At 70.6% G+C, this 47,883-nt stretch carries 48 protein-coding genes and 1 riboswitch; of the genes, 11 read left to right on the top strand and 37 right to left on the bottom strand.

Features of this window, described 5'->3' with window-relative positions; genetic code table 11:
• Positions 1-135: 135 nt before the first annotated feature.
• Positions 136-882, top strand: coding sequence for a bifunctional 2-polyprenyl-6-hydroxyphenol methylase/3-demethylubiquinol 3-O-methyltransferase UbiG (locus Q1A98_RS05295; RefSeq protein ID WP_299570439.1), 747 nt, complete (start codon positions 136-138; stop codon positions 880-882).
• Positions 883-1,082: 200 nt separating this feature from the next.
• On the opposite strand, the gene atzF is transcribed toward Q1A98_RS05295, so the two are convergent.
• Genes atzF through Q1A98_RS05270 form a run of 5 tightly spaced genes read right to left on the bottom strand, consistent with a single transcriptional unit; the run spans position 1,083 to position 7,821 of the window.
• Positions 1,083-2,762, bottom strand: coding sequence for an allophanate hydrolase (atzF, locus tag Q1A98_RS05290; protein ID WP_299570437.1), 1,680 nt, complete (start codon positions 2,760-2,762; stop codon positions 1,083-1,085).
• Positions 2,759-4,771 (bottom strand): 5-oxoprolinase/urea amidolyase family protein, encoded by a 2,013-nt coding sequence (locus Q1A98_RS05285; RefSeq protein WP_299570434.1) that lies wholly within the window; start codon positions 4,769-4,771, stop codon positions 2,759-2,761. The genes atzF and Q1A98_RS05285 overlap by 4 nt, the downstream gene beginning before the upstream one ends.
• The gene (locus tag Q1A98_RS05280; RefSeq protein ID WP_299570432.1) at positions 4,768-5,397 is read right to left on the bottom strand and encodes an urea amidolyase associated protein UAAP2; all 630 of its coding nucleotides are present in this window, start codon (positions 5,395-5,397) and stop codon (positions 4,768-4,770) included. Before Q1A98_RS05280 ends, Q1A98_RS05285 begins: the two co-directional genes overlap by 4 nt.
• Positions 5,398-5,413: 16 nt before the next feature.
• Positions 5,414-6,265 (bottom strand): urea amidolyase associated protein UAAP1, encoded by an 852-nt coding sequence (locus tag Q1A98_RS05275; RefSeq protein WP_299570430.1) that lies wholly within the window; start codon positions 6,263-6,265, stop codon positions 5,414-5,416.
• Positions 6,262-7,821, bottom strand: coding sequence for an amino acid permease (locus Q1A98_RS05270; protein ID WP_299570427.1), 1,560 nt, complete (start codon positions 7,819-7,821; stop codon positions 6,262-6,264). Before Q1A98_RS05270 ends, Q1A98_RS05275 begins: the two co-directional genes overlap by 4 nt.
• 179 nt (positions 7,822-8,000) lie before the next feature.
• Here Q1A98_RS05270 and Q1A98_RS05265 point away from each other — a divergent pair, with 179 nt between their 5' ends.
• Together Q1A98_RS05265 and Q1A98_RS05260 are read left to right on the top strand one after the other, a co-directional pair.
• Positions 8,001-8,624 (top strand): helix-turn-helix domain-containing protein, encoded by a 624-nt coding sequence (locus Q1A98_RS05265; protein WP_366943341.1) that lies wholly within the window; start codon positions 8,001-8,003, stop codon positions 8,622-8,624.
• 54 nt (positions 8,625-8,678) lie between these two features.
• Positions 8,679-8,966, top strand: a complete 288-nt coding sequence (locus tag Q1A98_RS05260; RefSeq protein ID WP_299570425.1) for a putative quinol monooxygenase — start codon at positions 8,679-8,681, stop codon at positions 8,964-8,966.
• A gap of 42 nt (positions 8,967-9,008) precedes the next feature.
• Here Q1A98_RS05260 and Q1A98_RS05255 read toward each other — a convergent pair whose 3' ends face one another.
• Positions 9,009-9,605 carry a TetR/AcrR family transcriptional regulator gene (locus tag Q1A98_RS05255; RefSeq protein ID WP_299570424.1) on the bottom strand — a complete coding sequence of 199 codons (597 nt, stop codon included), beginning with the start codon at positions 9,603-9,605 and terminating at the stop codon, positions 9,009-9,011.
• 49 nt (positions 9,606-9,654) lie between these two features.
• Positions 9,655-11,100, bottom strand: a complete 1,446-nt coding sequence (locus Q1A98_RS05250; protein WP_299570591.1) for an aldehyde dehydrogenase family protein — start codon at positions 11,098-11,100, stop codon at positions 9,655-9,657.
• A gap of 213 nt (positions 11,101-11,313) precedes the next feature.
• Here Q1A98_RS05250 and Q1A98_RS05245 point away from each other — a divergent pair, with 213 nt between their 5' ends.
• A complete protein-coding gene (locus Q1A98_RS05245) occupies positions 11,314-11,700 on the top strand; it encodes a hypothetical protein (RefSeq protein WP_299570422.1) in 387 nt (128 codons plus the stop codon).
• Positions 11,701-11,871: 171 nt separating this feature from the next.
• On the opposite strand, the gene Q1A98_RS05240 is transcribed toward Q1A98_RS05245, so the two are convergent.
• Genes Q1A98_RS05240 through Q1A98_RS05230 form a run of 3 tightly spaced genes read right to left on the bottom strand, consistent with a single transcriptional unit; the run spans position 11,872 to position 15,132 of the window.
• Positions 11,872-13,029, bottom strand: coding sequence for an acetyl-CoA C-acetyltransferase (locus Q1A98_RS05240; protein WP_299570420.1), 1,158 nt, complete (start codon positions 13,027-13,029; stop codon positions 11,872-11,874).
• 40 nt (positions 13,030-13,069) lie between these two features.
• Complete coding sequence (locus Q1A98_RS05235) at positions 13,070-13,882, bottom strand: SDR family oxidoreductase (RefSeq protein WP_299570418.1); 813 nt, start codon at positions 13,880-13,882, stop codon at positions 13,070-13,072.
• Positions 13,879-15,132: an acyl-CoA dehydrogenase family protein gene (locus Q1A98_RS05230; RefSeq protein ID WP_299570417.1), complete on the bottom strand. Its 1,254-nt coding sequence runs from the start codon at positions 15,130-15,132 to the stop codon at positions 13,879-13,881. The genes Q1A98_RS05235 and Q1A98_RS05230 overlap by 4 nt, the downstream gene beginning before the upstream one ends.
• Positions 15,133-15,191: 59 nt before the next feature.
• On the opposite strand from Q1A98_RS05230, the gene Q1A98_RS05225 reads away from it, so the two are divergent.
• On the top strand, positions 15,192-16,772 hold the full coding sequence (locus Q1A98_RS05225; protein WP_299570416.1) for a FadD3 family acyl-CoA ligase: 1,581 nt from the start codon (positions 15,192-15,194) through the stop codon (positions 16,770-16,772).
• Between the two features lie 12 nt (positions 16,773-16,784).
• On the opposite strand, the gene Q1A98_RS05220 is transcribed toward Q1A98_RS05225, so the two are convergent.
• From Q1A98_RS05220 to ftsH, 14 genes are all read right to left on the bottom strand, one after another.
• Positions 16,785-17,105, bottom strand: coding sequence for an Lsr2 family protein (locus Q1A98_RS05220; RefSeq protein ID WP_299570415.1), 321 nt, complete (start codon positions 17,103-17,105; stop codon positions 16,785-16,787).
• A gap of 148 nt (positions 17,106-17,253) precedes the next feature.
• Positions 17,254-18,771, bottom strand: a complete 1,518-nt coding sequence (lysS, locus tag Q1A98_RS05215; protein ID WP_299570414.1) for a lysine--tRNA ligase — start codon at positions 18,769-18,771, stop codon at positions 17,254-17,256.
• 62 nt (positions 18,772-18,833) lie between these two features.
• Positions 18,834-19,280: a hypothetical protein gene (locus tag Q1A98_RS05210; protein ID WP_299570411.1), complete on the bottom strand. Its 447-nt coding sequence runs from the start codon at positions 19,278-19,280 to the stop codon at positions 18,834-18,836.
• An 87-nt stretch (positions 19,281-19,367) separates the two neighbouring features.
• Complete coding sequence (locus Q1A98_RS05205) at positions 19,368-20,210, bottom strand: type III pantothenate kinase (protein WP_299570408.1); 843 nt, start codon at positions 20,208-20,210, stop codon at positions 19,368-19,370.
• A gap of 14 nt (positions 20,211-20,224) precedes the next feature.
• The gene (gene panD / locus Q1A98_RS05200) at positions 20,225-20,665 is read right to left on the bottom strand and encodes an aspartate 1-decarboxylase (protein WP_299570405.1); all 441 of its coding nucleotides are present in this window, start codon (positions 20,663-20,665) and stop codon (positions 20,225-20,227) included.
• A 26-nt stretch (positions 20,666-20,691) separates the two neighbouring features.
• Positions 20,692-21,606, bottom strand: a complete 915-nt coding sequence (gene panC, locus Q1A98_RS05195) for a pantoate--beta-alanine ligase (RefSeq protein ID WP_299570402.1) — start codon at positions 21,604-21,606, stop codon at positions 20,692-20,694.
• On the bottom strand, positions 21,603-22,544 hold the full coding sequence (locus Q1A98_RS05190) for a DUF2520 domain-containing protein (RefSeq protein WP_299570399.1): 942 nt from the start codon (positions 22,542-22,544) through the stop codon (positions 21,603-21,605). The genes panC and Q1A98_RS05190 overlap by 4 nt, the downstream gene beginning before the upstream one ends.
• A gap of 129 nt (positions 22,545-22,673) precedes the next feature.
• A complete protein-coding gene (locus tag Q1A98_RS05185; protein WP_299570396.1) occupies positions 22,674-23,759 on the bottom strand; it encodes a DUF6779 domain-containing protein in 1,086 nt (361 codons plus the stop codon).
• An 86-nt stretch (positions 23,760-23,845) separates the two neighbouring features.
• The gene (locus Q1A98_RS05180) at positions 23,846-24,379 is read right to left on the bottom strand and encodes a DUF3180 domain-containing protein (protein WP_299570394.1); all 534 of its coding nucleotides are present in this window, start codon (positions 24,377-24,379) and stop codon (positions 23,846-23,848) included.
• Positions 24,376-24,912 (bottom strand): 2-amino-4-hydroxy-6-hydroxymethyldihydropteridine diphosphokinase, encoded by a 537-nt coding sequence (gene folK / locus Q1A98_RS05175; protein ID WP_299570391.1) that lies wholly within the window; start codon positions 24,910-24,912, stop codon positions 24,376-24,378. Before folK ends, Q1A98_RS05180 begins: the two co-directional genes overlap by 4 nt.
• A gap of 10 nt (positions 24,913-24,922) precedes the next feature.
• Positions 24,923-25,300 (bottom strand): dihydroneopterin aldolase, encoded by a 378-nt coding sequence (folB, locus tag Q1A98_RS05170; protein ID WP_299570389.1) that lies wholly within the window; start codon positions 25,298-25,300, stop codon positions 24,923-24,925.
• Positions 25,293-26,204, bottom strand: a complete 912-nt coding sequence (folP, locus tag Q1A98_RS05165) for a dihydropteroate synthase (RefSeq protein WP_299570387.1) — start codon at positions 26,202-26,204, stop codon at positions 25,293-25,295. The genes folB and folP overlap by 8 nt, the downstream gene beginning before the upstream one ends.
• Positions 26,205-26,242: 38 nt before the next feature.
• On the bottom strand, positions 26,243-26,854 hold the full coding sequence (gene folE, locus Q1A98_RS05160; RefSeq protein WP_299570384.1) for a GTP cyclohydrolase I FolE: 612 nt from the start codon (positions 26,852-26,854) through the stop codon (positions 26,243-26,245).
• Between the two features lie 73 nt (positions 26,855-26,927).
• On the bottom strand, positions 26,928-29,384 hold the full coding sequence (gene ftsH, locus Q1A98_RS05155; protein WP_299570382.1) for an ATP-dependent zinc metalloprotease FtsH: 2,457 nt from the start codon (positions 29,382-29,384) through the stop codon (positions 26,928-26,930).
• 138 nt (positions 29,385-29,522) lie between these two features.
• Between ftsH and Q1A98_RS05150 the strand changes: the two genes are divergently transcribed.
• Both Q1A98_RS05150 and Q1A98_RS05145 read left to right on the top strand, forming a co-directional pair.
• Positions 29,523-30,005, top strand: coding sequence for a PPOX class F420-dependent oxidoreductase (locus tag Q1A98_RS05150; RefSeq protein WP_299570380.1), 483 nt, complete (start codon positions 29,523-29,525; stop codon positions 30,003-30,005).
• 103 nt (positions 30,006-30,108) lie between these two features.
• Positions 30,109-30,927, top strand: a complete 819-nt coding sequence (locus Q1A98_RS05145) for an MBL fold metallo-hydrolase (RefSeq protein WP_299570377.1) — start codon at positions 30,109-30,111, stop codon at positions 30,925-30,927.
• Between the two features lie 41 nt (positions 30,928-30,968).
• On the opposite strand, the gene bluB is transcribed toward Q1A98_RS05145, so the two are convergent.
• The 3 genes from bluB to hpt are packed head-to-tail and all read right to left on the bottom strand — an operon-like array spanning position 30,969 to position 33,549.
• Entirely contained in the window at positions 30,969-31,622 is a 654-nt protein-coding gene (bluB, locus tag Q1A98_RS05140) for a 5,6-dimethylbenzimidazole synthase (protein WP_299570375.1), read from the bottom strand.
• Positions 31,619-32,986: an amidase gene (locus Q1A98_RS05135; RefSeq protein ID WP_299570373.1), complete on the bottom strand. Its 1,368-nt coding sequence runs from the start codon at positions 32,984-32,986 to the stop codon at positions 31,619-31,621. Before Q1A98_RS05135 ends, bluB begins: the two co-directional genes overlap by 4 nt.
• Positions 32,983-33,549, bottom strand: a complete 567-nt coding sequence (gene hpt, locus Q1A98_RS05130) for a hypoxanthine phosphoribosyltransferase (protein WP_299570371.1) — start codon at positions 33,547-33,549, stop codon at positions 32,983-32,985. Before hpt ends, Q1A98_RS05135 begins: the two co-directional genes overlap by 4 nt.
• Positions 33,550-33,863: 314 nt before the next feature.
• Here hpt and Q1A98_RS05125 point away from each other — a divergent pair, with 314 nt between their 5' ends.
• Positions 33,864-34,481 (top strand): hypothetical protein, encoded by a 618-nt coding sequence (locus Q1A98_RS05125; protein WP_299570369.1) that lies wholly within the window; start codon positions 33,864-33,866, stop codon positions 34,479-34,481.
• Between the two features lie 30 nt (positions 34,482-34,511).
• Here Q1A98_RS05125 and tilS read toward each other — a convergent pair whose 3' ends face one another.
• Genes tilS through dacB form a run of 3 tightly spaced genes read right to left on the bottom strand, consistent with a single transcriptional unit; the run spans position 34,512 to position 37,902 of the window.
• Positions 34,512-35,459 (bottom strand): tRNA lysidine(34) synthetase TilS, encoded by a 948-nt coding sequence (gene tilS / locus Q1A98_RS05120; RefSeq protein WP_299570367.1) that lies wholly within the window; start codon positions 35,457-35,459, stop codon positions 34,512-34,514.
• Positions 35,460-35,461: 2 nt separating this feature from the next.
• On the bottom strand, positions 35,462-36,523 hold the full coding sequence (locus tag Q1A98_RS05115) for a zinc-dependent metalloprotease (protein ID WP_299570365.1): 1,062 nt from the start codon (positions 36,521-36,523) through the stop codon (positions 35,462-35,464).
• Positions 36,520-37,902, bottom strand: a complete 1,383-nt coding sequence (gene dacB, locus Q1A98_RS05110; protein WP_299570364.1) for a D-alanyl-D-alanine carboxypeptidase/D-alanyl-D-alanine-endopeptidase — start codon at positions 37,900-37,902, stop codon at positions 36,520-36,522. Before dacB ends, Q1A98_RS05115 begins: the two co-directional genes overlap by 4 nt.
• Positions 37,903-38,025: 123 nt before the next feature.
• Here dacB and Q1A98_RS05105 point away from each other — a divergent pair, with 123 nt between their 5' ends.
• A complete protein-coding gene (locus Q1A98_RS05105; RefSeq protein WP_299570590.1) occupies positions 38,026-38,538 on the top strand; it encodes an inorganic diphosphatase in 513 nt (170 codons plus the stop codon).
• Positions 38,539-38,634: 96 nt separating this feature from the next.
• Complete coding sequence (locus Q1A98_RS05100; protein WP_299570363.1) at positions 38,635-39,729, top strand: DUF5925 domain-containing protein; 1,095 nt, start codon at positions 38,635-38,637, stop codon at positions 39,727-39,729.
• Between the two features lie 2 nt (positions 39,730-39,731).
• Here Q1A98_RS05100 and Q1A98_RS05095 read toward each other — a convergent pair whose 3' ends face one another.
• The 3 genes from Q1A98_RS05095 to Q1A98_RS05085 form a co-directional block, all read right to left on the bottom strand.
• A complete protein-coding gene (locus Q1A98_RS05095; RefSeq protein ID WP_299570589.1) occupies positions 39,732-41,621 on the bottom strand; it encodes an MDR family MFS transporter in 1,890 nt (629 codons plus the stop codon).
• A gap of 62 nt (positions 41,622-41,683) precedes the next feature.
• A complete protein-coding gene (locus Q1A98_RS05090) occupies positions 41,684-42,271 on the bottom strand; it encodes a MarR family transcriptional regulator (protein ID WP_299570362.1) in 588 nt (195 codons plus the stop codon).
• A 123-nt stretch (positions 42,272-42,394) separates the two neighbouring features.
• Entirely contained in the window at positions 42,395-43,573 is a 1,179-nt protein-coding gene (locus tag Q1A98_RS05085; protein ID WP_299570360.1) for an aminotransferase class V-fold PLP-dependent enzyme, read from the bottom strand.
• 30 nt (positions 43,574-43,603) lie between these two features.
• A riboswitch (SAM riboswitch) is annotated at positions 43,604-43,723 on the bottom strand.
• A gap of 95 nt (positions 43,724-43,818) precedes the next feature.
• On the opposite strand from Q1A98_RS05085, the gene Q1A98_RS05080 reads away from it, so the two are divergent.
• Positions 43,819-44,940 (top strand): isochorismate synthase MenF, encoded by a 1,122-nt coding sequence (locus Q1A98_RS05080; protein WP_299570359.1) that lies wholly within the window; start codon positions 43,819-43,821, stop codon positions 44,938-44,940.
• Here the strand turns inward: Q1A98_RS05080 and Q1A98_RS05075 are convergent.
• The 4 genes from Q1A98_RS05075 to Q1A98_RS05060 form a co-directional block, all read right to left on the bottom strand.
• Entirely contained in the window at positions 44,914-45,531 is a 618-nt protein-coding gene (locus Q1A98_RS05075; RefSeq protein WP_299570358.1) for a DedA family protein, read from the bottom strand. The genes Q1A98_RS05080 and Q1A98_RS05075 overlap by 27 nt on opposite strands.
• Before the next feature lie 39 nt (positions 45,532-45,570).
• Positions 45,571-46,773, bottom strand: a complete 1,203-nt coding sequence (locus Q1A98_RS05070) for an O-succinylhomoserine sulfhydrylase (protein WP_299570588.1) — start codon at positions 46,771-46,773, stop codon at positions 45,571-45,573.
• Positions 46,773-47,186 carry a rhodanese-like domain-containing protein gene (locus tag Q1A98_RS05065; protein ID WP_299570357.1) on the bottom strand — a complete coding sequence of 138 codons (414 nt, stop codon included), beginning with the start codon at positions 47,184-47,186 and terminating at the stop codon, positions 46,773-46,775. Before Q1A98_RS05065 ends, Q1A98_RS05070 begins: the two co-directional genes overlap by 1 nt.
• Positions 47,187-47,264: 78 nt before the next feature.
• Positions 47,265-47,759 carry a hypothetical protein gene (locus tag Q1A98_RS05060; protein WP_299570356.1) on the bottom strand — a complete coding sequence of 165 codons (495 nt, stop codon included), beginning with the start codon at positions 47,757-47,759 and terminating at the stop codon, positions 47,265-47,267.
• Positions 47,760-47,883: the final 124 nt, after the last annotated feature.

Below are 47,883 nucleotides of genomic sequence, written 5' to 3'. Positions count from 1 at the left end.
CACCGGGTGGTGTCAGGGCCAAAATGAGCCAGACCGACCCACGAACCAGGCCCCTCGAGTATCACTGGGCCAAAACTGCTCGCCGAGTGTGCCGACATCACGCGTCGAGCGTGCCGATGAGAGGAGGCGGACGCCGTGACCGACGCACCGCTGCATGGTGATCGAACGCTCGCGCTGAGCTTCGGGTCCGAGGCCGACGCCTACGAGCAGCATCGGCCGGACTTCCCGCCCGAGATGATGGACGTCGTCGCCCGACTCGGCCATCGTGTGCTCGATGTCGGTTCCGGCACGGGCAAAGCCGCACGTGCCCTGCTCGACCGCGGCTGCTCGGTGCTCGCGGTGGAACCCGACGTCCACATGGCGACGATCGCGCGCCGCAAACACGTCGTCGTCGAGCCGGGGACCTTCGAAGAGTGGGATCCGCGCGGCCGCATGTTCGATCTGGTGACCTTCGCGCGGTCGTGGCACTGGGTGGATCCGGAGACCGCCATCGGGAAACTGACCCAGATCGTCGTCCCCGGTGGACATGTCGCGCTGCTGACCCACGAGGCGAGCTGGTCGCTGTTCGCGCACGAACCGGTGAAATCGGTCGTCGAACAGTACGTCCGACGCGACGACACACCTCGGCGCCGGCCCACCGACGATCGCACCGTCGGACTCTTCACCGACGCCGGATTCGACGTGCGTGTCGAGGAGTTCCCGACGACCACGGTGGTCGACGTCGAGGAGTGGCTCGACTCGATGTTCACCTACTCGCGGTTCCTGGTCCTCTCTCCGGACCAGAAGGCTCAGCTACGACGCGACCTCGCCGAGGCTGTCGGTGCGGGTCCGATCACCGTCGAGGGCACCCCACGCGCCGTCATCGCACACCGGACTCGCTGACCGCACGCTCGGCGCGCATCTTCTGCACGCTCGGCGGCGATTTTCGGCACGCTCGGCGGCGATTTTCTGCACGCTCGGCGGCGATTTTCGGCACGCTCGGCGGCGATTTTCTGCACGCTCGGCGGCGATTTTCTGCACGCTCGGCGGCGATTTTCTGCACGCTCGGCGGTGGGTTTCGGCACGCTCGGCGGTGGGGGTGTTCAGCGGTCGAGCCAGTGGTCCACGTCGAGGGGGCGCCCGGCGTCGGCGGCGTCGTGGGCGCACGCGAACCCCACGATCGTGGACCCGTCGTCGAGGGTGATGGCCCCCAGGCCCATCGGCGCGGGCAACGCCTCGAGGAACGACCCCAGCGCCGCGGTCGACAGGGTCCACCGCTCACCACGGATCGACCGGCCCTGTGCCGGGTCGGCGACGAGTCCGGGCTTCGGTGGGGTCGTCGCGAGTTCGACCAATCGGTAGTCCGGCGCGGTCCGCACGTCCCCCGACCACCGCGCGCCGCGCGAGGTGAGTTCGTGCTCCAGCGGCTGCCCGCGCAGGTGCGCTCCGAACACCGCCAGCTCGACGGTGTCGGAGACCGACTCCGGCCACGACGGACCATCGGTCGGCTCCCCGCGGAACTTCCGCGCGATGTCCACCAGGACCGAGTCGTGGTGCGCCGGCGCCAGGAACGTCACCCCGAACTGCGCGACCCCCGCTGCGCCGTCGTCGATCTCCCCTGCCGGGATCGCGATCCCACACAGGTCGAACAGATTGCAGAAGTTCGTGTATGTCCCCATCCGCGCGTTCACCCCGACAGGGTCTGACTCGACGTCGTCGATCGACGGATGGAACGGGGCCGTGGGCACCATCAGCGCGTCACACCCGGCCACCGACGCCATCGCCCGGGCGCGTAACTCCTCGACGCGTCGCCGGTCGGCGAGCAGGTCGACGGCGCGGATGTCGCCGGCGGCAGTGACGATGCCGGCGACCGTCGGATCCAGACCTGCCGAGTCGTCCGCGGTGACGATGAACTCGCCGACCGCGTCGTATCTTTCGGCGACCAGCGCGCCGTCGTAGAGAAGTGCTGCCGCGCCCAGGAATTCGTCGAACGGCACTTCCCGAATCGCCCACCCGCGATCGCGGCACCGCTCCACGGCCTCGTCGAACGCGGCACACCACGGATCGCTCATCGCGGTGAGCGCCGCGGGGACGGCGATGGTGGGCGCGGACGGTGCCGCGAGAGGAACATCGGACGGGAACGGCCGCGGGCCGGTCGCCTGCGCCATGACCTCCATCGCCGCGTCCGCGGTGGCGAGGTCGTGCGCGAAGATGGTCACGCAGTCGTAGCTCGCGCAGGCCGGGACGACACCCTCGGTCGACACGACACCGACGGTCGGCTTGATCCCGACGATGCCCTGCAGCGCCGCCGGGATCCGACCGGACCCGGCGGTGTCGGTGCCGATCGCGATGTCAACGAGCCCGAGGGCGACGGCCACCGCGGACCCCGAACTCGACCCGCCGGAGATGAACTCGGGCCGGCGGCTGTCGCGGACCGCACCGTGCGGGCTCCGGGTGCCGACGAGCCCGGTCGCGAACTGGTCCAGGTTCGTGGTGCCGAGCAGCACAGCGCCGGCCGCACGCAGAGCGGCGACGACGGGCGCGTCGGCCTCAGCGATCTCGCCGTAGCCCGGACAGGCTGCGGTGGTGGGGAACCCGGCGACATCGACGTTGTTCTTCACCGCGAGGATGAGGCCGGCCAGGGGGCCGCCCGCCGCGAGTGACAGCGCGTGGTCGTCGCGGACCTCCTCTCGCGTGCGCAGGTGCAGGAAGATCTCGGGACGGCCGAGTGCGTCGAGACGGTCGAAGAGGTCGTCGACGACCGACGACAGCACCCCGGTCATGCGGAGGCCTTCACGCGCACGGAGAACTCACCGTCGGCGGCCCAGCGGGCCCGCTCCTCGGCCCGCGCGGCCTCCATGCCGCCACGGACCCGGGCGATGTCGTCGGCGTTCTCGGCCAGGAACGTCCGGTGCTCCGACAGCGCGAACGAGCCCTCCTCGATGGTCACGTCACCGCGCCCGGCCGCGACGTCCGCGCGCAGGTCGAGCAGCTCGTCGGCACTCACCGGGTACCAGTGGATCCGGTCGAAGTGGCGGAGGAGCCACGGGTGCTCGGGATCGAATCCGGCGGCGCGCAACGGGTGCCGGTGGTTCCACACCTGGGTGGTGCGTCCGACGAACTGGTAGCCACCCGGGCCCTCCATGCCGTAGATGCACAGGTAGGCGCCGCCGATGCCGACGGCGTTCTCCGGCGTCCAGGTGCGGGCGGGGTTGTACTTCGTGGTCACCAGGCGGTGCCGGGGGTCCATCGGGGTGGCCACCGGCGCGCCGAGGTAGACGTCGCCGAGACCCAGCACCAGGTACTCGGCGTCGAACACGATCCAGTGGACGTCGTCGACGGAGTCGAGACCGTTCATGCGTCGGATGAACTCGATGTTCCACGGGCACCACGGCGCGTCGGCGCGGACACCGAACATGTAGCGCTCGATGGCCTCGCGCGTCGACGGGTCGTCCCAGGAGAGCGGGAGGTGCACGGTCCGGCTGTCGACGACGAGGTCGTCGGCCGCGGGCAACGCGGCCTCCACCTCGCGCAGCCACGACAGCACGCGGTCCGACGACCACACCGTCGGGTCGACCTTGACCTGCAGCGACCGGATCCCGGCGGTCAGGTCGACGAGTCCGCGGGGCCGGTGGTCCTCGATGTGCGCGGCCAGCGCGTGCACGCGGGCGCGCAACTCGAGATCGAGGGACATGTCCCCGTACTCGACGAGGACGTTGTCGTCGCCGCCGCGGCGGTAGGTCACCGTGCTCTGCCCGTCGGCGGTGACATCGGTGGCGAGGATGCCGCCGTCCTCGTCCCGACCGGCCGACACCACGGGTACGAACTGAGACCGGCGTGCGGCGCCGAGGGTCGACGGGCTGGCCGCGTCGACGGTCCGGACGGGCACGCACCGCACGGTGTCACCGGCTTTCAGCTGGCCCAGCTTCCACCGGTCGGCGGTGGTGACGGTGACCGGACAGACGAAGCCGCCGAGGCTCGGACCGTCCGGGCCGAGGAGGATCGGTGTGTCGCCGGTGAAGTCGAGCGCGCCGACCGAGTACGCGGTGTCGTGGATGTTGGACGGGTGCAGGCCCGCCTCTCCCCCGTCGGGCCGCGCCCACGTGGGCTTGGGGCCGATGAGGCGCACGCCGGTGCGGTCGGAGTTGAAGTGCACCTCGTAGTCGGTCTCGAGCAGGGTCGCGATGTCATCGTCGGTGAAGAACTCCGGTGCGCCGTGCGGGCCCATCGTCACCGCGAGCTGCCACGCGTTGCCGATGGCGGGGTACTCGTCGAACTGCAGGCGACGCGGCGACGTCGTGCCGGCGTCGCCGATCTCCAGCGGGTCACCGTCGACGAGAGCGCGTCCGTCGAGGCCACCGAACCGACCGAGCCCGAATGTCGCTGCGCTGCCGAGGTACTCCTGCGCCGACAGGCCTCCCGCGACGGCGATGTAGACCCGCATCCCGACGGTCCCGACCGGTCCCACGTCGACGATGTCGCCGGCCTGCACCTCGAGTGGGACACCCTGCGCGACAACGTGATCGGCTCCCGTGTGAGATGTCACGGTGACGAGCACCGGCGCGCCCGTGACCGCGACGACCGCCGGTGCCGTGAACCGCAGACGGGGACCCACCAGCGTGGCCTCGAGCGCGGGGACACCCTCCGGGTTGCCCACCGCGGTGTTCGCGAGTCGGAACGACAGGTCGTCCATCGGTCCCGACGGTGGCACCCCGACACCCCAGTAGCCGACGCGACCCGGCCAGTCCTGGATGGTCGTCATGGGTCCGGCGCGGAGCACCTCGATGGTCACGACGCGCCCCCGCGGACCACGACGCGCACGGCCGTGGGGTCGAACCCGTTGCACGGGTTGTTGATCTGCGGGCAGTTCGAGATGAGCACCAGCGTGTCGATCTCGGCACGCAGCGTCACCGACTTCCCCGGCGCCGACAGGCCGTCGACGATGCCGAGGGTGCCGTCGGGGTCGACGGGCACGTTCATGAAGAAGTTGACGTTGCCGACGATGTCGGCCTTGCCCAGTCCGTGCCGGGCCCCCTCGGCGAGGAAGTTCTCGACGCAGGCGTGCTGGTGCTTGGTGTGGTGCCCATAGCGCAGGGTGTTCGACTCCTGTGAACACGCACCGCCGAGGGTGTCGTGGTTGCCCACCTCGTCGGCGACGATCGTGAGCATGGGCCGCGACTCCTGGTCGCGGATGACCGTGCCCGTGGTGAGGAATATCGACCGTTGCGCGGCGATGGTCGCCTGGGCCGAGTACCGGATCGCGTAGTCGTGCGCACCGTAGAACAGCGTGTCGACTGCCTGGTTGCCGTGCAGGTCGATCAGTTCGACGGTGGCGCCGGCGGGCACGACACCGGACCACGGTGCGCGCGGCCCGATCTCGACGTCGAGCAGGACGTCGGGGGCGAGGGTGCTGGTCATGGGATCTCCTGGCGGTTCAGGGGTGGGCGGCGGCGTGGACGTCTTCCGAGTTCGCCACCGCACGCGCGTATTCGGGATCGGTGTCGCCCGCTTTGCGGACGAGGTCGGCGAGATCGTCGTGCGCCGACCACGCCAGCACCTCGACCGGGCCGACGTCGAAGGTCGGCGACTCGTCGAGCGGGTGGGCCGTGTCGACGACCGCGACCACGCACGGCAGGTGCAGGACGAGATCGACGTGGCGCCCGGGACCGGCGGACCCGGTGTCGACGAGTGCGCCGTCGGCGTCGACGCGGACGCCGCGGAAGAACGACAGGCTCGGCGGGACGTCGGCCGGTCCCATGCCGTGTTTGGCCGCTGCGAGCACGAACAGTTCCCGACCGGCCGGTGTCGCCGACTCCGGCTCGCCTGCTCCGTACCGGGCCGTGTTGGCCGCGATCGTCGTCGTCCCGCAGAGCGCGTCGTGGTGTCCGGAGGTGTCCTCGACGACCGTCGCGAGAACCCGTCCCTGGTCGCTGAGCAGCGGGTGCCCCGTCCCGAGGTACGCCTGCCACGGCACCTTCACGGTGTCGGCGACGCTCAGCCGCTCCCACGGCGCGTCGGCGCGCCACAGGAGCACGTGGGCACATGCGGAGCCGGTGACGTCGGTGAGACGCAGCCGCGTCCCGCGCCCGAGCACCTTGGCCGTGTAGCGGCCTCCGGGCACGGTCTCGGCCCACGTGAGGCGGGCGGCGTCGACGCCGTCCGGCGGGGTGGGCCAGTCCGAGGCCGGCACCACCGGCATCGGTCCGTCGGCCTGCGCGGCCTGCGCGCGGGCATGTGCCCGGGCCCCGGCCGTCGAGGCGGTCTGTTCGTCGTGCGAGATGCTCATCGGGCCGCCTCCGTCGCCGGCGTGGTCGTCATGGGCCGGGCCGAGCGGACGCGGAGATAGGCGAGCGCGCCGACCACCAGGGTGCCGGCGGTGAAGATGATCGCGAAGTAGTGCAGGAACCAGGACGTGCCGTCGGGGTCGTAGACCTCCTGGCGCGGCCAGGCGATGTTGACCATCAGGGCGGCGCCCATCACGACCGCGATCGCGTTGACGAGGATGCCCCAGCGACCCAGCGAGAAGACGCCCGGACCGAAGTCGAGACGGCGACCGCGGATCCGGTGTACCAGGGCGGGCACGGTCACCATCAGGTACGCGATGTAGACGATGACCACCGAGACACTGGTGATGGCGGCGAACACTCCGGCCTGGCCGAGGTTGACCAACAGCACGACGATGGCCAGGACACTCACCACGATGCCGGTGTTGATCGGCGTCCCGGTGCGGGGATTCACCCGGGCGAGGAAGTCGGAGAACGGGAGTCGGCCGTCGCGGGCCATCGAGAACATGACGCGTGATGCCGACGCCTGGATGGCCAGGGTGGCCGAGAAGATCGCGATCGCGACGATGGCGAGCAGTGTGCGACCCATCCATGTGTCGAGCTGACTGGTGATGACGTAGGCGATGCCGTCGGCCGAGAGCTCGGGCGCACCGAGGGACGGAGCCGCCATGAGCGTCGCGAGGATCATCAGCCCGCCGCCGACGAAGGAGACCAGCAGCGCCAGGATGATCGCTTTCGGCGCGGTGCGTCGCGGGTCGGTGGTCTCCTCCGACAGCTCCGCGGCGGAGTCGAAGCCGTACATCACGTATGCCGCCATCAGCATGGACGCCAGGAACGCGGGGACGTAGCCCAGTCCCGAGCCGTGGCCACCCGTGTCGGCCACGGCCGCAACCGGATTGCGCTCGGCGTGGGCGAACATCAGGCCGACGAGCAGGATCACGCCGATGATCTCGATGCTGACCCCGACGACGGTGACCTTGCCCATGAACGACACGCCGATCGCGCTTATCAGCGTGCACAGCGCGATGGTGATGGTGCCGAGGATGATCGCGTTGGTGGCACCGGAGACCGTCGTCAGACCGGTGTCGGTGCCGACGAGCTGGAATCCCGACCAGATGGACGGCAGCACGCTCTGCATCGCGATGGCCAGGGCCGCGACGGACACGATGTAGCCGACGAGCATGAACCACCCGGCGAACCACCCGACGGTCTCGCCGGCCAGGCGGCGTGACCACTGGTAGACCGCGCCGGCCACCGGGAACTTGCCCGACAGCTCGGCGAACACGAGGCAGACGCAGAACTGGCAGACGAACACGATCGGCCAGGTGAGGAAGAACGCCGGACCGCCCAGACCGAAGCCGAGCGCGAACAGCGCGAACACCGTCGTGAGGATGGACACGAACGAGAACCCGGCGGCGAACGCGGCGTAGGACCCGATGCCGCGGTGGAGCTGCTGGGTGTAGCCGAGTTCGGCGAGGGCGTCGGCGTCGGCGCGCGACGACACGGGCGGGGGCGGTACGTCGCGGGTGGGGCCCGCGGGGTTGTCGACTGCGGTCATGGGACTCTCCTGACGAACACGGGGAACAGACGCCGCCGCGTCCTCGGGGCGGGGTTTTTCTGTCGAGTGATCGAAAAGATAGTGACGACGAGGTCCCGACGGGTTTCCGCTCTGTGAACGCTGTGTCAACGAGTGCTCACCGGATCGTGCGGGCCGTCCGCTCGGTAGCGTGGGTGCCCGTGAGCTCCGCACAGACGCCGGCCCGGGGCCGTCCCCGGTTGATGCCGCGGCGGCGCGTGGGCGGGACGCCGCAGGACGAGATCCTCGACGCCGCCGGGGAGCTCTTCACCGAGCAGGGGTACGCGGGCACGTCCACACGGGCGATCGCCGAGGCCGTCGGGCTGCGACAGGCCTCGCTGTACCACCACTTCGCGACGAAGGAGGACATCCTCATCGCGCTGCTGCGGCAGACCGTGGTGCCGACCCTCGACGTCGCGCGCGGGCAGGACACCGCACGCCCCGCGCGCGACCGGCTGATCGAGATCACGCGATTCGACGTCACGCAGTTGGTGACGTCGCGGTGGAATCTCGGTGTGCTCTACCTGCTGCCGGAGATCCGGACCGCGGCGTTCGACCCGTTCCGCGCGGACCGGCTCGCGCTGCGCGACATCTACCGGTCGCTCGCCGCCGAGGTGATCGGCGCCGACGTGGCCGATCCTCGATGCGCACTGCCCTTCCGCCTCGTCGAATCGGTCATCGGGCTGCGCTCCGACGGCGAGATCGCCGAGGACGGCGCCGCGCTGGTCGCGGACACGGTCGTCGGCGCGGTCGAACGCCTCCTCGCCGACACCTCCCGCGGGTAGGGTCGCGACTGCGTTCGGCGATCGTCGCCGGGCGGGGATGCGACGGAGGATCCGATGGCGGAACTGAATGTGGTGGCGACTATCTCGGCCAAAGAAGGAACCGCGGAGAGCGTCGGCGCGGCGCTGAAGACACTCGCCGAGGCATCCCGGGGTGACGACGGCTGCATCGCGTACGAGGTGTACGAATCCGGCAGCGCCCCCGGCACGTTCGTCACCGTCGAGAAGTGGGAGAGCCAGGAGGCTCTCGACGCGCACATGAAGGCGCCGCACGTCGCCGACGCGTTCGCGACCCAGGGAGACGCGCTCGAGAACGTCGCGATCCATCCGCTGAAGTCGTACTGACGCACCGGGTCTCACCCCACCGCAGCACGTCACGAGGGTGACTCAGCGCGGGGTGAGACCGTTCAGCACGACACCGAGGTATTCGTCGGCGACGCGGTGCGCATCGAGCGAACCACCCGGCCGGTACCACCGCACCGCGACCCACACGGTGTCGCGGAGGAAGCGGTAGACGAGCTCGATGTCGAGGTCGGACCGGAAGGTCCCGTCCTCGACGCCGGTGCGCAGCACCGTCTCCCACAGTCCCCGGAACTCCCGGTTGCGTTCGCCGATGTAGGAGAACCGCTCCTGCGACGACAGCCGTTTCGCCTCGTCCTGGTAGATGGCGACGGCGTTGTGGTCGCGGTCGATGGTCTCGAAGGACGCGACGACGAGGTCGGTCAGCGTGACGTCCGCCGGACGCCCCGCGTCGACGATCTCGTGGTAGCGCGCGAACAAACGGTCGAGGAATCCACGGAGGATCTCGTCGACCATCGACTCCTTGGAGTCGAAGTGGTGGTACAGACTGCCCGAGAGGATGCCGGCGGAGTCGGCGATGTCGCGGACGGTCGTGGTGCGCAGGCCCTGCTCGGCGAACATCCGCCCCGCCAGGTCGAGCAGTTCCTCACGCCGCGAGGAGCGCGAGGGGGCGTTGGTCGACACGCTGCCACCCTAGCAAGCGCTTGGGTGGCAGCGCGCCTGTCCGCCCAGGTCAGCGGTTGCGCTTGGTCGCCCGCTTGGTGATGGTCTTCCACATCGACAGCTGGGCGTTGGTGGTCCGGCGATCCGACGCGGTGAACGGCGCGGACATCATGCGGCCGAAGCTGATCGGCATCCGCGAATGGGTCACGGCCCGGGCGTGGGAGAACGTGGCAAACCCGAAATGGCCGTGGTAACTGCCCATCCCGCTGGTCCCGACACCCCCGAACGGCATCGCGCCGCTCAGCAGGTTCAGGGCGAAGTCGTTGCCGTTCACCGACCCCGACCGCGTCGACGCCTGCAGCTGCTCGTAGCGGGCGTTGTCGGGGCCGTACCAGTACATCGTCAATGGGTGCGGGCGGGCGGTGATGTACTCGACCGCCTCCGACAGGTCCCGGTACGGGTACACCGTCAGCACCGGGCCGAACACCTCGTCGTCCTCGATGTCGCTGCCCGGACGGACGTCCGTCAGCACCGTCGGAGGGATCTTGCGCGTGCTCGCGTCCGGCAGGGACTCGCCCGGCGGGATCACCTGACGCTTCGACGCACCGCGCTCCACCGCGTCGTCGATCAGTCCGACGATGCGCGAGAAGTTCTTGTCGTTGATGGTGGCAGTGTAATGGTCGTTCTCGGCGATGCTCGGGTTCGCGGCGCGCCACCGCGCGATCACGGTGTCGACGAACTCCTCGACGCGCGACGCGGGGACGAACGCGTAGTCGGGACAGAGGCAGACCTGGCCGGAGTTCACGAGCTTGGCGTCGGCGATGCGCTCGGCCGCGACGCGGATGTCGGCGTCGGTGTCGACGACGACGGGGTTCTTGCCGCCCAGTTCGAGGGTGACCGGCACGAGGTTCTTGCCCGCCTCCGCGGCGACGGACCGGCCGACCTCGGGCGAGCCTGTGAAGAACAGGTGGTCGACCTGCAGTTTCGCGAAGTCCGACCCGCCGCCGTGCTCCGGCGTCAGGACGGCGAGTTCCTCCACCGAGAAGTAGTCGGGGGCGTGCTTCGCCAGTACCGCCGTGGTGCGTGCGGTGACCGACGACGGACGCATCATCACGCGGTTGCCGGCGGCGAACGCGGCACCGGCGGGGACCACCGTGAGCTGAAGCGGGAAGTTCCACGGGCCGATGATCCCGACGACGCCCAGCGGATCGTGCCGGATGCGCTGCGAGAAACCCATCAGCGCAGCCGGTTTCGCGACCTTGTCGGTGGCCATCCACTTCCGGACGTGACGACGTTGGTCGGCGAGGTCGATCATGCAGCCCGCGACGTCGGTCGCGATCGACAACTCACGCGGACGCGAGCCGAAGTCGTCGCGGAGCGCCTCGGCGATCTCGTCGGCGTTGTCGAGCAGGAGCGATGACAGGCGGTTGATCCGGTCGATGCGCGTGCGCGCGTCGGGGATGCCGTCACGCAGGAACGCCGAGCGCTGGGCGTCGAGGATCTCCTGGAGCGACATGCCGGCGGCGGAGCGGGGACGGATCTGCGCGACCGTGCCGGTGCGTTCAGGAGCCTGCCGCGACGGGGTCGCGTCGTGGTGCGGGCGGGTGGCCGGTTCGGTCATGGGGCGATCTCCTTCGACCGTGCAAAGAAACAAAATCTGCGATGTGTCGCTTTGACAGTATGCGCCACGTCACACCGCCCGCGCCAGTGGGCTCTACGCTCGGATCCCGTGGCAGACATCCTCGTGCTCATCGGACTGTGGTCGGCCGCGGTGGGCGCGGTGTCGGGGTTCGCGGTGACGCTGATGGTGGAGAAGCCCGATGCGCTCGCCAAGGTCGGTGTCCGTCACCCCCGTCGCGTGCTCCAACTCCACCTCGACTGGGTGATCATGGGCGTCCTCATGGTCGCCGTCGGCGCCGTCGCGGATGACTCCCCGGCCTGGTCGTTGGTGCTGGTCGCGATCGGCGGGATCGTCAATCCCGTGCTCTTCGCGCCGCTGGCGTTCCGTGCCGAGATCCAGCGGAACCTGGTCTACAAGGCCGTCTCCGGCGCGTCGTTCGTCTGCCTGTCGGTCGGGCTCGTCGTCGTCGCGATTGCCCAGACGCTCGCCCACTGACCCGCCCCCCACCCGTCGAGTGGGCGGCAGGAGGCGTCGAGTGGGCGGCGGGGCGAGTCGAGTGGGCGGTCGGACGTCCGCTCGGTGGCCACCCGCCCACTCGATCTCGCCAACCGCCCAGTCGATGTCTCCGAACGCCCACTCGACGGGTGTCGCGCGAGCCGCGCGCGCTCAGCCGAGGCGTTCGATGATGGTGACGTTCGCGGTGCCGCCGCCCTCGCACATCGTCTGCAGGCCGTAGCGTCCGCCGCGACGCTCGAGCTCGTTGAGCATGGTCGCGAACAGCTTCGCGCCGGTCGCTCCGAGCGGATGACCCAGCGCGATGCCGCCGCCGTTCGGGTTGACCCGCGACGGGTCGGCGCCGGTCTCCTTCAGCCACGCGAGCACGACGGGGGCGAACGCCTCGTTGATCTCGACCACGTCGATGTCGTCGATCGACAGCCCCGTCTTCGCGAGCGCATGCTTCGTCGCGGGGATGGGCGCCGACAGCATCATGATCGGGTCGTCGCCGCGCACGGTCATGTGGTGGATACGGGCGCGCGGCGTGAGGCCGTGGTCCTTCAGCGCGGTCTCGGAGACGACGAGTGTCGCCGACGACCCGTCGCAGATCTGCGACGCGACCGCGGCGGTGAGAGACGACCCCTCGGCGAGCACCGGCAGGCCGGCCATCTTCTCCAGCGAGGTCTCCCGCGGGCACTCGTCGACCACGCAGTCGCCCAGCGGTACGTACTCGCCGTCGAAGCGTCCCTCGGCGATCGCCGCGCGGGCGCGGTCGTGGCTCTGCAGGGCCCACCGCTCCATGTCCTCGCGGGTGATGTCCCACTTCCGCGCCATCATGTCGGCGCCATGGAATTGCGAGATCTCGGCGTCGCCGAACCGTTCCTGCCACCCGACCGAGTCGTGGAAGGGGTTGCCGAACCCGTACTGCGCGCCCGCGATCATGGCCGCGGAGATGGGGATCGCGCTCATGTTCTGCAGTCCCCCGGCGAGGACCACGTCCTGGGTGCCGCTCATGACGGCCTGCGCCGCGAAGTGGATCGCCTGCTGCGACGATCCGCACTGCCGGTCCACCGTCGTGCCGGGCACCGCCAGCGGCTGCCCCGCGGCGAGCCATGCGGACCGGGCGACGTTGCCCGCCTGCGGGCCGATGGTGTCGACGCACCCGAACACGACGTCGTCGATGACGTTCGGATCGATGCCGGTCCGGTCGAGGACGGCGGTGATGACATGCGCGCCGAGATCGATCGGGTTCACCTTCGCGAGCGACCCGTTGCGCTTGCCGACCGGCGTGCGGACGGCGTCGACGATGTAGGCCTGCGGTGTGCTCATGACTGCTCCTGGGGTGGAAACGACTGTGGGGGAACGCCGGTCAGGCACGCTGACTCGAGATGGAGACGATCTCCCCGGTGAGGTAGGTGGTGTAGTCGCTGGCCAGCATGGCGATCGTCGCGGCGATCTCCCACACCTCCGCGGCCCGGCCGTATGCCTCGCGGGACGCGAGATCGTCGAGCAACTCGTCGCTGGTGACCTTGGCCAGGAACGGATGGCGCGCGATCGACGGCGCGACCGCGTTGATGCGCACCCCGTGCTCGACGGCCTCGACCGCCGAACACCGCGTCAGCGCCATCACCCCGGCCTTCGCCGCAGCGTAGTGCGCCTGGCCGTGCTGGGCGCGCCAGCCGAGAACCGACGCGTTGTTGACGATGACCCCACCGTGTTCGGCGCCGGCGAAGTAGCGCAGAGCGGCACGCGTCGAGCGGAACGTGCTCGTCAGCGTGATGTCCAGGACGCGGTCCCACTGCTCGTCCGTCATGTCGACGACAGGCGTCTCCCCGCCGAGACCGGCGTTGTTCACCAGCACGTCGATACGTCCGAGAGTGCCTGCTGCGGAGTCGATCAGCGCGTTCACCTGGTCGGTGCTCGAGACGTCACAGGTGATCGCGGCGACCTGCAGGTCGCCGAACTCGGCCGACAGCTTCTCCGCGGTCTCGCCGAGTCGTCGTTCGTGGTAGTCGCTGACGACGACGTCCGCGCCCTCGAGCAGGGCACGACGGGCGGTCGCGAATCCGATGCCTGTGCCCGCGGCCGCGGTGACGACCACCTTCTTCCCCGACAGCAACCCGTGGCCGGGGATCTCCTCGGGCGCTGTCGACAACGGCGACGACAGGCGGGGATCGCTCACGGGCGGGCCTCCCTCGGCAGGCCGAGGACACGCTCGGCGATGATGGTGCGCTGCACCTCGTTCGACCCGCCGTAGATGGTGTCGGCGCGGGAGAACAGGAACAGTCGCTGCCACTCCCCCAGTTCGACGCGGTCGGGTGCGGTGATCTCGTTGGGTTCGCCCTCGGTGGTGGCGTCGGGCGCGATGAGCCCCGGTGCCCCCTGGACGGCCATCGCCAGCTCTCCGAGATCACGATGCCAGTTGGCCCACAACAGCTTCGACACAGACGCCTGTCCGCCGGCGCCTGCTGTGTCCACCTCGGCCAGTGTCCGGCGCGCGTGAGCGCGCATGGCGCGCAGTCCGATCCGGGCGCGCACGATCCGGTCTCGGATGCGCGGGTCCGCAGCCGTGCCGTTCTCGCGGGCCATGGTGACGATCCGTTCGAGTTCGCGCGCGAACCCCACCTGTTGGCCCAGGGTCGACACACCGCGCTCGAACTCCAGCAGCCCCATCGCGACGCGCCACCCGTCACCGGGTTCACCGACGATGAGGTCGGCGTCGGTGACGGCGTCGTCGAAGAAGACCTCGTTGAACTCCGATGTGCCGGTGAGCTGTTGGATCGGACGCACGGTGACGCCCGGTTGGTCGAGCGGGACGAGGAGGAAGCCCAGGCCCTTGTGGCGCGACGATCCCCGCTCCACCCGGCACAGGACGAACGCCCACTGCGCGACGTGCGCGAGGGAGGTCCAGATCTTCTGACCGTTGATGACCCAGCGGCCGTCCTCGAGCCGCGCGGTGGTGGCCACGTTCGCGAGGTCGGATCCGGCGCCGGGCTCGGAGTATCCCTGTGACCAGAGCTCGGTCACGTCGGCGATACCCGGCAGGAACCGCTCGCGTTGCGCGTCTGTGCCGAACGCGATGAGCGTTGGTCCGAGGAGTTCCTCACCGAGGTGGTTCACGCGCGCGGGCGCCTGCGCGCGGGCGTACTCGGTGTGGAAGACGATGCGCTGGGCGATGGTCGCGTTGCGACCGCCGTACTCGGTGGGCCATCCCAGGCAGGTCCACCCCGCCGCGGCGAGGTGCCGGTCCCAGGCGAGCCGCTCGGCGAAGAACTCGTGCTCGCTGCCGGGCCCGCCCCGACCCGCCAGATGGGCGAACTCACCGGTGAGGTTCGACTCCAGCCAGGCGCGGACGGACAGGGCGAAATCGTCGTCCGACACCCCCGAGCGCCGCAGGTCCACGGCACGATCGGCGAGGTCGGTCACGGTCATGTGGCCTAGGATAACCTACCAAGCACTTGCTTGTTTTCACCGATCGGAGGGAGCATCCGGTGACCGCTGAGACCGCGTCGGCCGACGCGATCGAGACCACGCCGGCCGCCCTCCGTCGCGCGGCACACCTGTGGCCGGACGGCCTCGCCGTGGTCGACGAGCAGTGGGGTCATCCCATCGAGCTCACCTGGTCACACATCCTGGCCGGGGTGCGGACGACGGCCGCAGCGCTCGTCGCGCACGGCGTGCAGCCCGGCGACCGCGTCGCGATCTGGGCGCCCAACTGCGTGCAGTGGCCCATCGCGGCGCTGGCCACCCACTGGGCGGGAGCGGTCCTCGTGCCGCTCAACACCCGCTACACCGCGCTCGAGGTGGTCGACGTCCTCGAGCGCGTCGATGCGCGGGTGCTGGTCGTCTCGGGGCGCTTCCTCGGCACCGATCGTCTCGCCGATCTCGTCGCGCTCGACGAGTGGTCGCAGCTGAGCCGGCCACCCGTCCCCGTGCGGATCCGGCTCGACCCGGACGACGAGCTCCGGGGCGACGCGGTCGATTGGGACGACGACCTCGCGGCATCGGTGACCGACGACCACCGCGCCGAGGCCGACCGCCGCGCCGACGCGGTCGCGCCCGCCGACCTGTCCGACATCCTCTTCACCTCGGGCACCACCGGACGCAGCAAGGGCGTGATGGCCGAGCACCGACAGACCCTCGCCGGGGCACACGCCTGGGGCGCGAACGGACGACTGTCCCCGACCGACCGCTATCTCATGGTCAATCCGTACTTCCACACCTTCGGCTACAAGGCGGGCATCCTGCCGTGCCTGCTCTTCGGGGCCACGATGTACCCGCTGGCGGTGTACGACACGACCGCGGCCATGGACCTGGTGGAACGACACCGACTGACCGTCTTCCCCGGGGCGCCCACCATCTTCCAGACCATCCTCGACGACCCCTCGCGTCCCGACCGTGACCTGTCGTCGCTGCGTCTGGTCGTCACCGGCGCGGCGATCGTGCCCGTAGTGCTGATCGAACGCATCCAGAGCGACCTCGGCGTCGACACGGTCGTCACCGCCTACGGGCTCACCGAGTGCAGTGGGTTCGTGTCCACCTGCACGCCCGACGACGACGCCGTCACCGTGGCCACCACGTGCGGTCGCGCGTTCGCGGGGATGGAGATGGCGCTGTCCGCTGCGGGCGAGGTGCTGGCCCGGGGCGCGATGGTGATGCGCGGATACCTCGACGACCCGGCGGCCACGGCCGAGACCATCGACGACGACGGCTGGCTGCACACCGGTGACATCGGGACCATCGACGACGCCGGCAACCTCCGGATCACCGACCGGCTCAAGGACATGTACATCTGCGGGGGGTTCAACGTGTACCCCGCGGAGATCGAGCAGACCCTCGCCCGTATCCCCGAGGTCACCGAGGCCGCCGTGATCGGTGTCCCCGACGACCGGCTCGGCGAGGTCGGCAAGGCGTTCCTCACGCTGCGGTCGGGGGCGGAACTCGACGCGGACACGGTCGTCGAGTTCTGCCGCGGCCGGCTCGCGAACTTCAAGGTCCCACGGTCGGTCGTCGTCGTGGACTCGTTCCCCCGCAACGCGGCCGGGAAGATCCTCAAACGCGAGCTGGCCTGAGAGCGACCGCGCTCAGTGTGCGGCGTTGTAGAGGTCGACGATCTCGCTGGCGACGCGGCCGCGGCTGGAGACGCCGATGCCGTGGCGGCGGGCCCAGTCACGGATGGCGGCGGCGGTCCCGGGATCGTGGCGGGACGTGGTGACCCGTGGCTCGCCGTCGACCTGACGTGCGTGCTCGACCCAGGTGCTCAGTTGCGAGCGGAGTCGTTGCGCGTTGGTCCGGGAGAGGTCGATCTCGTAGGTCACCCCGTCGATGGCGAACTCGACCGTCTCGTCGGCCGATCTGCTCTCGTCGACGTCGTCGACCAGCGTGACCGTCACCTTTTTCGCCATCAACATGTCCCCACAGCCGTGCCACTTTGCCCGTCGCCCGGGAGCTCAGCGCGGATCCCCCCGTCGAATCCCCCGATCGGATTCCGATGGTAACCAGAACAACCGGGGTCGACAATTCATGGCGCGGAATTCGTCGGAGAATGATCGATCATTCGGATGGTTTCACGAAAGGGAACAAGATCGTGTCGCGGATCCCGAGACCCGTCAGGGCCATGAGCAGGCGATCGACGCCCATACCGGTGCCCGTGGTCGGGGGCATCCCGTGCTCCATCGCGGCCAGGAATTCCTCGTCGAGAACCATCGCCTCGTCGTCACCGGCCCGCGCGAGACGCGCCTGATCGACGAATCGTTCACGTTGGATGATCGGGTCGATCAATTCCGAATACCCGGTCGCGAGTTCGAATCCACGAACGTACAGATCCCATTTCTCGACGACACCCGGAATGGACCGGTGATCGCGCGTCAGCGGTGAGGTCTCGACGGGGAAATCGCGGACGAAGAACGGCTCGTCGATGTGCGACCCGACGAGGTGTTCCCAGAGTTCCTCGACGAGCTTCCCGTGGCCGTGGCCCTTGTCGGTCGGCACGGCGAGCCCGACGCGGTCGGCGAGGCGACGCAAGTCGTCGACCGTGGTCTGCGGGGTGATCTCCTCCCCCGCCGCCTCCGAGAGCGACGGGTACATCGAGATGCTGCGCCACTCACCGGACAGGTCGTAGACGGTTCCGTCGGCGAGCGTGGGGGTCAGTGTGCCCAGGGCTCGGCGAGAGACCTCCTGCACCAGCTCGCGGGTCATGCGCGCGGAGTCGTCGTAGGTGCCGTAGGCCTGGTAGGTCTCGAGCATCGCGAACTCCGGCGAGTGCGTGGAGTCGATGCCCTCGTTGCGGAAGTTGCGGTTGATCTCGAAGACGCGGTCGATGCCGCCGACGACGGCCCGCTTGAGGAACAGTTCCGGCGCGATCCGCAGATAGAGGTCGATGTCGAGGGCGTTGGAGTGCGTCACGAAGGGCCGAGCGGCGGCGCCTCCGTGCTGCGTCTGCAGCATCGGTGTCTCCACCTCCACGAAGTCCTGTTCGGTGAGGACGTCGCGCAGGGCACGGACGACAGCGATGCGGGTGCGGGCCGTCTCGCGGGCGGCGGGGTTGAGCACGAGGTCGACGTAGCGCTGCCGGACGCGCGTCTCCTCGCTGAGCTCCTTGTGCGCGACGGGCAACGGGCGCAGTGCCTTCGAGGCCATCTCCCACGCATCGGCCATGACGCTGAGCTCGCCGGTGCGGGAGGTGATCACCTCGCCGTGGACGAACACGAAGTCGCCGAGGTCGACGTCGGCCTTCCACGCGGCCAGTCGCTCCTCGCCCACGCCGTTGACGCTGATCATCACCTGCAGCTGGGTCCCGTCGCCCTCCTGGAGCGTCGAGAAACACAGCTTGCCCTTGTTGCGGACGAAGATGACGCGGCCGGCGACGCCGACGTGCTCGCCGGTCGCGGTGTCGGTGGGCAGGTCGGCGTGGGCGGCGCGGATCGCGGCGAGGGTGTGGGTGCGGTCGACGGCGACGGGATAGGCCTGTCCGCCCTCGGCGAGGATCCGGGCCCGCTTCTCCCGACGGATGCGCAGCTGCTCGGGCAGGTGGTCGGCGTCGCTGGCCTGGGCCGCAGGGGTCTCACTCACCCGGACGACCCTATCGTCCCGTCACGCAGGCCCCGACCGCCGCCGCGCGCCCCGGGCGTGCGTCAGTGGGCGGTGATCGACGCCGCCTCACGACGTTGCGAGGCGGTCACCGGCAGCGGCGCAAGGGGGCGCGCCCGCAGCGCACGGGCGCCGCCGAGAAGGAACCGGGCCCCGGTCACACCGGCCGCGTGCAGGTGCCAGGTGAGCCATTCGGCGTCGTGGCCGTCGGTGCCGACCAGCACCCAGCGCGACGACGGCTCGGCGAATCGCAGCGATGTCCGGGTCCCGGGGGTGAGTCGCGCGACCGCCACCTCGGGGGCGAGGGCGATCGCCCCGGTGACGACGCCGTCGACGTCCCGGTCGCATTGGGGGCGGACGTCGACGAGGCGATGACCGGAGGTGAGCGCCGGGTGCAGATCGGCGACGGGGAGGCCCAGCGGCGCACGCGCGACGGCGGTGACCGGGTGGGCGGACAGACGGGTGTGGGAACGCAGAGCCACGTCGGGCATGAGAGGGAGTCCTCGAGGGGTGATGCGGGCAGGGTGAGGTGGGGCCGTCAGGCCCGACAACACTCGCGACAGCGCATCATCACGGGGTCAGTCTGGCACAGCCGCGCGGCGTGCGCCATCGGCGTTCTCCCGCTTGCGCCGCACCTCCTGCTGGCGCTCGAACACCAGTCGCAGCCCCTCCAGCGTCAGGTAGGGGTGCGCGACATCGACGGTGCGGCACTCCTCGAACACCAGCGGCGCGAGGTATCCGGTCGCGACGACGGTCACGTCGTCGGACTGGGAGAACCCGGCGATCTCGCGGCGCACACGAGAGACCAGCCCGTCCACCTGGCCGGCGAAGCCGTAGAGGATCCCCGACTGCAGTGCCTCGACGGTGTTCTTGCCGACCACGCTGCGTGGCGGCAGGAGCTCGACGGTCCGGAGTGTGACGGTGCGCTGCGCGAGGGCGTCGACGGCGATGTCGATGCCCGGGGCGATCGCGCCGCCGAGGAACTCACCCTTCGCCGACACCACGTCGACGAGGGTGGTGGTGCCGAAATCGACGACGATGCAGGCGGTCCCGTACGTCTCCCGCGCGGCCAGCGCGTTGGCGACGCGATCGGTGCCGACCTCCCTCGGGTTGTCGACGAGCAGCGGCACTCCGGTCCGCAGGCCCGGCTCGAACAGCACGTGCGGCCCGGACCCGAAGTACTTCGGCACCATCACACGCATCTCACGCAGCAGCGACGGCACCGTCGAGAGTGCGGCGACCGACACGACGCGGCCGGTGTCGTCTCCGAGCAGCCCCTCCAGCGTGAGGGCCAACTCGTCGGCGGTCATGCGGGGCTCGGTCCGGATCCGCCAGTCCCGCACCAGTGTGGCGTGGTCGCCACGGCCGGCGAACACCCCGAGGTGGATGTTCGTGTTGCCGACGTCGAGGACGAGGAGCATGTGCGCGCGGTGTCTCAGCGCGTGGCGTCGGTGAGCATCGTGCTGTCCAGCACGCGCGGATCGAGGAGATCGGCGCCGTCCGGCACGTGCGCTGCGTCCGAGCCGAGGTCGACGATGCGGTTCGCGGAGTCGACGAACACCACGCGCGGCGCGTAGTCGGCGAGCTCCTCGGGGCTGAGCACCCCGTAGGCGATGATGATGACGAGGTCGCCCGGGTGCACGAGATGCGCTGCAGCGCCGTTGATGCCGATGACCCCGCTGCCACGGGGACCGGAGATCGCATAGGTGACGAGGCGGGCACCGTTGTCGATGTCGACGATGGTGACCTGCTCGCCCTCGATGAGTCCGGCCGCGTCGAGGAGGTCGGCGTCGATGGTGACGGACCCGACGTAGTGCAGGTCGGCCTGGGTCACCGTGGCGCGGTGGATCTTCGACGTCATCATGGTGCGGAGCATGGCGTGTCCTCTGTGTCGTGAGCTGGTCAGGAGACGGGGTCGGGGGTGGTGCCGCGGGCCAGGAAGCCGGTGCCGACGGCGACACCGACGTTGTCGATGAGTCGGGTGGTCCCGACGCGGGCGGCGACGAGCAGCCGTCCGTCGCCCTGCTCGGGGGGAGGGCCGAGGTCGGTCCCGCGCACCTCGAGGTAGTCGACGTCGACCTCGGGATGGGTGGCCAGCACCTGCCGTGCGGTGTCGACGATGGCACCGGCGCCGCCGGCCGCGGCGTGCGCACCGGCGACCAGCGCCGCGGAGAGGACCGTGGCCGAATCTCGCTGTGCCGAGGTCAGATAGGCGTTCCTGCTGGAGAGCGCGAGGCCGTCGGACTCGCGCACTGTCGGGACCCCGACGATGTCGACACCCAGGTCGAGATCGGTCACCATCTGGCGCACCAGGACGAGCTGCTGGTAGTCCTTCTCGCCGAAGTACGCGGCGTGTGGCGCGGCGATGGTGAGCAGCTTGGCGACGACGGTCAGCATCCCGGCGAAATGCCCGGGCCGAGAGGCGCCTTCGAGATCGTCGCCGAGCGGGCCGGGGTGGACGGTGGTGCGTCGACCGGCCGGGTACATGTCGGCGACGGTGGGCGCGAAGAGCAGCTCGACGCCCGCCTCCTCGCAGATGGCGCGGTCGGCGTCGAACGTGCGGGGGTAGGCGTCGAGGTCCTCGTTCGCCCCGAACTGCAGGGGGTTGACGAAGATCGACACGATGACGACGGCCGGGCCCTGAGCGCGGGCGGCGCGGATCAGCTCTCGGTGCCCGGCGTGCAGCGCGCCCATGGTCGGGACCAGCACGACGCGTTTGCCGGTCTGCCGCAACGCGCGTGACACCTGCGTCAGGGTCGCCGGGTCCCGGTGCACCGTCAGCGATCCCGGTGTGTACGGACGGGTGGCGGTCGTCATCGGCTCCCCCTGGGGCGGTCGGTGGCGAGGACATCCCACACCGCGGCCGGGGCGTCGGCGTGGTGGGCGGCGCGGGTGGCCATCGCACGGTAGGCGCCCGCGAGATCGGGGTCGGCCTCGTCGAGCGCGGCGAGATGCCGTGCGATGGCGGCACCGTCGCCCCGGGCGACCGGGCCGGTCAGCGCGGACGGGCCGAGTTCGAGCGTGTTCTGCAGGGCGGCGGTCACCAGCGGACCGAGCACACGCGCGGGGAGTCCACCCGCCCGGTCGTCGACGACGTCCTGGCCCGGGAGCTCCTGACCCTCCAGGGCGATCCGCAGCCCGTCGAGTGCGTCGGCGATGAGGGCGACGAGGTGGTTCGCGCCGTGGGCGAGTGACGCGTGGTACAGCGTGCGCGCCTCCTCGCGGACCCGCACGGGTTCCCCGCCCATCTCCAGGACCAGCGCGGAGGCGACCGCGTAGCCGACCTCGTCGGCGGCGGTGACCCCGAAACACGCGGCGCGCAGGCGTCGGACGTCGTCGTCGGAGTCGACGAAGGTCATCGCGGGGTGCAGTGCGAGGGTGGTGGCGCCGAGGTCCGCGAGAGGCGCCAGGATGCCGATGCCCTGCGCGCCGGCGGTGTGGGCGACGAGCGTCCCCGGGCGGAGGGCACCCGTGGCCGCGATGTCGCGGACCACGTCGGAGAGCGAATCATCGGGCACCGCGACGACGAGCAGTTCACTGCGGGTGACGACCGCTGCGAGGTCGAGGACCTCCGAGTCGGGCAGGAGACGAGCGGCACGTGCGCGAGAGCGCTGCGACCGGGCCACGACGCCGCCGACGACGTGTCCCGCGGCCTCGAGAGCCGCGCCCACGGCGCAACCGACCCGACCGGCCGAGACGACGCCCACCGTGAGTCGTGCAGGCGCGGGCCAGTTCGAGATGCCCGATGAGGTCACCGATGTCCTCCTGATCACCGTTCCGGTCCCGCATGGCGGGTACCGGACGTTCGGCATCGAGGATAGGCCCAGAGCGGGACGTCGAGGAACGTGGAGTGACCGGGGTCACCCGCAGCGCGTGACCGGGTGTCAGTCCTCGCGACGACGACGACGACCGCTGCTGCCGCCGGACCGCAGCGAGTCCATCAGCTCCGACACCGAGCGCCCGTTGCTGTGCGCGCCGCTGTCGACCTCGCGGGCGCGGTGACGATCGCGGCGGGCGGGTGCGTCGACCGACGTGCTCCAGGCGGGTGTCGCGTCGGCGATGCCCTCGTCGGTGTCGGGTTCATCGGCGGCGGCGTCGACGGCCGGTTCCGGAGCGGGTACGCCCCGACCGTGGCGACCGGCACCGTCGACGCTGTCGGGACCCGGCTGTCGGTGGTGCCCGCCGCTCGACAGCGGCGCCTCCGACGTCGACTCCGGGGCGGGTTCCGGTGCCGTCGTCGGCACTCCGGGCGGCGCCGCGGCGGGTCGGTCCGTCGCAGGCAGGTCGGCGGCGGCCTGGGTCGTGGAGGTGGCCCACTCGTCGGTCGGGGTCTCGTCGACGAACTGCGGGCGATCGGCGGGCCGGTCGTCGGCGACCGGTCGGTCGGTCTGCGGTGCGGCGGTCGGCGGCGCAGGAGGTGTGGGCGCGGGTTCCGGTGCCGTGCGCGCGAAGTCGCGCTCGGCGGTGGCGCCGTCGAACACCACGGGGTCCTGGACCGGCCCGAGCGCCCGCAGACGTTCGGCCTCGAGGGCGACCCGGTGATCGGGCAACTCCCCCACCAGCGCCTCGACGCTGGCCCGTAGCGAGGCGACCTGCTCCTGCAGCGCGCGCAGCTCCTGGGTCGACTCCGCGCGCACCTCGCGACGGATCTGCGCCTCGACCCCGAGCTCGTACTGCTTGCGGGCGGCGATCTCGCGCTCGAGCTGCAGCTCGTAGACGACCCGGAGATCGCGCGTCTTCGCCTCGGCCGAGTCGGCCTGGCGGCGGAACTTGGTGACGAGGATGGCCCCGATGACCGCGGCCCACAGGGCGGCGATGACGGCCAGCGACGCGACGACACTGCGGTCGGGCGTGAAGATCATGGCGACCGACGCGCCGATGGCGAGGAGCAGCAGCAGGCCGAGCAACCACTGGGCCGGTCCGCGCCGCGACCGGCGCAGACCGGCGGAGCGACCGCCCGTTGCTGTCATGCGCGTCACCCTACTGGCGTCCGGGCCCCGGACGTGCGAGGGCGAGGCCGGTGTCGGGCCGTCGCGGTCCGGTGTCGTCGGACCGCTCATGTCCCCGACGGCGACGCGCCTGCGGCGTCCTCGGGATCATCCGGTGTCCGACAGGAGTATTCGAGCCACACGGCGGCCGCCGCGAGCAGCACACCGCCGATGAGACCCACGATCGCCGCGGGCTTGTCGTGGTCGGCTGCCGACGACTCCGACAGCGACAGCAGGTAGATCCCCATCCCCGCCCACACGCCGACGGCCAGTGCACCGAGCAACGCCGACGCCTTGGCCAGCGCGAGCACGCGCGCTGCGGTCAGCGGGTGTAGCTGCCCGGACGCCCGGCCCACCTGGGAGCTCGAGACGCGAGACCGCACGATGACGGCGATGACCGCCTCCAACGCGGCCAGGACATACAGGACGATCCCGGCCAGCAACGGCAGCGGTGGCAGTTGGCCGTAGCTGACGCGGACCAGCAACCACACGATCACGGCCGTCACCGCGGCGACGCCGAGGAGGTCCCGGACGCGGGTGGGCGACATTCCCTGCTGGTCGGGGTCGTCCTGACGTGGTCGTCGACCACCGCTGCGGGTCATCGGTCGCCCTCCCTGACGACTGTCCAGCCCTCGACGTCCCGGCGACGCACTCCGGCGCGCTCGTCGGCGGGCAGGGCGGCGGCGAGATCGGCGACAGCCCGCTCGCCCGCCTCGGTCCACAGGGTGGCGCGGGGATCGGCGTCGAGCCACGGGATCAGCACGAAAGCGCGCAGATGCGCCCGCGGATGCGGCAGGGTCAGGTCGGGGTCGTCGTCGACCACGACGCTCCCGTCGACGGTCACCGAGACGACGTCGACGTCGAGAGTGCGTGGCCCCCACCGCAGTTCACGGGTGCGGTCGGCGGCGCGCTCACAGGCAAAACCCTCCTCCAGCCAGTCCCGCGGGGTCGCGTCGGCACTCTCGACGACGAGCACGGCGTTGTCGAAGTCGTCCTGGGCGACCGGGCCCCAGGGTGGGGTCGCGTGGATCGCGGACGCGGCGACCACCCGCTCGCCGAAGTGGTCGCGGACAGCCTGCAGCGCGGCGACCGTGTCGCCCATGTTGGCGCCGATCGACAGGACGGCTCGGCTCATCGTGTGGGGCTCACAGGGACCGACCCGATTTGCGCGAGCGTCGCGTCACGACGGCGACGTCGGAGAACGTCAGCGGGATCGGCGCGGACGGCTTGTGCACGGTGACCTCGCAGGCCGCGACCCGCTCGTCGGTCATGACGTCGTCGGCGATCTCGGCCCCGACCGTCTCGATCAGGTCCCGGGACGGTCCGGCGACGATGTCGTGGGCGCGCTGGGCCAGTTCGCCGTAGTGGACGGTGTCGGCGAGGTCGTCGGAGGCGGCAGCCGCACTCAGGTCGAGCCACAGGACGAGGTCGATGACGAAGTCCTGCCCGTCGCGCTTCTCGTGGTCGAAGACGCCGTGGTTGCCGCGGACGACGAGTCCTCGCAGCTCGATGCGGTCAGCCATCGTGGACCCCCTCCCGCGCGCCGTCGACCGACCCGCGCCTGCCGCCGGTGGTCCAGGCGGCGGCGACAGCGACCGCGTCACGACCTGCGACGACGTCGTGCACGCGCACGCCCCACGCGCCGTGGGCGGCGGCCAGCGCGGTGACCGCGGCCGTGGCGACCTCGCGGCCGTCGGGTGGTCGGGGATCGCCGTCCCCGCCGAGCAGCGCCCCCAGGAAGCGCTTGCGGGACGCGCCGACGAGGATCGGGTAGCCGAGCCCGACGAGCGTCGGCAGGGCGTGCAGCAGCGCCCAGTTGTGGGCCGCGGCCTTGGCGAAGCCGAGCCCGGGGTCGAGCACGAGGCGGTCGGGGCTGACGCCGGCCGCGACGGCCGCGTCCACCTGGGCGAGCAGTTCCGCGCTCACCTGGGCGACGACGTCGCGGTATCCGCCGACGTCGTCGACCCGATGGGCGAAGCGGGTGACACCGGCGCCGTCGACGGTCGGGCGCCAGTGCATGAGGATCCACGGGACGCCGGTCTCGGCCGCGACCCGCGCCATGTCGGGATCGGCGCGGCCACCGGACACGTCGTTGATCACCGCCGCACCGGCCTCGACGGCGGCCGCGGCGACCGACGCGCGCATGGTGTCGACGGAGACCGCGATCCCCTGGTCGGCGAGTGCCCGGATGACCGGGACGACGCGGTCGCGTTCCACGTCGGGCTCGACCCGGTTCGCGCCGGGACGGGTCGACTCACCGCCGACGTCGACGAGGTCGGCGCCCTGTCGGGCCAGGAGCACCCCGTGCTGCACGGCACGGTCGGGGTCGAGGTACAGGCCGCCGTCGGAGAACGAGTCGGCCGTCACGTTGAGAACCCCCACCACGCGGGTGCGGGTGCCGGGCGTCAGGTCGACCGCGGGGGACACGCCGTCCACGGTAGGCGTGGGCGGCGTGAGAACCGACGTCAGGTCCGTCGCGCGATGAGCTCCAGCGCCTCACCGCGGCTGATCGCGTTGGTCTTGAAGATTCCGCGCACGGCGGAGGTGGTGGTGCTCGCCCCGGGCTTGCGGATGCCGCGCATCGCCATGCACAGGTGCTCGGCCTCGATCACCACGATCACCCCGCGCGGCTCGAGCTTGCGGACCAGGGCGTCGGCGATCTGCGTGGTCAACCGCTCCTGCACCTGCGGGCGCTTGGCGTACAGGTCGACCACACGCGCCAGCTTCGACAACCCGGTCACCTGACCCGTGGCGCCCGGGATGTACCCGACGTGCGCCACGCCGTGGAACGACACCAGATGGTGCTCACAGGTCGAGTACATCGGGATGTCCTTGACCAGCACCAACTCGTCGTGCCCGACGTCGAACGTCGTCGCCAACACCTCATCGGGATCCACCCAGAGGCCCGCGAACATCTCCTTGTAGGCACGCGCCACCCGCGCGGGCGTGTCCTTCAACCCGTCGCGCTCGGGGTCCTCCCCCATCGCGAGCAACAGCTCGCGGACCGCGGCCTCGGCGCGAGGCTGGTCGAACTCGGTCATCGCACCCGCAGACGGGGCTTCGGTGGTGTCGGTCATGGTGGGGTGCCTACCCATTTCTCGAGGACGGCGTGGAGGGGCGGCCGACCCCGAGAGGGGTCGACGCACTGTGTCAGTAGCGGGACGGCGGGGTGCCGTTCGGCGGGCGCTGATCGCCGTCGCGGGGCGGCCATCCCGGGGCCGACCAGCCGTCGGGCGCGCCGTAGTCCGGACCGCTGGGTCGGTGCTGTGACGGGTCCTGGTCACGCGGGACCGGCTGCGGCGTCGGCTGATGGCCGGGATTGCCGTATCCGGGTCCGCCGTAGCCGGGTGACGGGTATCCCTGCGGGTAGCCGGGGTAGTCGTCGCCGCGCCCGGGCGGTGTGGGCTGCCCGTACGACGGACCGCCCTGTCCGTACCCGTTCTGGCCGTAGCCGTTCTGGCCGTAGCCGTTCTGGCCGTATCCGTTCTGACCCTGGCCGTACCCGTTCTGGCCGTACCCGTTCTGACCCTGCCCGTGACCGTTCTGTCCGTAGCCGTTCTGGCCGTACTGGCCGTGACCGTTGGTCCCGTCGGGGCCGTAGCCCTGCGGTGTGTGGCCGTTCTGGCCGTATCCGCCCGACGCGCCGACCGGCTCCTTGCGCAGGTCGGGTGCGGGCTCCGGGGGCCACGGCTCGCCACGCTCGGCGGCGAGCTCCTTGGGCGTCTTCACCGGCGGCTTGCTGCTGGGGATCCGGTCACCGAAGTCGTTGAACGTGGTGATGCGCGGCCGCTTCTCCACACCGGAGAAGATGGCCTCCAGATCCTTGCGGGTCAGCGTCTCGCGCTCGAGGAGCTGTGTGGCCAGCTCGTCGAGGGTGTCGCGGTATTCGTCGAGGATCGCCCACGCCTCGGTGTGCGCGGCCTCGATCAGGCGACGGACCTCGTCGTCGATCTCGGAGGCGATCTCGGCGGAGTAGTCGCTGTGGGTGCCCATCGACCGACCGAGGAACGGGTCGCCCTGTTCCTGGCCGTACCGGACGGCACCGAGCTTCGCGCTCATGCCGTACTCGGTGACCATCGCGCGGGCGATCTTCGTGGCCTGGTCGATGTCGGACGATGCGCCGGTGGTGGGCTCGTGGAACACGAGTTCCTCGGCGGCACGGCCACCCATCGCCATCACCAGACGCGCGATCATCTCCGAGCGCGTCATCAGGTCCTTGTCCTGCTCCGGCACAGCCAGCGCGTGACCGCCGGTACGCCCGCGGGCGAGGATCGTGACCTTGTAGATCGGGTCGAGATCGGGCATCGCCCATGCCGCGAGGGTGTGTCCACCCTCGTGGTAGGCCACGATCTTCTTCTCGTGCTCGCTGATGATCCGGCTCTTGCGACGCGGGCCGCCGACGACCCGGTCGACCGACTCCTCGAGCAGTTCGGCGGTGATCGTCGTGCGGTTCTCGCGCGCGGCGAGCAGGGCCGACTCGTTGATGACGTTGGCCAGGTCGGCGCCGGACATGCCCGGGGTGCGCTTGGCGAGTCCGTCGAGGTCGGCGTCGGGGTCGATCGGCTTGCCCGCGGCGTGCACCTTGAGGATCGCCCGGCGTCCGGCGATGTCGGGGTTGCCGACCGGGATCTGCCGGTCGAAGCGGCCGGGACGCAGCAGCGCCGGGTCGAGGATGTCGGGGCGGTTGGTCGCCGCGATCAGGATGACGCCGGAGCGCTCGCCGAAGCCGTCCATCTCCACGAGCAGCTGGTTGAGGGTCTGCTCGCGCTCGTCGTGCCCACCGCCGAGGCCGGCGCCACGCTGGCGGCCGACGGCGTCGATCTCGTCGACGAAGATGATGCAGGGGCTGTTGTTCTTCGCCTGCTCGAACAGGTCACGCACACGCGAGGCGCCGACACCGACGAACATCTCGACGAAGTCCGAGCCGGAGATGGTGAAGAACGGGACGCCCGCCTCGCCGGCGACGGCGCGCGCGAGCAGCGTCTTGCCGGTGCCGGGAGGGCCGTAGAGCAGCACACCGCGCGGGATCTTCGCGCCGAGCGCCTGGTAGCGCGCGGGGTTCTGCAGGAAGTCCTTGATCTCGTAGAGCTCCTCGACCGCCTCGTCGGAACCGGCGACGTCGGCGAAGGTGGTCTTCGGGTGGTCCTTGGAGAGCTGCTTGGCCTTGGACTTGCCGAAGCCCATGACCCCGCCCTTGCCGCCGCCCTGCATGCGACTCATCACGAAGAAGAAGAGGCCGAACAGGATCAGCATCGGCAGGACGAAGATCAGGATCTGCCACAGGACGGATTCCTGGGTGACGTTGGTCTGGTACTTCGCGCCGGAGTCACGGACCGAGGTGAAGACGAACTCGGAGGCCCGCGCCGGGTACTTCGACGTGATCTTGGTGGAGCCGTCGACCGGGTTCTTCAGCTCGAGCCGGAGCGCCTGCTCGCGGTCGTCGATCTGCACGCTGTTCACGTTCTTCGTGTTCAGCTGCGTGAGGGCGACGGACGTGTCCACACTCTTGTACTCGCGGTTGCCGTCGCGCAGCACCGTCCATCCCCAGATGGCGAGCACGATGACGGCCACGATGGCGAGGTTGCGGAAAACAGTCTTTCGATTCATCACACGTCCCGGTCGGCGCCGGCGCGTCCCTTCGTAGTGGGTACACCTGTTCGGTCAGGCTACCCGTGAACGCCTGGCGGACGCCGGGCGTTCCCGTGGCCCCGGTCGGCGGGGTGTGACGCGGCCTACGCTGGGCACATGGCGAGGAACATCGCGACCACAGACCGCGTCGAGCTCGACGAGCTGCTCGACTTCGTCCGAACCCGACACCATCTGATCCTGGTGACCACCCGCGCGAACGGATCGCCGCAGGTCTCGCCGGTGACCGGCGGCGTCGACGGGGAGGGACGGATCGTCATCTCGACCTATCCCGGACGTGCGAAGACGAAGAACGCGGCTGCCCGACCGGAGGTGTCGGTGTGCGTGCTCTCCGAGGACTTCGACGGTGCCTGGGTGCAGGTGGACGGCACCGCGGAGGTCCTGCATCAGCCCGAGTCGACGGACGGTCTGGTCGAGTACTTCCGGTCGATCTCGGGCGAGCACCCCGACTGGGACGAGTACCGCGCGGCGATGGCGACGCAGGACAAGTCGCTGATCCGGGTCACCCCCACCCGATGGGGCCCGATCGCGACCGGCGGTTTCCCGCAGGACGTCGCCGACAAGCTGGATGCCCAGGACTGACCCGTCGAGTGGGCGGTCGGAGACGTCGAGTGGGCGGTCGGAGACGTCGAGTGGGCGGTCGGAGAGGTCGAGTGGGCGGTCGGAGAGGTCGAGTGGACGGTCGATGAGTGACCTCGCGATCTGCGCGACGTGTGCGGTCCAGTTCGACGTCCCCGTCGACGACGCGCCGGCCGAGTGCGCGATCTGCGTCGACCCGCGGCAGTACGTCGGGCCGGACGGGCAGCGGTGGACGTCGCTGTCCGAACTCCGTCGCGACCACCGGTCCGTGACCCGGATGCAGGGCGACTTCCTCGGCGTCGGCGCGGAGCCGAAGGTCGGGATCGGACAGCGCGCGCTGCTGGTGCCCTACGGCGACAGCAACCTGCTGTGGGACTGCGTCGCCCTCCTCGACGACGTCCTCGCCGAGGAGATCGAATCCCGCGGTGGACTGGCGGGCATCGCGATCTCGCATCCGCACTACTGGTCGACCATGGTCGAGTGGGCCCGTCGGTTCGACTGTCCGATCCATCTACCCCGGGTCGACGAGCGCTGGATCATGCGTCCGGATCCGGCGATCGAGCTCTGGGACGGCGAGGGTCTCGAGCTCGACCACGGCGTGTCGCTGCACCGGCTGGGCGGGCACTTCCCCGGCGCGTCGGTGCTGCACGTGCCGGCGGCGGATGGTCGTCGGGGTGCGCTGCTCACCGGCGACATGCCTCTTGCGGCCGCCGATCGTCGCTGGGTGTCCTTCATGTGGAGTTACCCGAACATGGTGCCGTTGCCCGCCGTCGAGGTCCGTCGGGTCGCCGACGTCCTCGCGGCACTCGACTTCGATGTGCTGCACAGCGCGTTCTGGGATCAGCAGGTCGACGACGCGTGGGACGCCGTCCAGCGCTCCGCGGACCGCTACGTCGCGGCGCTCGAGGCGATCCCGGAGGTCTGACCGTCCGCTCGGCGGGATCCACCGCACGGTCGGCGGAGGGGTCAGCCGGCGGGCCAACGGTCCGTCGCGCAGAGTTCCGAGAGCGGGCGTTCGACGGCCCAGCCGGTCTCGACGAGCATCGGCCGGTCGTAGAACGCGTCCACCGGCCCGAGGCACAGGATCGCGATCGGGTCGGCCGCGTCGGGGATCCCCAGCAGCGCAGACAGTTCCGCGGGGTCGAACATCGACACCCAGCCCATCCCGTACCCCTCGGCGCGCGCCGCCAACCACATGTTCTGGATCGCGCAGGCGACGGAGGCGAGGTCCATCTGCGGCATCGTGCGGCGACCGAACACGTGCGCGTCGCGACCGGTCCCGAGAGCGACGACGATCACCTCCGCACACTCGGTGATCCCCTCGACCTTGAGGCGCCCGAACTCCTCGGCACGATCGCCGAGAGCGGTCGCGGTCTTCACCCGCTCGGTCTCGACGACGTCGCGGATCTGCTCGCGCACAGCGGGATCGACGATGCGCAGGAACCGCCACGGCTGCATCAACCCGACGCTCGGCGCGTGGTGCGCGGCGCCCATCACCCGGGCCAGCACGTCCTCGGGCACCTCGCCGCCCGCGAAATGTCGTGTGTCACGGCGACTCCGGATCGCCCGGTAGACCGCTTCTCGCGCATCCGGGTCGAACGGGTCGCAGGGGCCGCTCACGTGTAGGCGGGCGCGACCCGCGCCCACGGACGTGCCTGCTCGATCTGCGCCGCCACCGCGAGCAACGTCGCCTCCGACCCCGGGCGGCCGAACAGGTGGACAGCCATGGGAGTTCCCGCGGTGGGATGCACACCCATCGGCACCGACATCGCCGGCCAGTGCAGCAGGTTCACCAGTCCGGCGAACGGGGCGTAGCCGATGTTGGCGTACATGTTCGGCAGCCACCCGCGCCGGCTCCACTCCTGCGCACGGATCGGTGGGCGGGCGAGGGTCGGCGTCATGACCAGGTCGCTGCCCGCGCGATCGAGATACCCCTCCACGCGCGCGACGATCGCAGTCCGCTGCTCGTCGCGCACCAGGCCGCGACGGTTCACCAGACGGCCGATGGACGTGTGCACCTTCGAGCGGCGCTGCAGCCGACCGAGATCCCCACCCTGCGACGCGATCTCGTCGGCGTCGGCGGCGGCGCCCCCGACCCAGCGCAGCAACAACGGCGCGGGATTGGTCGGGTACGGCAGCGGCGACGCCGTCACGCGATGCCCGATCTCGGTGAGCACCCGCGATGCCTCCGCCAGCGTCCCGGCCCAGTGCGGGTCGGTGGAGCCGACGGCCAGTGGGAAGTTCTCGGCGACGACCACCCCGACGGGCGGTGCCCCGGTGTCCCGACCGGCCGCGGCCAGGTCGGGCCGATCCGCCATGACGCCCAGCGTCAGCGCGGCGTCGGCGACCGTGGTGGCCAGCGGCCCGTTCTCGGACATCCCGTACCAGCCGTTGCCGCTCGTCTGCGGCGGGACGACACCCGGGCCCGGCTTGATGCCGAACAGTCCGCAGTCGGCGGACGGGATGCGGATCGACCCGAGGCCGTCGTTGCCGTGCGCGACGACCACCTGCCCGCTCGCGACCGCCGCGGCGGCGCCTCCCGACGAGCCTCCGGGCGTCAGCGACGGGTTCCACGGGTTGCGCGTGACCCGACCGGGGACGTCGGTCGCCCCCCACAGACAGAGTTCGGGCACCGCGGTGAGACCGACGACGACCGCACCCGCAGCACGCAGGCGCGCGACCATCGCGTGGTCCTCGGGTGAGGGACGGTCGGCGGTCGCCTGCGACCCGTTCCGCAGCGGCTCCCCCGCGACGGCGACGTTGTCCTTGACGGCGATCGGCACCCCGGCCAGTGGCAGGTCGGTGAGATCGCGCTGTGCAAGTGCCTCGGCCTCGGCCCGCGCGGCGTCGGTGCGGACGCGGACGAACGCGTTGATCGACCCGTCCCGTTCGGCGATGCGGGCGAGTGTGGCGTCGACGACCTCGCGCGGCGTCCGACGACCCGCGGCGACGTCCGCGGCGATCTCGACCGCGGTCTCGGTCACTGCTCGTAGACCTGGGGGTTCAGCCGGCCGATGTAGGGCAGGTCGCGGTAGCGCTCGGCGTAGTCGAGCCCGTAGCCCACGACGAACTCGTTGGGTATGTCGAAGCCGACCTCGGCGATGTCGACGTCACGCCGCGCGGCGTCGGGCTTGCGCAGCAGCGTGCACACCTCGAGCGACCGGGGCTGCCGCGAGCGCAGGTTCTTCAGCAGCCACGACAGGGTCAGTCCGGAGTCGATGATGTCCTCGACGATGAGCACGTCGCGTCCGGCGATGTCGCGGTCGAGGTCCTTGAGGATCCGGACGACACCCGACGACGACGTCGACGACCCGTACGAACTGACCGCCATGAACTCCATCTGCGACGGGATCGGCAGCGCCCGCGCGAAGTCGGTCATGAACATGATGGCGCCCTTCAGGACGCCGATCAGCACGAGGTCGTCGGGGATGCCGTCGTAGCGGGCGGCGATGGCCTGGGCCAGCTCCGCCGTGCGCTGTCTGATCTGGTCCTCGGTGATGACAACCGCCTCGATGTCATCACCGTAGGGATCTCCCGGAACGGCCACCTGTCACGCCTTTCGCCGACCACCTCGCCTGCGAGGACAACCTTGTCACGTCGACCCGTCGGGCGACGTCCCGGGGCGTCGTCCGATCACGCGACGATTTCGTGCAGATAACGGGTTGTTTTCGTCGATCGTTTCCATTTCCGGATTTGGTGACGTTAATATCGTGTGGTCCACACCCGGACGCATGCACGGAATCGAAGCGAATAGTGGCCCGCGCCAGACATGTTCGTGAGATTCAGGGTCGGCTGAACAGTCGACAGTGGGGGGCGGGCGCTGCTCTCGGGAACAGCACCAACCACGAAATGGATCGACCGATGAAGTTCAGAATCGCTCTGGTGTCAGCAGGCGCCTCGTTCGCCTGTGTCGCGGGTGTCGTCGCCGGCGCACCCGCCAACGCCGCCCCGGCCAAGGACATCGACTACAACGCGTCGGTGCAGGGGAAGTCGGTCGTGGTCTCCACGAGCGCCGGGTCTGTCCGCACCGCGAACAATCAACTGCAGTTCGTCGACACGAACGGCAAGACCGCGGTCGCGCTCCCGCTGACCTACAAGCTGAACGATGTGGCGCTGCCGATCAAGGCGTCGGCCGAGGGGCGGACCGCGACCCTGACGCCGGAGGTGCCGGGCAAGGTCCTCGTCGACGCGCCGGCGACCAAGCAGGAGCGCGACCAGGACGCCCTGAACACGCTCGGAGCGAACGTCGGTACCGCGGTGTCCATCGGCGGGCTGGTCGGAACGGTCGTCGGCGCAGTCGCAGGTTGTGTCATCGGCGGTGTCGTCCTGCCCGCGGTCGGTTGCGTCCCGGGCGTGATCACCGGCGCCGGTTTCGGAGGCGTCGTCGGCACCATCGCCGCCGGCGGCCCGACGCTGATCGGCAACGTCCAGGAGTACTTCCGGACGATCAACTCGCCGTTCGTCCCGCCGAAGCGCTGATCTGACCGCGGTGACGGTCGCACCCGACCGTCACCGCGGATCAGCGCGCAGACGCAGCCAATTCCCGTCGGCCACCGCGTTCACGCGGACGTCGACGTCGCCGCCCACGGCCACCGTGCCGTGGGCGTCGTCGTCTGCGAGGGCGTCCACCGCGGCGAGGACCGGCGCCGTCACCTCGCTCGCTCCCCCCTCGATCAACCACCGCCGCAGCACCCGTCGCCGGATCGCCCGCGGGAGAGCGACCAGCGACTCGCGCAGCACACCGCCGTCGACGACGACCGTCGCGCTCGCCTCGGCGGCGATCGCGTCGAGCGCGTCGAGGTCGTCGCGGACGAGATCGGCCGTGCGGGCCAACGCGGGGACGACCGCGTCGCCGAGGACCGTCGTCATGATCGGCACGACCTCCGACCGCACCCGGGACCGCAGGAAGCGCGGGTCGTCGTTGTGTGGATCCGACCACGGCGTCACGGCCGCCTCGGCGCATGCCGCGACGGTCGTCGCGCGGCGCGTCGTCAGCAACGGTCGGCCCCAGGGCGCGTCCGAGGCCACCATGCCCGCGATGGATCGTGGGCCGGACCCGCGGGCGAGTCCGAGCAATACCGTCTCCGCCTGGTCGTCCAGGGTGTGGCCCAGCAGCACGGGTCGGTGCCCTCGCGCGGCGTTCATCGCCGCGTACCGCGCGCGCCGCGCTGCAGCCTCGGGACCACCGCGGCCTTCCACCTCGACCGTCAGCACCTGCGCGTCCGCCCCCAGCGCGATCGCCGTTCGCGCTGCCGCCTGCGCGACCTCCGCCGACCCGTTCTGCATCCCGTGGTCGACGACGAGCGCGGTCACCATGAGACCTGCGTGGCGGGCGCCGGCGAGCAGCGCCGTGGAGTCCGGCCCGCCGGACAGCGCCACACAGACGTCGCCGCCGAGCCCCTCCCGGGCGACGAATCCCGACACCGCACGACCGATCGCGTCGAGTGCGGCGCCCATCGTCAGAGGACCCGGTCGACCCAGAGTCGCGGCGAGTCGATCTCGGCGGGGCGGGGCAGGGTCTCGGGTCCGGACCAGACCGCGTTGAAGCGGGCCATCCCGACGGTCCCGACCACCTCGTCGACGAACGCCTTGCCCCGGATGTACTGCGCGAGTTTGGCGTCCATGCCGATCAGAGCGCGCAGGACGCGCTGCATCGGGCTCTGCTTGCGCTGACGACGCTCGTCGAAGGCGGAGCGGATGCGGTCGACGGTGGGGACGTGCGACGGGCCGACGGCGTCCATGACGTGGTCGGCGTGGCCCTCCAACAGGGTGCCCAGCATCATCAGACGGGTGAACGACTCGTACTGCTCCGGGGTCTGCAGGAGCTGCATGGCGCCCAGGACGCCCTTCTCGCGGGGCTTGTCCGATCGGAGCACGCCGACGACCCGCGCGGCGAGCTCCGCCCCGGACTCGTCGTTCTCGGTGCTGATGGTGGCGATGTTCTCGAGCATGTAGTCGCGCAGCCACGGGGTCGCCGAGAACTGCACGCGATGGGTCACCTCGTGCAGGCACACCCAGTAGCGGAAGTCCGACGGCACCACCTTCAACGACCGCTCGACGGCGATGATGTTGGGCGTCACCAACATCAGGACGCCGTCGGTCCCGGTCGCGGGGTCCGGCGTGAACGGGTCGTACTGGCCGAGGATCGCGCCCGACAGCAGCGCCAGCAGACCGCCGGCCTGGACCCCGCCGACGCGGCCGGCCATCCCCGGCGATGCCGACGCGCCTCCGCCGAGCATGGCCGACATCGACCGTGCGGCGGCGTCGATCCACTCGGGGCGGTCGAGGACGGACGCGGCGGGGACGGGCAGGCCGTCGGCGAGACCCGTGGTCTCCCGAACCGGGCCCTCCGCGCGCGCGGCGAGTGTCGCGAGCTCGTCGCGCGCGGTGGTGAGCGTGTAGGTGGTGGTCCGCGGGCCGGGCCGGGTCAGGCGGCGGCCGACTCCGGCGGCCAGCGACCAGTCGATCCGCGCGCCGGGGAGGTCGCGGTCGTCTGCGTCACTGCGCTCGGAGGGACTCATCGGCAGCCGCAGTCGCGCAGCCGGACCGCGAGGGCGTCGAGCGCCGGTCGCGCGTCGGCCGGGTTGGTCCCGCTCGACAGCAGCGCGAACGTCAACACCCGGTTCTGCACTGTCTGCACGATGCCCGCCAGTCCGCTCACCCCTGTCAGTGTGCCCGTCTTCGCCTTCACCCATCCGGCGGCGGTCGCCACACCCGAGACCGACGAGAAGCGATCGGACAGGGTGCCGGTCGCACCGGCGATCGGGAGCATGTCGAGCAGGGGACGCAGCTTCGGGTTCTGTGTGCCGGCGGCGGCGCGCAGCAGCCCGTCGAGGACGCCGGCCGGGATGCGGTCCTGCGTCGACAGGCCGTTGGTGTCCCGCAGGGTCACCTGCGACATGTCGAACCCGGCGTCGCGCAGGACCGACGTCACCGCCGACGTCGCGCCGGCGAGGCTCGCGGGCATGTTCCTCGCGCGGGCGACCTCGATCGCCAGGGTCTCGGCGAGGACGTCGTCGGAGTCGACGAGCATGTCGCGCAGCCGTGTCTCCAGCGGCGCCGAGGTCACCGAGGCGATGACGGGGGCGCCCTGGGGTGCCGTACCCGTCGAGACCGCGTCGGTCGGGAGCCCGAGGTCACCGGCGAAGTCGCCGGCGGCGGCGAGCGCGGGCGTGGCGCTGCGCGGTGAGTACAGCTGGGTCGGGTCGATGCGCGCCGAGTCCGCCATGAACGCCTGGATCGGGGCGATGCTGCCGCCGGCGATGTCGACGGTCTCCCATGTGGACGCGAACTCCGGCCCGGTGAACAGGCTCGTGTCGACGGCGACCGAGGAGACCGACCTCCCCGAGCGCCTGATCTGTGCGGCGAGGTCGGCGATGCGGGGCGCGTCGGTGAAGAAGGTGTCGGTGCCGTCGGGTTGCGACGACATCGTCGGGTCACCCGCGCCGACCACGACGATCCGCCCGTTGCCCGCGTCGACGACCCGGGTGGTCAGTGTCGCGTCGAGCGGGAGGGTGAGGAGCGCGGCCGCGGCGGTCAGGATCTTCGTCGTCGACGCCGGGGTCATCGCGGTGCCGGGGTTCACCGACCACAGCGTCTGGCCGGTCAGCGCGTCGGAGACCTCACCGCTGAGCGTGCCGAGGCGCGGGTCCCGGGTGACCGACGCGAGTTGCGCGGCCACCCCCGCGGGCGTCGGCTCGGGTGCGTTCGCCGCGACGGGCACGATCGCCGGGCTCACCGACGCCGGGGCAGGGCGCGCCGGGGCGTTCGCGGCCGCGTCGGGACCATCGGAGTCGACGGTGACGGCGACGACCGCCACCACCGCGGCGACGACGAGCAGGACGAGCACCGGGATGACGGTCCACCAGACGCTCGCGCGCCGGCCTGCCCGTGCGTTCACTCTGCGCTCCTCCGCCCGCCGTGGTCCTGGCGCCCAACAGTATCCTCGACCCGATCGCGGGCTCGGCCGACGCAATGTCGGCGGAGCCCGCACGGACCGTCACAGAGAGCGAGGATGCGAGTCGTGGAGTTCGACGTCACCATCGAGATCCCCAAGGGCCGGCGCAACAAGTACGAGGTCGATCACGAGACGGGCAAGGTCCACCTGGACCGCTACCTGTACACCTCGATGGGGTATCCGGCCGACTACGGCTACATCGACAACACGCTCGGTGAGGACGGCGACCCGCTCGACGCGATGGTCCTCCTGCCCGAGTCCGTCTACCCCGGCGTCATCGTCACGGCCCGCATCGTCGCGATGTACACCATGACCGACGAGGCCGGCGGCGACGACAAGCTGCTGTGTGTCCCGGCCGGCGACGTCCGCTGGGACCACATCCAGGACGTGGGCGACGTGTCGACGTTCGAGCTCGACGCGATCGCCCACTTCTTCGAGCACTACAAGGACCTCGAGCCCGGCAAGGAGGTCCAGCCCGGCGGCTGGGTCGGCCGCGAGGCTGCCGAGAAGGTGGCCCAGGAGGCCATCGACCGTCTGGCGACCCAGCCCCACGAGGCGAACGACCCCTCCCGCGGCTGACGCAGGACGCAGATCGGACCGGCCCCGAGTGCATTCCACTCGGGGCCGGTCCGCGTCGACAGGTCGTGTCGGACCAGCCGCCTACCGTTCCCGTCCGTGCCCGCCGATGACCTGTCCACGTCGACCACCGTCGACCTCGCGCTGACCTTCCACGGTCACGCGACCGACTTCTACGACGTGGTTCTCGCCGATTTCGCACGAGCTTTCGTCGACGGAACGCACGCCGCGGTCGTGCACGCCTCTGTGCCCGCGGGCGTCGACCGCACGATCGCATCACTCGTCGGCGACGGGTACACGGTGCGCCGGACCATCCGCGACATGCCCCGGACGATCGCGACGCTGACGTCCGACCGCGCCGCCGTGATCGTTCGCGGAACCGCCGCAGAGACCAGACTGGCGGTGAGCGCGGCAGATCCCGAGATCACCCAGTCCCTCGTCGACACGGTCGTGCTTGCGCTCGCCCGAGACGAATCGGAGCCCGGCGACGTCGACCTCACGCTCTGGTTCGTGGGACGGCACACGAACGAGAGCGTCGACCGTCGCATCCGCGTGCGCGGGTGGGACGAGATCCGCGTGAACTATCCGGTCGCCGTGCGGCGGAACCTCGACGCGCTGAACGCGGTCGTCCAGCCCGTGGACCGCGGCGCGCTCGTCCTCCTGCACGGAGCACCGGGCACGGGCAAGACCACCGCCATCCGGTCTTTGATGCGGTCGTGGTCCTCCTGGTGCGACCCGCACTACGTAACCGACCCCGAACGACTGTTCGCCGACGCCGGTTACCTGTGGGACGTGATCGGCACCGAGTCGGAGCCCGAGCGATGGCGGCTGGTCGTCGCGGAGGACTCCGACGAGTTCCTGCGGTCGACGGCACGGCAGGAGTCCGGCGCGGCGATGGGACGACTTCTGAACTTCACAGACGGCGTCATGGGCCAGGGCAGCAACACGATCGTCGTCATCACCACCAACGAGCGCCTGGACCGCCTGCACCCCGCGGTGGTCCGTCCGGGACGCTGCCTGGCCCAGATCGAGTTCGTCCCCTTCGACCCCGACGAGGCGGCGACGTGGCTCGGACCCGGTGCCGCGATCCCGTCGACGCCCAGGACGCTCGCGGAACTGTTCGCACAGCGAAACGGCGCGTCGGCGATCAGCAGCGAACCGATCCCCGACGCGCCGTTCGGCACGTACCTCTGAACTCAGGCCTCGTGACGACCCGGGTTCGGGCGATCGTCGTCGACGACGGCCGTGGTGGTCCCGTCGGCGGCCTCGTGCCGGCCACCGTGGTCGGGCGCGACGATCGGCCCGCCCTCGTCGGCGATCGCCGTGTGCTTCCCGTGGACCGCCGCGGGGTCGACGATCTCGCCCGAGGTGGTCGCGTCGCCCGCGACACCGGGCCGACGATCCTGCGTGGAACCGCCGGGGACTGCGTCGGGATCGGGGCCGGTGCCCATCGCGTCGTCGGCCACGGCCTGGGTGCCGGAGGTCTTGCGCAGCGGCATCTCCTTCCACGTGAACACCGCGACGAGTGCGATCAGCGACACGATCGAGACGGTGAGGAACACCGAGTCCATCGCCCCGGAGAAGCCCGCCTTGATCGGCGCCGCCACCGCTTCCGGCAGCTTCGAGATCACCGAGGTGTCGTTCATGACCGAACCGGTCGCACCGCCACCGCCGCCCTGGGCGGCCTCGACCAGGCTGCGGCCGAAGGCGGAGACCGTCGGGTCGCTGCTCTGAACGGCCTCACGGACGCCCTGCTGGAACTCCTGCGTCGGAGCGGCCTTCTGGAACTCGTCGGCGATGTTCGGGCCCATCAACGAGAAGAGCACCGAGAAGAACACCGCGACACCGAGCGTGCCGCCGATCTGCCGGAAGAACGTCGCGGAACTGGTCGAGATGCCCATGTCCTTGGCGGGCAACACGTTCTGCATCGCCAGGGTCAGCGGCTGCATCAGGTTGCCCAGGCCGAAACCGAGACCGAACGTCATCAGCATCACGATGTACAGCGAGGTGCTGGGGCTGACGTAGTGCAGCAGGAAGGTCATGACGGTGACCAGCACCACGCCGATCATCGTGAAGATCTTGTAGCGACCCGTGCGCGAGATCAGCTGGCCCGAGAAGATCGAGGCGCTCATCAGACCCAACACCATGGGCAGCAGCTGCAGCCCGGCGATCGTCGGGCTGGACCCGCGCAGCACCTGGTAGTACTGCGGCAGCACGGAGATCGCGCCGAACATCACCGAACCGATGACGATCGAGATCACGATGCCCTGGGCGAAGACCCTGTTCTTGAAGACGCGCAGCGGGATGATGGCGGCCTCCCCCATCGCCTTCTCCACCGCGACGAACGCCGCGACACCCACCACACCGATGGCGTAACAGATGATGGATCGTGCCGAACCCCAGCCCCATTCGCGGCCCTGTTCGGCGACGACGAGGATCGGCACCACGCCGACGGCGAGGGCGAACGCGCCCCACCAGTCGATGTTCCGCTTCACGCCGGGGATCCGGGCGTAGTTCAGGACCCGGAACACCACGACGAGGGCGACCAGGCCGACGGGCACGTTCACGAGGAACACCCAGCGCCAGCCGGACACCCAGAGGATGGAGTCCTGTCCGGCGAAGAGTCCGCCGAGCACGGGGCCCAACACGCTCGACGTGCCGAAGACGGCGAGGAAGTAGCCCTGGTACTTGGCGCGCTCCCGCGGCGCGACGATGTCACCGATGATGGTGAGCGCCAACGAGAAGAGACCACCGGCACCGATGCCCTGCAGCGCCCGGAACCCGGCGAGTTCGTACATCGACGTCGACGTCGAACACAGCAACGACCCGATGACGAAGATCGTGATCGCGGCCATGAAGAACGGCTTGCGGCCGTACATGTCGGACAACTTGCCGTAGATCGGCGTGGCCAGCGTCGAGGTGATCAGGTACGCCGTCGTCACCCACGCCTGCAGCGAGTAGCCGTTCAGGTCGTCGGCGATGGTGCGGATCGACGTCGACACGATCGTCTGGTCGAGGGCGGCGAGGAACATGCCGATCATGAGCCCGCCCATGATCGTGAGGATCTGCCGGTGACTCAGCGTCATCGAGGTGTCGCCGGGTGGGGCGGCTGCGGCGGTGTCGCCGGGCGCCGCTGCTGTGCTGTTGCTCATCGTGATGCCTTCTCGCGTCGTCCGTAGGTGAACTCTGCCGGTGCGACGTCGGGGTCGTCGTCCTTCTCAGGGGAGCCAACCGTCGCGGGGGCGTCGTCGATTCCCGCGCGATCGGCGTGTGTCGGGTCGCCGTCGTGGACCCGTGCCGCGAAGTCCTCGACCGCGACGACCACCCGGCCCATCAGCCGGGTCAGCTCGGCGACCTCATCGTTCGTGAAGTCACCCAGCATCTCGTCGAAGACCTGCTTGCGGTGCTCGCGGACCGCGCGGACCTGCCCACGCCCGGAGTCGGTGAGCACGAGGATCGTCGCGCGGCCGTCGCGGGGGTCCGCCTCGCGCCGCACGTACCCCAACCGCACCAGTGCAGCGATGTGCCTGCTGACCGTCGACGGGTCCGCGAGCAGGTGCTCCGCGAGCTCCCCGGAACGCATCGGTTGGTCGGCGAGGGTGAAGAGGCACGAGAACGCGGCCGTCTCGACGATGCCCTCGGCTGTCTTGAACTTCGTGACGGCGAGACGCTCGCGGATCCGCCCGTACCGGGAGAGGACCCCGAGCAGCTCGTCGACGTGGTCGAGTCTGGACACTGATTCCTACCTCGAATGAGTTTCACCGTGCAACTGATTGACAGCTGCAAGTATGCCGAGGTGGGCGCACGCACGCAAACAGCCGCGGTCGCGACGGACCGGGCCTCTGCGGTGGCGGAGCTGTCAGATCAGGTCGGCGAGGGCCTCGAGCAGACGGTCGATCTCGTCGGCTCCGGTCTCGACCCCGAAGGACGCGCGCACCGCTCCCTCGGGCCGACCGAGGCGCCGGAGCAGAGGGTGCGCGCAGAACCGACCGTCCCGGACACCGATCCCGCGATCGGCGAGGTGCTCGGCGACGACGCGGGGAGCGTGGCCGGCGACCGTGAACGCTGCGATGCCGACGCGGTCGAGGTCGTCGTCGGCGAAGACGGTGAGGCGCTCCACGCCCGGCAGCGCGTCGAGCCCGGCGTCGAGCCGCCGGCGCAGGTCGTGCTCGTGGACGCCGATGCGGTCGAAGCCGATGTCGGTGAGCGCACGGCAGGCCGCCGCGATCGCGATCGCCCCGAGCACGTTCGGCGAACCGGCCTCGTGCCGCGCCGCACCCGTGTGCCAGACGATCCCCTCACCCTCCGCGCTGCCCACGTCGACGGTCGCGCCGCCGCCGAGGAGATACGGCTCGGCGGCATCGAGCCAGTCGGAGCGGCCGACGAGCACGCCGGCGCCGAACGGTGCGTAGAGCTTGTGGCCCGAGAACACGAGGTGGTCGATGCCGGTGCCTGCCATGGAGATGGCCCGGTGCGGTGCGAGCTGCGCGGCGTCGACGAGGATCCGCGCGCCGGCGTCGTGCGCGATGTCGGCGAGGCGGCCGATCGGCAGGACCTCCCCGGTGACGTTCGACGCGCCGGTCACGGCCAACAGTGCGGCGGGGGCCCGTCGTAGTTCGGCGGCGAGGGCCTCGAGGGTCTCGTCGACGGTGTCGCGGCACGCGACCACCCGTCGGCCGCGGCGGGCCCACGGCAGCAGGTTCGCGTGGTGCTCCACGTCGAGGACGACGGTCTCGCCGGGCACGGCGGCGGCGACGAGGTTGATCGCGTCGGTGGTGTTGCGGGTGAACACGACGCTGTCGCGCGGACGGGCACGCACGAAGCGGGACACCGTGGCCCGAGCCTCCTCGTAGCGCGCGGTGGTGATCTGCGAGTACCGACCCGCGCCACGGTGGACGCTGGCGTACTCGGGCAGGACGCGGATGATCTCGTCGGTCACCGCACCGAGCGCGGGGGCGCTGGCCGCGTGGTCGAGGTTGGCGTAGGCGGCGTCGACGGATCGCGCGGCGACAGGGGCGACATCGGCGAGCACGAACATGGTTCCTCCATGGGTCCGGGGACCACATGGGCCCCGCGCTTGCCCGCGTCCGGCGTGGAGGCGGGCCGGGTCGTCACCCGGGAGCACCCCACCGCGGTAGGAGGGTTGCCGGTCAGCGAGCCGGGGCTCACGATGCTGACACTCATGACCTGCCGGAGATCATGGGCGAACGACCGGTCCGGAGTCAACGCGGGGGGTGGTTGCGCTCACGGTGGGCGCAACCCCCGCGCGAGTAGCGTGGTCACGTGCTGTTCCACCTGTCCCGACCGACGCGGATCGTGCGGGCGACCCGCGCGGAGCGAGCGTTCGACCGGTCGTCGGACGCGGTCGAGGCGGCGGCGTCCGGCGCCGCTGTGGTGGGCGCGATCTCTTTTTCCCCGGACACCCCGGACGCCCTGTACGTCCCCGGCGATCTGATCGTCGACGAGTCGGCACGGCCGACCACGACGTCGATTCCCGCTGTGCGACTGGTCCGTTCGGCGCCGTCGCCCGACGAACACCGCTCCCGGGTCGCGGCCGTCGTCGACCGGATCGCCGCGGGTGACGCCCGAAAGGTGGTGCTGGCGCGGGCGATCGAGCTCGTGTCGGACACCGACCTCGACGTCGTCGCCCTGACACAGAGGTTCGCCGCCGGGAGCCCGGAGGGCAACGCGTTCGCTGTCGACCTGTCTGCTGCGGGGGGTGCCTGTTCCGGCGCAGCACTGGTCGGGTCGAGCCCGGAGTCGCTGGTGCGCAGGGCCGGCGACCGTGTCTTCTGCCACCCGTACGCCGGGTCCGCCCCGCGCTCGGAGGATCCCGACGTCGACCGACGCAACGCGGAGTCGCTCCTCGCGTCCGGCAAGGACCACCGTGAGCACCGCTTCGTCGTCGACCACATCGCGTCGACCTTGGCTCCGGTCACCCGCGATCTGCGAGTGCCCGACGAGCCGGTCCTCATCGGGACCGGCGAGATGTGGCATCTGGCGTCGCCCATCGAGGGAACGCTGCGCGAGAGCGACCTCACCGCACTGCATCTCGCGATGCTCCTGCACCCGACGCCGGCGATCTGTGGGACACCGACCGCGGCCGCCCGTGCGGTCATCGAGGAGATCGAGGGTCCGCGGGGCTTCTACGCCGGGGCGGTCGGGTGGTGCGACGAGTCCGGTGACGGCGAGTGGATGGTCAGCATCCGGTGCGCGCAGGTCGCCGCCGATCGTCGCTCGGTGCGGGCCTGGTCCGGTGGTGGGATCGTCGTCGACTCCGATCCCTCCGCCGAACTGGACGAGACCACGGCGAAGTTCGCGACGGTCCTCCGGGCGCTCGGGGCTCCGGACGCGCTCGACGGGGAGGACCGCGTCGCCTCAGACGGCGTCGGCTCGGCGTCGTGACCGCCACCAGTTGACCGCGATCACCACCAGCGCACACGCTCCGACCACGATGCCGCCGTACAGCAGCAGTCGCGCCCCGACGGCAGCGCCGACGAGGTAGCCGATCATCCCGACGGCGGTGACCCAGACGACGCCGCCGACGACGTTTGCGGCCAGGTACTTCGGCACCGCCATCCGCGACATCCCCGCCACGAACGGCGTGAGGGTGCGGACGTAGCCGATCCATCGGGCGCCGACGACGGTCGGTATCCCGTTGGTCTGGATGGCGTGGGACACACGGTCCCAGCGTTCCTCGCCGATCCTGCGGCCCAGCCGCGACCGCATCATCCGCGGCCCCGACCACCGGCCCAGCGAGAAGCCCGTCGCGTCGCCGGCGATCGCCGCGACACAGGCCCCGGTGATGAGCCACCCGATGGAGGTCTCGCCGACCGCCGCGGCGACACCTCCCGCGAGCAGCGCGGTCTCACCCGGGAGGATCAGACCCAGCAGGGCTGCCGACTCGCAGTAGACCAGCGCCCACACCACCAGGTACACGACCCAGGGCGGTGTGGTCTGGATGACGTCGACCAGCCAGTCGATCAGCGTCTGCACGCGCCACCCCCTGTCGTTCCCATGCGGCGCGCGGGCGTCCTACAGCGCCCGGTCGAGATCGGCGAGGAGGTCGTCGATCGCCTCGAGACCGACCGAGAGTCGGACCACGTTGTCCGACAGTCCGATCGCCGCCCGTCCGTCGGGGCCCATCGCCCGGTGGGTGGTTGTCGCCGGATGGGTGATCAGCGACTTCGCGTCGCCGAGGTTGTTCGAGATGTCGATGACGCGCAGGGCGTCGAGGACCTCGAACGCGCGCAGCTTTCCCGACACGTCGTCGCGGTCGGTGAGTTCGAAGGTGACCACGGTGCCGCCACCGGACATCTGCGACGTCGCGAGCTCGTACTGCGGATGCGACTGCAGGAACGGGTACCTCACCCACTTCACCCGTGGGTCGTCCTCCAGGAACTGCGCGACCCGCAGCGCCGAGGCGACGGAGGCCTCGACGCGCAGCCGTAGGGTCTCGAGCCCCTTGAGCAGCGTCCACGCCGCGAACGGGCTCATCGCGGGACCGGTGTGTCGCATCAGCTTCTGCACCGGCTCGTCGATGTAGTCCCGGGGACCCAACACCGCACCGCCCATCACGCGACCCTGGCCGTCGATGTGCTTGGTCCCGGAGTAGACGACGACGTCGGCCCCGAGGTCGAGGCTGCGCTGCAGCAGCGGCGTCGCGAAGACGTTGTCCAGCACCACCTTGGCTCCGGCGGCGTGCGCGAGTTCGGAGACGCGACGCACGTCGACCAGCGACTGCATCGGGTTCGACGGCGTCTCGAAGAAGACAGCGGTGGTCGGCACCGACAGCGCCTGCTCCCACTGCTCGAGGTCCTCACCGTCGACGAAGACGGTCTCGACCCCCCAGCGCGGCAGGATCTCGTTGCACACCACGAAGCAGGACCCGAAGAGACTGCGCGACGCGACGAGTCGGTCCCCGGCGCCGAGCAGCGCACCGAGCGACACGAACACCGCGGCCATGCCGCTGGCCGTCGCGAAGCACGCCTCGGCACCCTCGAGGAGTCGTAACCGCTCCTGGAACATCGCGACCGTCGGGTTGCCGTAGCGGGAGTAGACGAACCGCTCGTCCTCACCGGTGAACGCGCGTTCGGCCGCGGCCGCGCTGTCGTAGACGTAGCCGGAGTTGAGGAACATCGCCTCCGACGTCTCGTCGAACCCGGTCCGCATGAGTCCACCGCGCACCCCGATGGTGTCGGGGCCGACGTCGTCGGGCAGTTCGCGCCAGGTGGGGATCACGACTGGCGCCAGGGCAGGCCCGCGGCCTTCCAGCCGACGGCGCCGCGGTGGCCCTCCGCGTCCAGACCGCCCTCGAATCCCTCGGCGATGTTGTAGGCCTTCTGCACGCCGTCGGCCGTGGCCGCCTCGGCGGCGCCGATCGACCGCTGGCCGGAGCGGCACAGGAACACGACGGTCTGCTCGTCGGAGACGCCGGCCTCGCGCAGCTGCTCGGTGAACCGCGGGTTGCGGGACCCGTCGGGGAACCCGACCCACTCGATCAGGACCGTGCGCTTGCCCAGCGGCGACAGGTCCGGGATGCCGACGTAGTTCCACTCGGCCTGGGTGCGCACGTCGACGAGGACGGCGTCGGGGTCCTGGGAGAGGAGGTCCCAGGCCTGCTGCACGGAGACATCACCTGCGTAGGTCACGTCCCCAGAATCCCACAGTCGCCCGACACGGGATCATCTGGCGGACCCTGAGCGGAGCGGAGGAGACGGGCCCGACGGTCAGGGGGCGCTGACGCCGCAGACCTTCCAGGTGTCGGCGTCCTTCACCACCGGCACCGACTGCGTCGTCTGGCGGGGGTCCTTCTCGTAGCGCCACGTCATCGACGCGGTCGCCGACGTCCCGCTGACGGAGATGTCGGCGATGGTGGTGACCATGATCTTGCCCTTGGAGTCGCGAGTGGACTGCGTGGCCGACCGGAACGCCTCGTCGGTCGGGAACGAGCCACCGTCGACGACGCGACTGCACGTCGCGTCGCGGAACGCCGTGTAGTTGATGGCGTTCTTGGCCGTGTAGTAGTCGTTGATCGCGCGCTGGATCGCGGCGTTGTCGGGCAGTCGGTCGTCGGCGGGCCGCAGCAGCTGCGACAAGACGATGCCGCCGATCACGAGCAGGACGATCACGACGGCCACGATGAACGGCCACGCCGCCCTGAGCCCGGGATCGTCCTCCGGCTCGGGTGCGGGGTGCGCCGAGGAGTCGTTGCTGGTCGCCATGGGCGCGATCGTACGTGGGCGTGAAGACGGGCCCGAAGCGCCGGATTTGCCGGGTCCGGCGTCGCGGTGTCATCCTCGGGGTAAGCAGAGCCTAACCTATATGGCTCTCGATACTGGAGGTTCC

Source organism: uncultured Williamsia sp. (assembly GCF_947494875.1).
GTDB lineage: Bacteria > Actinomycetota > Actinomycetes > Mycobacteriales > Mycobacteriaceae > Williamsia_A.
This window is presented reverse-complemented; position numbering and strand designations above follow the sequence as displayed.

Excerpts from the sequence above, each read along its gene's own strand:
- atzF (WP_299570437.1), bottom strand. The coding sequence starts at position 2,762 with ATGACCGGGGTGCTGTCGTCGGTCGTCGACGACCTCTTCGACCGTCTC.
- Q1A98_RS05280 (WP_299570432.1), bottom strand. The coding sequence starts at position 5,397 with ATGACCAGCACCCTCGCCCCCGACGTCCTGCTCGACGTCGAGATCGGG.
- Q1A98_RS05275 (WP_299570430.1), bottom strand. The coding sequence starts at position 6,265 with ATGAGCATCTCGCACGACGAACAGACCGCCTCGACGGCCGGGGCCCGG.
- Q1A98_RS05270 (WP_299570427.1), bottom strand. The coding sequence starts at position 7,821 with ATGACCGCAGTCGACAACCCCGCGGGCCCCACCCGCGACGTACCGCCC.
- Q1A98_RS05260 (WP_299570425.1), top strand. The coding sequence starts at position 8,679 with ATGGCGGAACTGAATGTGGTGGCGACTATCTCGGCCAAAGAAGGAACC.
- Q1A98_RS05250 (WP_299570591.1), bottom strand. The coding sequence starts at position 11,100 with ATGTCGCTCCAGGAGATCCTCGACGCCCAGCGCTCGGCGTTCCTGCGT.
- Q1A98_RS05240 (WP_299570420.1), bottom strand. The coding sequence starts at position 13,029 with ATGAGCACACCGCAGGCCTACATCGTCGACGCCGTCCGCACGCCGGTC.
- Q1A98_RS05230 (WP_299570417.1), bottom strand. The coding sequence starts at position 15,132 with ATGACCGTGACCGACCTCGCCGATCGTGCCGTGGACCTGCGGCGCTCG.
- Q1A98_RS05220 (WP_299570415.1), bottom strand. The coding sequence starts at position 17,105 with ATGGCGAAAAAGGTGACGGTCACGCTGGTCGACGACGTCGACGAGAGC.
- Q1A98_RS05210 (WP_299570411.1), bottom strand. The coding sequence starts at position 19,280 with ATGCCCGACGTGGCTCTGCGTTCCCACACCCGTCTGTCCGCCCACCCG.
- Q1A98_RS05205 (WP_299570408.1), bottom strand. The coding sequence starts at position 20,210 with ATGCTCCTCGTCCTCGACGTCGGCAACACGAACATCCACCTCGGGGTG.
- panD (WP_299570405.1), bottom strand. The coding sequence starts at position 20,665 with ATGCTCCGCACCATGATGACGTCGAAGATCCACCGCGCCACGGTGACC.
- panC (WP_299570402.1), bottom strand. The coding sequence starts at position 21,606 with ATGACGACCGCCACCCGTCCGTACACACCGGGATCGCTGACGGTGCAC.
- Q1A98_RS05185 (WP_299570396.1), bottom strand. The coding sequence starts at position 23,759 with ATGACAGCAACGGGCGGTCGCTCCGCCGGTCTGCGCCGGTCGCGGCGC.
- Q1A98_RS05180 (WP_299570394.1), bottom strand. The coding sequence starts at position 24,379 with ATGACCCGCAGCGGTGGTCGACGACCACGTCAGGACGACCCCGACCAG.
- folK (WP_299570391.1), bottom strand. The coding sequence starts at position 24,912 with ATGAGCCGAGCCGTCCTGTCGATCGGCGCCAACATGGGCGACACGGTC.
- folB (WP_299570389.1), bottom strand. The coding sequence starts at position 25,300 with ATGGCTGACCGCATCGAGCTGCGAGGACTCGTCGTCCGCGGCAACCAC.
- folE (WP_299570384.1), bottom strand. The coding sequence starts at position 26,854 with ATGACCGACACCACCGAAGCCCCGTCTGCGGGTGCGATGACCGAGTTC.
- ftsH (WP_299570382.1), bottom strand. The coding sequence starts at position 29,384 with ATGAATCGAAAGACTGTTTTCCGCAACCTCGCCATCGTGGCCGTCATC.
- Q1A98_RS05150 (WP_299570380.1), top strand. The coding sequence starts at position 29,523 with ATGGCGAGGAACATCGCGACCACAGACCGCGTCGAGCTCGACGAGCTG.
- Q1A98_RS05145 (WP_299570377.1), top strand. The coding sequence starts at position 30,109 with ATGAGTGACCTCGCGATCTGCGCGACGTGTGCGGTCCAGTTCGACGTC.
- Q1A98_RS05125 (WP_299570369.1), top strand. The coding sequence starts at position 33,864 with ATGAAGTTCAGAATCGCTCTGGTGTCAGCAGGCGCCTCGTTCGCCTGT.
- tilS (WP_299570367.1), bottom strand. The coding sequence starts at position 35,459 with ATGGGCGCCGCACTCGACGCGATCGGTCGTGCGGTGTCGGGATTCGTC.
- Q1A98_RS05115 (WP_299570365.1), bottom strand. The coding sequence starts at position 36,523 with ATGAGTCCCTCCGAGCGCAGTGACGCAGACGACCGCGACCTCCCCGGC.
- Q1A98_RS05095 (WP_299570589.1), bottom strand. The coding sequence starts at position 41,621 with ATGACGCTGAGTCACCGGCAGATCCTCACGATCATGGGCGGGCTCATG.
- Q1A98_RS05085 (WP_299570360.1), bottom strand. The coding sequence starts at position 43,573 with ATGTTCGTGCTCGCCGATGTCGCCCCTGTCGCCGCGCGATCCGTCGAC.
- Q1A98_RS05060 (WP_299570356.1), bottom strand. The coding sequence starts at position 47,759 with ATGGCGACCAGCAACGACTCCTCGGCGCACCCCGCACCCGAGCCGGAG.